The organism is Fodinibius sp. AD559, assembly GCF_052712805.1.
Window position 1 is genome coordinate 1 of record NZ_JBQPVW010000005.1, and the last position, 57,671, is coordinate 57,671.

A 57,671-nucleotide genomic window follows, 5' to 3' on the forward strand; every position below is an offset into this window, starting at 1 on the left:
GAATACCTTGAGCGTTTAAATAGGTTGTATGAAGATTGGATTCAGCGTTATCCCCATGAGAAGCTTATTATTGATACTGACGACTTGGACTTCGTAAATAACAAGGAAGATTTAGGTCGTATTATTGAGCTTGTTGAGCAGCGGTTATTTGGGTTGTTTAATTGATTGCAGATAAATCCAAATATTCATATTTTTGGGAACTATTACGGATATGTCAAAACTTGAATTTAACATAGTAGAAATACCCGACGGCGAAAGTCGGCGCACGGTAGAGTTAACCGAAGAGGATTTAGACCTATCGCCTTATACGTTTCAGGGCGGGACGGTGGATCTTCTTTTTTACCGTACGCTACATTTTATTCGGGTAAATTTTCATGTAGATTCGGATGTAGAAATTGTTTGCGATCGATCACTTGAATCGTACATCCAACCTATTGAATCAGACTATGAAGTAGTGTTCAAGGTTGATGTTCAGGAAGAAAAAGAAGATGAAAACGGTGCTGTTCGGAGATTTGATTTCTCCACCAACACACTGAGCATTGAAAATGAAGTCCGTGATACCATATTTTTGAACGTCCCGATAAAGAAACTACATCCAAAATTTCTTGACGAAGAAGGGCGACCAAAAGAGTTTGAAACGAAATCTTTCGGAGATATTAAAGAAGATACAGACACCGAGGTGGTAGATCCCCGGTGGGAAAAATTGAAAGAACTTAAGAACTAACAGAAATATTATTATAAGATAATGGCACATCCAAAACGGCAACATTCGAAATCACGAACCAACAAGCGTCGCTCACATAATAAAATAGGTGAGCCAACCCTGGCTGAATGCGATAATTGTGGTGCACTGCATCGCTATCATCATATCTGTAAAGAATGCGGCTACTATCGCGGCCGCCAAATTCTTAATGTAAATAAGTAATTTTATCCTAATCTCTTATTCATGATCATTGCTGTAGATGCCGCAGGGGGCGACTACTATCCAAAAAGTCCGGTAGAAGGATCAATACAAGCTATTAAAGACGATCCAAATATTACCGTTATACTTGTTGGCCCGGAAGATGTAATAAACGATGAGCTTGAAGGCCATGACTACGATCGAGAACGATTGTTAGTTCAACATGCACCCGAGATCATTGGGATGGATGAGTCACCTGCCCAAGCCGTAAAGACCAAGCAGAATTCTTCTATTGTTACGGGTGTTGGAATGCACAAAAAGGGGAAGTGTGATGCATTTCTTAGCGCCGGAAATACGGGAGCATTGCTTGCGGCCTCTACTTTTCTGTTAGGAAAGCTGGAGGGCGTAAGTCGTCCAACAATTGCGGCTATTTACCCGACAATTAAAGGTCCCCGATTGGTAATGGATGCCGGAGCAAACTTAGAAGTACGTCCATCGATGTTTGTTGAATTTGCAAAAATGGGCAGGGTATTTGTTAATGAGATCATGGATGTGGATGATCCTCAGGTCGGTTTGCTTAATGTAGGCGAAGAAGAAGAAAAAGGGACAGAAAATCTAAAAAACGCATATAAAGAACTTCAGTCGCTCCCTAATTTTATTGGAAATGTGGAGGGTGGTGATATATTTAATGGAAAGGCTGATGTCTTTTTATGTGACGGACTAATCGGAAATATTGTTCTTAAATTTGGGGAATCTATTCCCGACGCACTTGAATTATTTGTGAAAAAAGGAATCAAAGATTTAGGGCTTGGAGCTGAAGAAGCAAAGTTGGTTAGCAAGGTATTGAAAACATCACTTGCAGAGTTTAATCCCGATAAAGTTGGTGGTGTTCCATTCTTAGGCGTTGATGGATTAACCATGGTAGGGCATGGAAGTAGTTCTCCGTTAGCGATCAAAAATATGATATTGAGTGCCGCAAAGTGTGTGGACCACAATATCAACGAAAAAATTGTAGCATCTCTCAAATAAATAAACCCCATACATGGCGGAAGCAACACGAGCAGCTATAACAGCAGTAGGACATTATCTGCCTGAGAATCGGCTGACCAATGCCGATCTCGAAGAAATGGTAGAAACGAACGACGAATGGATACGAACCCGTACCGGTATTGAAGAACGGCGTATCCTCCAGGATGATGATAAGGCCACAGCCTTTATGGGAGCTGAGGCAGCCAAAGAGGCACTTGAACAGCGGGGTATTTCTGCCGAAGAGATTGATACTATTATTTTAGCAACCGTAACGCCCGATTATCTTTTTCCGGCCACAGCTTGTTTGGTGCAAAAAGAGATTGGAGCCAGTAATGCCTACGCTTTTGACTTGTCCGCTGCTTGCTCGGGCTTTTTGTATGCACTTACCACCGGAACTAATTTTATTGAATCAGGTCGGGCTGAAAAAGTTTTGGTAATTGGTGCCGATAAAATGAGTTCAATTATTGATTATACGGATCGATCTACCTGTATTTTGTTTGGTGACGGAGCAGGTGCGGTTTTACTCGAAGCTTCAGAAGATGAAACAGGAATTATTGATTATATACATCGGTCTGAAGGGGATACGAATTTATCGTTATACCAGCCGGCAGGGGGGAGTATGAACCCAGCCAGTGAGCAGACCGTTGCCGAACGACTACATTATGCCAAGCAAGATGGACGTACAGTCTTTAAAAAAGCGACTGTTGGAATGGCGGATGTTTCTAAAGAAATTATGGAAAAGAATGATCTTACAGCTGATGATGTAGCATGGCTGGTTCCTCATCAGGCGAACTTGCGTATTATTAATGCTACAGCCAATCGTATGGGGTTAGACAGCGACAAAGTGATGGTGAATATTGATAAATATGGAAATACAACAGCGGCTACCATACCGCTTTGTTTATATGATTGGAAAGATGAATTAGAACACGGTGATAATTTGATCCTGGCCTCTTTTGGCGGAGGCTATACATGGGGATCAATATATCTAAAATGGGGGTGGAAATAACGATGAGTACAGCGTATCTATTTCCCGGACAGGGATCACAATCTGTTGGAATGGGAAAATCTCATTATGATGAAAATGAAGAGTTTGTTTCTTATGTAAATCGGGCTAATGACATTCTTGGCTTTGATTTAAAGCAGATCATGTTTGAGGGTCCAGAGGAGAAGCTGAAACAAACGGAATTTACTCAGCCTGCTATTTTCCTACATTCCATAGCGTTGTATAATACCCTGGACGCCGATCCTGATATGGTAGCGGGACACAGTCTGGGGGAATTTACTGCACTTGTTGCCTGTGGAGCCATAGCATTTGAAGATGCTCTCCAAATTGTACGTCGTCGTGGTGAGCTCATGCAACAGGCCGGGGAAAATAATCCCGGTACAATGGCGGCTGTAATCGGTATGGATGATGAAGTTGTAGAACGTATTTGTGAACAGGCAACCGAAGAAGTCGGTAAAGAAGTAATAGCTGCAAATTATAATTGTCCCGGACAATTGGTAATTTCCGGGGATGAAGAAGCCATCGATAAGGCGGTAGAACTACTGAAAGAAGAAGGTTGCCGATTGGCGAAAAAGCTTCCTGTTAGTGGAGCTTTTCACTCTTCGTTGATGCAACCAGCTTATGATGGACTGAAAGAAAGTTTAGAAAAACTGGATATCTCTAAACCTGATTGTCCGATTTACAGCAACTATACAGCAGAGCCGACAACAGATCCCGAAGAAATTCGATTGAACGTTTTAAATCAGCTGCTAAATCCTGTACTCTGGACACAGACGCTCCAAAACATGCATGAGAACGGAGCTGGGTCGTTTGTTGAGGTAGGGCCTGGCAAGGTTCTGCAGGGGCTTGTAAAGCGAACGTTAGACGATGTTGAAATAAATGGTTATCAATAAAATTATTTTATAATGAGTTTATCACTTAAAGGAAAGACAGCATTAGTAACAGGAGGAAGTCGTGGAATCGGTCGATCTATTGCATTAACATTAGCAAATTATGGAGCTGATGTAGCGATTACTTTTGCCAGTTCGGTTGATGCGGCTAATGAAGTGAAAGAAGAAATTGAGGCCAAGGGTTGCAGGGCGAAAGCTATCCAGGCTGATGCTGTAAAGCTTGAAAAGGCAGAAGAAGTTATTGCAGAATTAACAGATGACTGGGAGAAACTGGATATTCTGGTAAATAATGCCGGTATTACTCGTGATAATCTAATCCTGCGAATGAGCGAAGAACAGTGGGATCAGGTAATAGATACGAATCTTAAAAGTATTTTTAATTACAGTAAAGCCGTTGCCAAGCCAATGATGCGAAATCGTGGCGGCTCTATTATAAATATTAGTTCTATTGTAGGGCTTTCCGGTAATGCAGGACAAAGTAATTATGCTGCTTCAAAAGCAGGAATTATTGGATTTACGAAATCCTATGCGAAAGAATTTGCTTCCAGAAATATTCGCGCAAATGTTGTGGCCCCCGGATATATTACTACCGAAATGACGGATGAGCTGGATGAAGATATTCTTGAAGCAATCAAAGAAGAAACCCCAATGGCACGTGCCGGTGATGCCGAGGAAGTTGCTAATACAGTATTATTTTTAGCTTCAGATTTCAGTTCTTACATTACCGGAGAAACGGTCCGAGTTGATGGTGGAATGGGGATGTAATCCCAAAGTTTTTGTTATTAAAAATGTGTAGTTGAATACACTTTTTAGATAAAGTGTATTTTATGAATTTATATTGTATTTTCAGCCCATGCTTAACGAAAGTGGGCAGTTTTCATTAAAGTTAACCCGAACATAAGTTAAATTACTGTTATGTCTCAAGACGTAGAATCAAAAGTAAAATCAATTATCGTTGATAAATTAGGTGTTGATGAATCAGAAGTTACGCATGAAGCGAACTTCACCAACGATTTAGGTGCTGATTCATTGGATACTGTTGAACTCATTATGGAGTTCGAAAAAGAATTTGACATCAGTATTCCTGATGAAGATGCAGAAAATATTGCTACAGTAGGAAATGCTGTTGAATATCTCCAGGAGAAAGTAAGTTAACATTCTCAAGCGCTAAACTTTTTAGCATGTCTAATCGCAGAGTTGTAATTACCGGAATCGGTGCCCTTACCCCTGTAGGTAAGACGGCACCTGATTTCTGGAATGGGTTAATATCGGGGAAGAGTGGAGCTCAGCCAATTGAGCATTTTGATACTTCTGACTTCCCGACCAAATTTGCCGCACAAATTGAAGACTACGATGAACAGGATTACTTCGAACGCAAAGAAGCGCGTCGTCTGGACAAATTTTGCCAGTATGCGCTGATTGCAGCTGAAGAAGCGATTCAGGATACGGGTCTTGATTTGGACAACATCAATAAAGATGAGGTGGCTGTAATTGTTGGAACGGGAATAGGAGGTATGAACACCTTTTATGACCAAGCTATTTCATTTCATGAACATGGACCTCGTGGCGTCTCTCCATTCTTTATCCCTAAATTAATACCCGATATGGTAGCGGGACAAATTTCTATTAAATATGGATTTAAAGGTCCCAATTTTTGTGCTGTATCAGCCTGTGCTACCGGTTCTCATAATATTGCTCTGGCTTACGACTCCATAAGAAAGGGGGAAAGTGAGATGGCTGTTTCCGGAGGATCAGAAGCCCCTGTATCACGTATTGGTGTAGCGGGTTTTAACTCGATGAAGGCTATGTCTACTCGTAATGATGACCCGAAATCTGCATCCCGTCCATTCGATAAGAATCGTGATGGTTTTGTGCTGGGCGAAGGATCGGGGATTCTATTTTTAGAGGAGTATGAGCATGCAAAAGAGCGCGGAGCTCAAATCTACGGAGAAATTGTAGGGTATGGCTTCTCTGCTGATGCTCACCATATTACCGCTCCTGATCCCGATGGAGAAGGGGTGATTTTAGCTCTTAACAGAGCACTTGACTCTGCAGGTATTTCGACTGAAGATGTAGATCACATCAATATGCATGGCACTTCAACGCCGCTTGGCGATATTGCCGAGACTAATTCCATAAAAAAGGTCTTTGGAGATCATGCCTATGAAATTAATCACAATTCCACAAAGTCGATGACAGGGCATGCACTTGGTGCCGCTGGAGCAATTGAAGCGTTGGCTACGTTGCTGTCGACTTATCACGGGATGATTCCGCCAACAATAAATTTCGAAACGCCCGATCCGGAATGTGATCTAAATTATACCTTCAATGAAGCAGAAGTGCGAGACGTAAAATATGCGTTGAATAATGCATTTGGATTTGGTGGCCATAATACTACGCTCGTATTTAAAAAGTACGAAGAATAGTTAATGTTTGACAAGCTCAGGTCATATTTTCAAACTGACGAAGAATTACCTACTGAGCAGGAAGAACGAATACAGAAGCTCGAAGGGATTATCGGCACTTCAATTGATAATCCTTTTATTTATATCCGTGCACTTCGCCATCGGTCTACATTAGCTGATGAAAACTTTTCATCCATTGATTCTTATGAACGTCTCGAATTTCTGGGCGATGCCGTTCTTGATCTAATTGTTACTGAAATTATCTTTGATCTTTTTCCCGATGAAAACGAGGGGTTTCTGACTAAATTACGCGCTAAACTTGTCAAGGGAAATACTTTGGCAATGTACGCTGAAAAGCTGGAGCTTAACAATCTCATGCTTTTGGGGAAAAGAGTACGTGGACAAGGTATTGAAGAATCCAAAAGTGTTTTATCAGATCTTTTTGAAGCACTTGTTGGTGCTTTGTACCTTGACTTGGGCTATGAACCTGCCTCAAAATTTGTGCGTAAGGTTATTGAGCAATACGTTGATTTTGACCAAATTGTAAATACGCTTGATAACTATAAAAGCTTGCTGCTGGAGTTTGCTCAAGCGCAGCAAATGGAAATTCCCACCTATACCGTTGTATCAGAAGAGGGGCCGGGACACGACAAGACTTTTGGAGTTGAAGTCTATGTTGATGAGAAACCTATGGCTCAGGGTAAAGGCAAAAGCAAAAAAGAAGCGGAGCAGCAGGCGGCTCGCAAAGCCTTGAAGGTGCTTAAACAATAACTGCATCCGAGTTTTTGCAACCTTTTTGGACAGCAAACCCCATATTCTATTACCAGAACTTAAATGAGCCCAAAAGAGATCAAACTCTGACACTTCTTTATAATTTTATTAGAGTAAAGGAATTGTTCGCAAAAAGATTAAAGAATTTTAACTGGGAATGGATGAAAATTATAATAGATTTTTGATTACCTGAATAAAAGGGGCTATTAAAAATAGTGATAGGAAATAAAATATTTAGGTTGGCTATTTTAGTTAAAATATAAAATGTGCATTAGGTTTGAACTAAATTATACTGTTTTAAAGAGGGGTACATTATGGAGATGAATTCGTCAGGTGATGATGGTATTAATAATAAGAAGGGAGTTAAGAAGCCCGTTTTTATTACGCAGAATACTATGATGAAGGAGTTACTGGCTAAGGTAATGCTGGTAGCTAAAACCAAAGCTACTCTTTTAATAACTGGGGAAAATGGAACCGGTAAGGAAGTTTTGGCTCAGTTGGTTCATTACCACAGTAATAGGAACCAAAATGAATTAGTAGCTATAAACTGTGGTGCTATTCCATCTGAGTTGGTTGAAAGTGAACTGTTTGGCCACGAGAAGGGAGCATTTACAGGAGCACATGTTAGAAAAGAGGGATGCTTTGAGTTGGCTCATAAAAGCACACTCTTTTTAGATGAAATCGGAGAGATGCCCAAGTCGGTCCAAGTAAAGTTGTTGCGCGCAGTTGAATTGGGATCATTTAGACGAGTTGGTGGCAAGCAAGAGATTGATGTTGATATTAGATTGATCTCAGCAACGAATAAAATTCTTTTTGACCAGGTACAATCTGGAAGTTTTCGGGAAGATCTTTTTTACCGATTGAATGTTATTGAATTATATGTACCCCCGCTCAGACATCGTAAAGAAGACATCCCGTTATTAGTGGAGTTTTATAAAAATCATTTTGTGGAAGCCTATGGTATCGAAGATATTGTGTTTTCCGAAGAAATTATGGAGATGTTTTTGTCATATGACTGGCCAGGAAATGTGCGTGAGCTAAAAAATATTGTAGAGCGTAGTGTGGTACTTTCTGATGGCGGGACAATTGTTCCTGATGTTATTCCATCGCGGATTCATCGAGGAGAAAATATATATCCAGTATCAAAAGGCAATCCTAATGACAAATTTATTCAAATTCCTGTTGGAATGAGTCTCGAAGAAATTGAACGCAGAGTTATTGATCAAACCCTTTATTCAGTAGATAATAATAAAACTGAGGCAGCCAAAATTTTGGGATTCACAAGAAAAACGTTGCACAATAAACTTGATAAATACGAGAAAAATAAATCATCAAATGATTGGAAAAGCTGATTCTAAAAGTTATTTCCTCTTAATAAATCAATAAGTAAAAAGGCCAGCTACATAATGTAACTGGCCTTTTTTATATGCTTTAAGTTATAATGAGGTCAATTGCTGCTATTGATAGTCTGAATGTGATCTCTAAAGCTATTATAGAGGACTTGATCCTGACGTCCGCCGGGCCAGCAGATATTTCCGCCATATTCGTAGCATTTGGTACCTGTCGGGGTAAATTGCCACAGCAGCGAACCATCCAGTTCGGTTTGTTCAGCATGGTTCCACAAGTCATTGTAAACCTGTTCCACGCGCTCATCGCCCCATCCCGGGAACCCGTATTCGCCCAGCAAGAACGGCTTGCCTTCAGCCTCTGCGATGGCGATGTGGTCGCTGATCCAGGCGTGTTGGGCGTCGAACAGATCCTGACTTACGGTGCCCCAGCCCCATTCGGAGGGATACCAGTGGGCGGTTCCATAATCGATTTCCGGGATCTGCGTATTGAGCACGTAGCTGGTGCCTTCATTGGCCCGTAATACGTAGGTGTTGGAGTAGCTATCCGTTGAATAGTCGGGATGCTGGAATGAACCACCATCCGTCCAGCTGCCGAGGCTGGAATCATCAAATCCTTCTTCTCCGGTGGAGACCATATGGTTGGAGTCGATGCTTTTAATATGCTGGGCGATATCTTGGTACCAATCACGCAGCTCGGCAGGATCACCGCCGGACAAGCGGCCTTCGTTGATGATCTCCCAGGAGAAGATCGCGGGTTCGTCTTTGTAGGCGACTCCGGTGACGGTGTTCACCCGATTCAGCAACATGCTGATATAATCTCTGAACCATTGCTGGGTATCGGGATCATTAATGAAATGTGACATCCCGCCGCCGGAGTTACCGTCCCACTCGTTGTATTGGGGCACGCCCCCCAACTGACCCCAGTAGTTAACCAACGTTACTACAAAGCGAACTCCGTGCTCCTTGCCTTTGGCAATCACTTCATCGAGGTGCTTCAGGTTTTCTTCATCGTACACGCCGGGCTCGGGCTGTAGCGTGATGTCATTACTGTACTGAGGCGGCCCGTCATAGAATCCCCACATGCGTATAAGATTGACCCCGGCATCCTGGAAGGCATCAAAGGAGGTGTTCACCACGTCCGGATTAATTTTTTCATAGTTTGGAAGGTGATAGGAGTTGGTTCCGACGACCTGCAGCGGTTGTCCGTCGACGACAAACTCTCCGTTTTCTACCGATACAATAGCATCGTTATTGGGATTTGTCGTTTGCTGTTTGGTTGTAAATTCACGAACACTTGACCAGTTTTCACTGTTATTGTCACCGTTGGCCTGAACTCTCCAGTAATAAGTTTGGCTGTATTCCAGATCGGAGATTTCGTATGAGAGATTGGCCGTGGTTTGATCTACAAGAGGAGAGGAAAAATTATTATCGGTAGCAACCTGCACCCGATATTCATTTATATCAGAAAGCTCTTCCCACTCAAGGGAAAGCGTCGTAGATTGATCGGTTGCACCATCGGAGGGAGCCACGAGCGTTACAGGAGGTACTTCCTGCGTTTGAGTCATCGTACTAAAGCTGAATACGGATGACCACTCAGTTTCTTGATCAGAAACAACGGGTTCTACTCTCCAGTAATAGGTTTGATCGAAATTTAGATTAGATGTTTGGTACGATGAATTTTCAACTTCCTGATCATTTAAAATAGAATCAAAATTCTCATCAGTTGCTACTTGTACATTATAAGCTGAGGCACTGGCAACCATCGTCCACTGTAGGCTTACGTCAACTTCTTGGTCAGTAGCGTTATCTTCTGGACTTTGAAGTTCGGCAGAAACCGGATTAGCATTTTGTGGTTCTTCTTCAGTAGAAAACTGCCAGGTTTGAGACCATGGTCCTTCTACTTCTTCAGCCATAGCACGAACTTGCCAGTAAATGGTTGTATCATATGGCAAACCACTAATATCAAAATCTGTGGTTTGAGAAAGACTGTCGATAATGATTGATGATAAAATCTCATCAGTTCCAATTTGAATACGGTAATTTTCTGCGCCTTCTATATCTTCCCATTCAAAGGAAAGAGATGTTGATTGCATTGTACTATCTTCAGGGGCTATAAGGTTAGGTTCTATTAAGTCGGGTCCACCTGTTATAGTGATGGACTCTTCGCATTGTACCAATGCTAAAAGCATAAAAATGCTCATAAAGAGATAGAGTAATCGGTTACTCATAATTAATATGACTTTTGGGGGGTTAGGGTCTTGTGTGGGTATTGGGGTATTTTTTCCCTATTAGGATGATATTATTTATTTGCAACTATAATATTTACAAGTATTTATAGTAATTGATATTAAGTATAGGTAGTACTGGTTATTACACCATGTTGTTCCTTGTTTATTCTTAAAAGACGAAGATATTAAGGGTACTTCTAACTGGCTGGAACGCATGCTTTTAAATGAAGTGGGAAATGAAAAGAGAAATTTAATAGAATAGAAGGTTATTTTTTTAAATAATATAGTCGCATTTATGTGCGAGGAATCCAGTAAATGGTTTGGCAGCTATGCTATTTTAGTTGAGCTTGAGGGAGGTTAACTGTCCATTTGCGACATCGGTTGGAGAAAAAAGTTTAATCTCATTTGTCGTTTCCTCAGTAAATCGGAGTCTGATACTGTATCTTTACAATTTTTAATTAGAAACAAAATGAAAAGATATGCTACAATATTAATCAGTAAATATTTTATCAGTTGGGAGGTGATTTGGGGTTATTTTGGTAAAAACCCGGGTAGTTTTGACTGCTTTTTTACTGATATATTAATTAGGAGAAATGCAAAAAAACAAGCCTGCCCCAATAAGGAGTAGACAGGCTTAAAAAGATAAAGAATGTAAGATCAGACTATTTCAGTTATCGGTCTTCATCGCATTGATATGATCGACGAATTCGTTATAGAGGACTTGATCCTGACGTCCGCCGGGCCAGCAGATATTTCCGCCATATTCGTAGCATTTGGTACCTGTCGGGGTAAATTGCCACAGCAGCGAACCATCCAGTTCGGTTTGTTCAGCATGGTTCCACAAGTCATTGTAAACCTGTTCCACGCGCTCATCGCCCCATCCCGGGAACCCGTATTCGCCCAGCAAGAACGGCTTGCCTTCAGCCTCTGCGATGGCGATGTGGTCGCTGATCCAGGCGTGTTGGGCGTCGAACAGATCCTGACTTACGGTGCCCCAGCCCCATTCGGAGGGATACCAGTGGGCGGTTCCATAATCGATTTCCGGGATCTGCGTATTGAGCACGTAGCTGGTGCCTTCATTGGCCCGTAATACGTAGGTGTTGGAGTAGCTATCCGTTGAATAGTCGGGATGCTGGAATGAACCACCATCCGTCCAGCTGCCGAGGCTGGAATCATCAAATCCTTCTTCTCCGGTGGAGACCATATGGTTGGAGTCGATGCTTTTAATATGCTGGGCGATATCTTGGTACCAATCACGCAGCTCGGCAGGATCACCGCCGGACAAGCGGCCTTCGTTGATGATCTCCCAGGAGAAGATCGCGGGTTCGTCTTTGTAGGCGACTCCGGTGACGGTGTTCACCCGATTCAGCAACATGCTGATATAATCTCTGAACCATTGCTGGGTATCGGGATCATTAATGAAATGTGACATCCCGCCGCCGGAGTTACCGTCCCACTCGTTGTATTGGGGCACGCCCCCCAACTGACCCCAGTTGTTGACCAGGGCGATCACAAAACGAATTCCGTGTTCTTTGCCCTGAGCTATAACCTGATCAAGCCGCTGCAGATCCTCCTCATTATATACTCCCGGCTCGGGCTGCAGGGTGATGTCGTTTTCATACTGAGGCGGCCCGTCATAGAATCCCCACATGCGTACCAAGTTGATGCCCGCTTCCTGGAAGGCATCAAAGGAGGTAGCAACCACGTCAGGATTAATCTTATGGTAGGTCGGGAGATGGTATGCATTAGTGCCTACCAGTTTTATAATTTGTTCGTCGACTACAAAATTTCCATCTCTCACGCTGACAAAAAGGTTTGGATCCGGAGAGGTATTATTGTCATTAGTATTCGCAGAAGAACTGCATTCACCCAACATTAAAATAAGGAGTGAGAAAGCCAGAAATTTAATCATAGGTCTATTAATTAAAATATTATTGCTGTTTAAGAGGAACTATAACAAAGGTTGAAGCAGATACTTGAGCAGTTGGATCTCTATTTGTTGATCTAAATCTCAAGAAGATTCCTTTTTTACTCATTGTTTAATTATTTGTTCTGAGATTCTGTACTTTTTCTTCATATCCAATACAGCAGTTTTAACGGCCTGAAGAAGAGGATCTTTTGTACCATCTTTTCGTTCATTTAAGAAGCCTCCCCCCAGCTCCCAAAGTATGACTCCTCCGAGGCCTTCATCCACTGCATACTTAATTTTTCGCTGTACAGACCGTTCATTGTCAAAAGATACGAATGCTTTTGGGTCCTTGGCATTTAGATAGGAGGTTTGTGCAATTGAATCCCAGGATGCCAGGTGGAGATCAAAGCGATCGTAAAGTTCAGAATAGGGAACTCCACCCGATCTTTCCATGATTGAAAGGTCCTGCGCCGGCCAGTTTTCCCATTTTCCTAAACGGTGTATACCATGCCAGATATATCCATAGAAATCAATCCCGATTCCTAGTTTTCTGCGCTCAATATTGGCATTTAGGGCGATATCGACTTTTTGCTTGATACTCGACATCTCACCACCCGTTCGATCGAAGGTAACGCCATCACTGAATAGGGCAGAGTTATGCCAGGCCTGCCAGCTTGACCATGCCTGGGCCATGTCGTAGGTCATAATATTGATCTGGTCGACATACTGTTGAATACTGGCATACAATTCTGAGACCTCAGGTCCTTTAAGCGCGGCTATAGTTATCATCGGTTGTTCTCCCCGTTGGGTCTGTATTTTTGAAAGTTCTCCCTGCAATTCGAGGACAAACTGTCGATAGTTATTATAATCACTCCGCCGGATCGGCTCCATGTCAAGGTCAACCCCATCAAAGCCATAAACAGTAATCCATTCCTTAATGGTTGCAATAAATTGTTCTCGGTTGCCATATTTGATGGCGGAACTAAAACCTTTATAATTTCCTGCCCCGCCAACGCTAAACAGAATTTTTGTATCATGCTGATGAGCCACCTCTGTAATTGAATAGATCCGATCGGTATTCATATTCCTTCGTTCTCTGGGATCAAGGCTGTGGCTGGGTTTCCCGTCAGTACCGATATTCAATGCAAAATAGATTAAGTGGGTTATAGCATCCCAGTCGATATCATCGGTGGTGAGGCTACCCCAGTTACTGTAGGGGGTACCCGCATTATGTTGCCATGTAGCCAGGTAAGCGGTGACCCACGGGTTGGGATTGGGGTCCGGCTGTTCCTGAGCGTGTATAGTTTCTGTGCACCCCCAGTTAGCAAAAAGTACCAAGATCAGGATAGCAGATATATAGTTGTGAAGGGGGCTCAGCATTGACTTATTATTCATATATAAAGGGATCATAGTCCATCTGTTCTGTTTTTAAAAGCTTCCTCTTTTATCGCTTTTAGTAGAGGATCTTTTTCGCCTTCAGGCTTATTTTGTAGAAAACCGATACCGAGCTCCCAGATCATCACTCCTCCGAGACGCTCATGCCTTGCATATTTTACTTTCTCTTTCACCGAACGTTCGTTTTCAAATGAGATAAACGCTTTTGGATTTTCAAGATTCAGATACGGTACCAGTGCATTATTATCCCACGCGGTTTCCGCAAGATTAATTTCTTCAATGTTTATTAGGTTGGCTATGTTGTCGAGACTATCCAGGAATGGATCGGTGTCTTTGTTAACAAGTTGTGAATATGTCAGCACCTCTAAGCGGTCCATATCCTGAGTGGGCCAGCCAGGCCATGTTTCAAGATAGTTCACCATCGTCCATAGATAGGTGGAGAAACTTATACCGACCCCAATTTTCTCCCTTTTGATACCTGCTGCAATTGCATTCTTCACCTTTTCATCAACGGAAGGAAATCGCAGGGATGGGTTGGCGTCAAAGGCTTCGTTTTTATTTTTTAATGCAGCCTTGTGCCATGCCTGCCAACCTCTCCACGGCTGTGCCATATCGTATGAGAGAATATTGATCTGGTCGAAATGATCTTGAAGGCTAGCATAAAGCGTATTCAGACTATCCGATTTTAGTGCAGACAGTGTAAGAAGTGGACGTTCATTGTTAGCGGTTTTAGTGGTATCAAAAGAACGGCTTAATTGCTGTACGAAGTTGCTGTAATTGGTATAATCACTTTCCACTATAGGGACCATATTCAGATTTATCCCGTCAAAATCATGCATAATGAGCAGATCTAGGATAGTGGTAATAAATCTGGTTCTATTAGAGTCTGTAATGGCTGAACTAAATCCATTGTAGTTGCCACCGCCCCCGATACTAAATAGAATATTGGTATCATGTGCATGTGCGGCTTCGGATATTGTTCGTAGCTGATCGTGATTAAAATTACTGTACTCTTCAGGTTCCAGGCTGCGGGTAGGGGTACCGTCGGGTCCGATGCTCAAAGCAAAAAATGTCAGGTGAGTGATAGCATCCCAGTCGATATCATCGGTTTTGATGATACCGGTGTTTGCGTATTGAGTTTCCGCATTATATTGCCAAGAGGCCAGATATCCATTTACCCAGAGGTTATTGTTGACCGGCCTACCAGACTGATTACTAAGCAGATCACAAGAAACTGTGATAATAGCAACCAGAATCAGTAGAAATGAGCCTTTAATAATAGAGTTGTATGTGGTAGACATTATTATCTTGAATTTGGTTGTAGTCATGATCAGATATAGGATATCATCGTTTCTTTATGAGTGTAACCGTTAGAGTGAATCACTTGATCATCAACACTTTTCAGCGTTATCTGAAGCTTTTCAATAGGTATGTTTTTTGCCCCTGCAATAGATTTAAGCCGGTTAAAATCCTCTGGTTTGATGTTATTGTCACAGATAAATATGCGATCAATCTTCTGCTGAAGCAGTATTTTAAGAAGCTTCCAGTGCCCTCCGAAAATGGGATACCCATACAGCATTTTTCCCTCGAGTTCTGGATCTTCATCCAAAAAGCCGATCATTTTGAAACGGTTATCTGGTGAGTTATTCATCTTGTGTAGAATCATGGTACCGTTTTCATTAGCCCCATAAATCAACACATGTTCTCCGATTCTCTTATCGCGGTGGAACCAATAACTTAATGCCTGATAGGCGATACGGAAGCCAAGTATGAATGTAAGTAGGAAGTAGAAGTCCAGCACTAGATACTGCAGTACAGTCAAAACTGAAATGTCATTGATTACGTATAGAGCAAATACAGCACCAAGTGTAGCATAAGTAACCGAGCCGGTAATACGAAGGGCATCCCCAATGCCGAGTTGCCTGATCGTCTCCCGGTATAGTCCAGAAATCCAGAAGATTAACACCTGAACTGACAATACGGCTATAACAGAGTTTTTGAGATTTATTGAGCCTGTTAATTCCGGATTAATACTTTTTATGAGTAGGTATGATAGAGTAAAAGAGAGTCCTACAAACCCCATATCGATCAGCCCGATGAAAGTGGTACGCTGAAGGATCCATCTTTCATAAAAAGGTATCATCAGACCGTTGTTGAATATCGCAATTTCGTGGTATTGTAGCTTTTTAATTCCCAGAAATAGTATTCCCAGAAGGAAAACCCCGATGAAGATCGATTTTTCGAAGGTATCTATCTGGGTAATAATGAAGGCACTCATCGCAAATAGGGCCGAGACAAAATAGAGTACAATAACAGTATCGCGGTGGGTAAACCCAAGCGTGATAAGCTGGTGATGAATATGTGAACGGTCTGGAACAAACATACTGCGAAGCTTGCTTTTAATCGAAACGGTGTCCAGAGGTTTGTTGTCTGGCAGATACGTGCCCAAAAATCTACGGAGCATCGAAATAATAGTGTCCATAATCGGGAGCCCCAATACCAGCAGCGGAAACAGCAGTGCAAACCCTGTTGATATTTTGGTGGTGCTTTGTATCGACAACAAAGCCAGAGAAAAACCGATGGTAAGACTGCCCGAATCGCCCAGGAAAATTCTGGCGGGATTGAAATTATACCTCAGAAAGCCTACCAGCGAGCCGGCCAGGATCATCGATAGCGTCGCCGACCATATTTCTCCGGAAATAGCTGAGACTGTGAATATGGATACAGCAGCGATGGTCGCCACCCCTGAAGCTAATCCATCCAGTCCGTCAATCAGGTTGAAAGCATTGGTTATGCCGACAATCCACAGTAGAGTAAGAGGAAAGTCGAGCATTTCAACGTTCAGTATTCCAGCCCCGATTGGATTCGTGATGATGGATATTTTGAAACCGGCAAAATAGAGAATACCGGCGATGATAAATTGAACACCAAACTTTGGCCCCGGTTTTAGTGTTCTCAAGTCGTCCCAGAATCCCAGCAAAAATACCCCAACCATACAACAGGAGATAATCGCAATCTGTGTTTTGTATTCAAGAATTCCAGCAAAGAGATGCGGGTACAGTAAATAAATGCCTAAAATTGAAATAACAGCACTAATAAAAACGGCCATTCCACCAATTCGTGGCGTTATCGTCTCGTGGACCTTTCGGTCGCCGGGCTGATCTACGGCCCCGATACGCTTGGCAAACTTGATAACCCATGGTGTTATTATCAGCGTCAGTATAACCGGTATCAGAAAAGATGAGATAAATTCAACAATCATAAATGTTGGTTCTTTAGAGAGTTACTTGGTAAGAGACTTTTAATTGGACTCATAGGGAGATCGCCAGTTGAGAGAAAATGGAAGATGGTGATCTTCAATGATTTGTCCCTGTGAAAGTATAGCACCGTGCACAATGGCATTTTTCAACTGCCTCAGATTACCTGGCCAATTGTAGTTATAGCAGCTGTAGAGCGCCTGGGGAGAAATTGAAACAGCGTTCCACTCCTCATATTTATCTTTCATGGTCTTCAGCAGATAATGGATAATAACCGGAATATCCTCCTTGCGTTCTCTCAATGGAGGGAGCAAAATTGTCATTGGATCGAGCAGACTCATAATTGAGCGCCACTCGTCGGTGTGCAGAATCTTTTGATAGGATTTCATATTTACAGAGATAATCATTCTCGGGCGACTGACCTCATCAAAACGGTAAAGCTGATTATTTCCGATAACGAAGGAATCGATGATATTAACCATGCTGGCCAGCGGGAGCTCAGAGAACTGGTCGAGGTATAGAATTCCCCTACAGGCCTTTTCTATGGCGTGGTACTTCAATATGATATGATCTTTCTCAAAATGGAGCTCTTCCCAGAAATTATTCTTATACTCCTCTTCTTCAACCGCAGGACAGTAAAATGAATAGAAAGGCCCCTCAGATCGGTTGCTATGCTTGTGGATGATTTCAGCTATTCTCTTTTTTCCGGAACCAATTTCACCAACGATGATAACGTGGGTATTAATCTGAGCAATCTTTATTATTTTTTGTAGAATGTCTTGCATCAACAGGCTCTTTGACCCTTTTTCCAGATCACATAAAAAGGAATTCTGAATGATTGAATCATTGATAAAAGGTGATTCTTCCATGTTTATTACTTTCGTGTTAAGTGAATAGTTATCCCCAATTGATGATAGCGTCCAATGAGTCGGGTGGACGGGGAGACTGAATAGTGAACCGAAGCAAATCTTTTTGATAATCCTATCCCGAAGGAAGGAGCGTAAATATCGCTTTCTGGTTTGAACTGGAGCCCACCTCGCAGTGATAGGTAAGGCAGGGCATAGATTTCCAGTCCCGTTTTGTACAAGATGCCATCCTCCCCGAATCGTTTTTCATTGGAAAATGAAACGGCAAAATAGGGTTGATCGGTATCTACCGGAAATTGTAAGGTTGCTCCAAGTTCCAGGCTTTCCCTGAGATTGTTGCTTCCCAAAACGGAGACTTCGTCCACAAATTGATACGTAATATTCCTGCCCAAACCGCGAAATACCAACCCGTAACTGATAGACTGAGATGGCGCATACAGTACTCCAAGCGTGGTATAATTGGTCCAGAATTGAGCAACTTCATTTTGGGCAAAGGTCACGTTGTTAAATACCCCCAAACTCAACAGGTTGTCGAATGAATAGGAGTAGGCGACATCAAATTGAAACATCGTCAAACTGGGTGGTTGTTCTCGGGTTGGTCCGAAGTAGTTTAGCTTGCTCCAGCCCTTGTGGTGAATACCCAGTTGTGCAGCTATTCGGTGGGAACGTAGTGCAACCACAGGAAAAGTGACTGTTTGCATCATCATGTTATTGCCCATGCTGTGGAACGAGTTAAGCTGAATCACATGAAAGTGACGCACAAGAGATAGATTCGCGGGATTGAGGTTAATCGAGGTTAGATCTGTCGGGTCGGCCAGTGTTGCTTCGCCGAGAGCAACTGACCGTGTATCTGTTTTATACACACGTGGAGTGTTGATAGTCTGCGCATGGACAGCTAATGGTGCAGCCAATGTAAATAGGAGCCAGATAGCCAGCAATAGAAATAGGTATATGGGATAGTTTTTAAATTTCATTAGTTCACGACTCTAAAAATTCCAAAAAGGAGAACGACATCACGGAAAAAATCAGACATCTCCCTCACAGCATTTTGTTTTTGTGGCACATAAATAATATCGCCTGGATATACCAAAGCAGCTTGTTCAGCCAGCTGGCCGTTGTCGAGGTACCGGGTTAAGTCTAGCGTGGCATAGTTACTTGTACTGCTTTTCCTGTATACCTTTACATTCCGGATGTTTGCCTCCTCGGTGGGTCCACCCGCCATGGATAGGACCCTGAATATCGAAGCCTCCTCAACGACTGGATAGTTGTCCGGACGTGATACCATCCCGAATACCGACACCATCATTTGTTGAGTACTGCGAATCGATAGGGTGAGATTGGTTTCCCCCTTGATATATTGACCCAGTCTGTCAGTAAGTTCCCGTTTCAGCTGTTCATGGGTCATTCCGCTTACATTAATCTCTCCCAACAGGGGCACGGCTATGGTTCCCATATTGGAAACTGCCGTAGTGGTATTAAAGTTGGGTTGCTCCCAAACAAGCAGTTCAACTTCGTCGCCCGGTCGTATTTTATAGAGAGGATCTTCTACCGAAGTAGTTATTTTCGATTCAGTTATCTGTTTACGGGTAGTCTCTTCTTGAAACTGTTTTGATGAGCTGCAGCCTGTAATCAGGATTGAAACGGTTAGTATACTAAGTAATTTAAAATTCATACATCTTTTCATTGGGGGCGTAAAGCTATGGTTTAATGGTATTGCTACTGTTGTTGAGATCAGCTACAACAAATATGCCAATCTATGTGAGTTGATTTGATAACGGCCTCCAGCTGATTAGAACGGCAGTTTATTTAACCAGGCTGTTGAGCAAACTATAGTCGGAATAGACCGGCCCGGGGAACTGTGTGTATAAATTGCACGAGGTGGTGAGGGGTAGTTGTGTAAATATGTTTCAAGGCGGATGGTGTCGAGCATCTGAAGTACCTGCAGGGAGGTGGTGAGAAAATAAATTGGGCGAATAGAGCGAGTAGAAGTGTTTTTAAAATTCCTTAATCCGTTTTGGCATAGCTATTGTATCAAGAGACATACCTGCTGGTATAGGTTTATCGCGTCAATCAGAAATCTAAAGTTGATACATTCGTGAATAGCACTAAAGAAATTGTCCAGGATATCAAGAGGGTAGTCAAAAGACGTAAGGTCTTGTTGATTATCACCCCGTTACTTTTCGTTGGCCTCAGTTACGCCTCTCTTCAGTTTATCGAACCAAAATATGAGTCTTCGACCTCAATATTAGTTCAAAAAGAGGAAACCCTGAATCCCCTGATGATATATCAGATGGCGATCAATATCGCCCAGGAAGACCGCATGAAATCGTTTAATGAAATTATATACAGCCGATCTACCATGGAGCTAATGATTGATAGCCTGGGTTTGGATTCCGGCATCCAGACAGAGGCCCAAAAACAGAATCTCATCAGAGGGCTGCGGCAGCATATTGTAACCACCTCGAGGGCTACGGATTCGTTTGAGATTACCTATCACGATACTGATCCGATAAGAGCAAGGGACGGCGTGCAGTTGCTTGCCGATCATTTTATCAGTACGCGGTTGCGGCTGGAAAACCGGAGAAACAATGAAACAGTCGAGTTCTTTCAGGAAAAGCTGGATGAGTTGGAACAGGTGGTGGACATGCAGCGCGAGCAGATCGTCAGTACTACAACTTCCCAGATGAAAGAAACCCCCATTGCATCGGCGGCCCTACAGGTACAGCTTCAGGAAATAGACACGCAGCTTGAAGTAATTGATTGGGAGATCATGCAAAAGGAAATCAACAGAGATCACGTAGCCGCTTTCCTGGATCAGAGCACTGAGTTTAATACCGGGCATCTATTCAGGCTGCCGCTTGATGAGATTCCCTTTGGAGCGGAGCTCTCCACCTTACTTGGAGAATATGACGAGCTGCGGCAACAGTTTACCGATAGTTATCCCCGCCTTAGGGCTCTCAAAGCACAGATCACAGAGGTGGCAAACAGAATTATGCCAGTAATGGAGTCTAACTTAAACATCGCTACACTTAAGCGTGAAGATCTGGTAAAGCAGCGCCAGAATGTGCTCACCAACATGGAAAAAGCATTTATAGCAACGCAGCAAAACAACAGCAATCAATCCGACTTCAGTATCTACCAAGAGCTCTACAATGAGATGAAAGTAAAACTCGAACAGGCTCGTATGACGAGAGATATTGGGACAAAAGCTACCGAACAGTTTCTTGTACTTGATGCACCCTATATACCTGAAGAACCCAGCTCACCTAACAAAAAGCTGGTACTGATTGCGGGTTTAATTCTTGGGATTATCATAAGTGGATTATTAACAGCTCTTGCTGAAATACTTGATTTGTCTATTCGCAGTGAAGAGGATATTGAAATACAAAAACCGATCATCGCATATCTCGGTGAAGGAACAATCTAAGTGAAAATAAAACTATGTCAGACAAATATTTCGAGGCGGAAGTGGAAGATATTATCAGCTCCAACTATCTGCGACAGGTAAGTAAATATGATTCACTGCCGATGGTTATCGGGGATCATAAGCTGGAACATATCGATACCTCTATTGTATCCAAGAAGTTTTACAACAACTTTAACTTTAGCAAGTTGGCGCTTAGAAATAGGGATGAGCGCATAGCTATTGGGGTTACCAGCCCAAATAATAAAGAAGGCAAGACACTGGCGGCTACCAATATGGCGGTGTCTCTGACGCGCGCATACCATCAGCTTACCGTGTTGGTAGATTTAAATATTAACAATCCACAGTTACACAACATATTTGGTGCCCAGGAACAACCGGGACTAGCCGAAGCGATGAAAGACGGAGTATTGCATGTAACTCCCACTGGTATTGAGGATCTGTTTTTGCTGCCGGCAGGGGATCTGTCTGGATATCATCCCGGCATTGAAGACACTATTGCACTGCGGAGCATAATAAGTACGCTAAAGCAGGAGTTCGATTTTATCATTTTTGATATGGGTTCTGTGTTCCCGGTTGAGGATTTCCCTATACATTTTATTAACGAAATTGATGGGCTGCTTGCCGTGATTGATGCCAAAAAGACCAAGCGAGATCAACTAAAAAAGATCTATAAGCATATCGATGAGCGTAGGGTCATCGGGTACATCTTCAATCGATTTAACCACAAAAGCTAACTCTTGTATGACAATACTTGCGGGTATAATCTTCTTCCATCTGCTGGTAATTTTGAGGAACAAAATGAGTGACGAGGAATCGGTCAATACGGTATCCACGCTTTTCCTCTCAATACTGTTGGTAGCCTTCGTCGTGTACATGATGTTCAATATGGAAGAGCCAGTGGGTTAAAAAATGAATACAGCTAATTTCAACATGTTTCCGAACCTTTACCAGCGTTTGGTACTTAGTCCACTGGGGCTTAATTATGATAATGCACTGGTGCTGTGGCTATTGCTTATCAGTGGCATTACCGTTAGTCTGGGACTGTGGTACTTCGAGGGACAGTACGCGGTGGTTTTGTCCATCTTTTATCTGCTGATCGTATTGGCGATAAGCATCCTCAAACCCGACTACAGTTTGTATTTGCTCCTGTTTCTGGTACTTATTTTCGACCAGTTCGGGATTCCCGGCTTCAATCCGCTTACTTACCAGATCGATTTTTTCAGAAACCTGAAAGAGATCTCTTACATTCCATTTTTCAATTCAGGGGTTGTAAATCCTATTGAGATCCATCTGTTATTTCTGTTTGCTGCACTGATCATTTTTCTGGCGGCCAAAAAAGATTTTACGCTTCGAGGAATCCCTATCAGTCTGCCGTTTCTTGCTTTTGTCGCGTTATTCTTTTTCTCAGTTGCATACGGTCTGAAAAATGGTGGGGATTTTTTGGTTGCATTGTGGGAAATAAGGGCTCTATGCTATCTGTTCGTTGTCTATTTTCTGACGTCACAATTTATCCGCACGAGGGAACAACTCAACATCCTGATATGGGTATTCATTTTAGGTATCTCCTTCAAAGCATTTCAGGCGATAGGACGATTTATTGGAATGGGATTTACCACGGGCGGACTGGCTACCCTCACCAACCATGAGGATCCTGTTTTTATGGTAACCCTCTTTATTCTACTGCTGGGTTTCATGGCATTTAAAGTGAAAAACAAGCAGTATTTATGGCTTCTGTTGTTGCTTATACCTCTCTTGCTGGGATTTTATATAGGATTACGCCGGGCGGCATATGCCAGTTTTATTGTCTCCTTCACCACATTTATGGTGCTCCTACCAACCCCGGTAATGCTAAGATTTTTGAAATACGTCATTCCCTGCTTGGTCGGTATTTTTATTTATGGTACCGCCATGTGGAACAGCAACAGCACGTTGGCACGGCCGGTACAGATGATCAAATCAGGTATAGAGAAACCGGACAAGGAAACCAACTACGAAGATTACTATTCCAACCTGTACCGTGAATATGAAAACTATAACCTGGCGCAGACGGTAGTTCACAATCCGGTGATGGGAATCGGCTTTGGGCAAAAATATGAACAACCCAAGCCGTTGGTGAATATCCGATTTCCGTTACGCGACTACATTCCCCACAACGAGATTTACTGGGTTTTGGTAAAGATGGGAGCCGTTGGATTCCTGGGATTCTGGTTTTTCTTCAACTCCTTTGTGGCCAAAGGCACCAAGCTGTTGAAGAGGGTAAAGGACCCGTACTTAAAAGCGGTGATCGTTTTTATTGTGATTGCCGTCATTAATCAGATGGTAGTCTCTTATTTCGACCTGCAGCTAACCTACTATAGGAATATGATCTATCTGGGCTGCCAAATGGGGTTGCTCACCACCATTGAGAGACTGCACAAAACATCAGCAGCGGAAACAAAACAAGATAATGACCAGAATAATAGCGAAGAGACAGAATGAGTAGTGAAATTGGCAAAAAATTAGCACGTAATTTTACGGTTATGTTCGGGGCTCAGAGCATAACCTGGATCTCGAGTTTTGTGCTATTAATGTTCCTGCCCCGCTACCTGGGAAGCGCAGACTATGGTCGCTTGTACCTGGCACTGTCGATAAAGATGATGCTTGGGCTGCTGATAGACTTTGGGGGCAACTATCTGATACCTAAAGAGGTGGCCCGTTCCAAAGAGGTGGGGGCACGGATATTTAGCAGCTACATCCTGTTGCGAATTGTACTTTGGGTTTTTTCGCTGGGTGTTATTCTTCTGATTACCCAGCTGCTGGGTTATTCGGAGCAGGTCAATATTCTTATCTGGGTACTTGCGATTAGCATGCTGTGGGAAGGGGGAACAAAAGCGCTAAAATCCTACTTTCAGGGCGTTGAACGAATGGAATACCCTGCAATTGGGACCATAGTCGAGCGGACATTTGTCGCTATCTTTGCCATTATTGCGCTTCTGATGGGAGTTGATTCTATTGGGATTGCAGTAATCATGACATTTGGTGCATTAGTCCATCTGTTGGTGCTGTTTAGTTATTCGAAGAAATTTATCACTCTTAAATATAAGATGGACACAAAGGTGTTCAGCCTGATGCGGTCCGGGATGCCGTATTTCCTGTTTTCTCTTTTTTCGGTCATCTACTACCGTGTGGATGCTGTGATGCTTTCATCGATGACGACAGAGGCGGTGACAGGGTGGTATGGTGGCGCCTATCGTTTTTTCGATATGGTAATGATGCTGCCCCTGTTGTATAAGACTGCCGTCTTCCCTGTTTTTTCAAAACTTTGGGATGATAAAGAGGGGCGTCTTGAAACTACCATCAGTAAAAGTATTAAATTTATCATTATTCTGGGTATACCGGTAAGTATTCTTATCTATATCTATGCCCAAGATATCGTTCAATTTTTTATGGGACTGGAAGAGTTTGGCCCATCGGTGATTATTCTTCAGATTTTTTCCATCAGCATTACTTTTATATATGTAGACCTGATTATCGGCAGTGCTATTCTGGGTGCGGCCAACCGCCAGAAAGAATGGGCAGTAGTTGGGTTCCTGGCAATATTTCTTAATGTCGGCGCCAACTATTTGATGATACCCTATGCCCAAGCGGCATTTGCAAATGGTGGTATAGGGGCAGCTATCGCAACCTTTATTACAGAACTTTTCATGCTGGGATCAGCACTGTATTTGCTGCCCAAAGGGTACCTAAGCAAGTTCAAGTTAGCCTATGTAGTTAAACCGGCGCTTTCCGGTGGGCTGATGGTAGCTTTTTTATGGTTCGTCAACGGTACGGGACTCTACTGGATGCTTACTGCCCTTTCGGGAGGAGCCGTTTATCTGGCTGCTCTTTTTGCCTTTAAACTGTTTGATGAGCAGGAACTTAAGTTGATCAAAAGCTTTAGTTCACTCAGCGGCATAAAAATGATATTAACCAACAAAAAAGCCTAACGCTAAATGAAAATTCTATTTTTGACCCCATACTCTCCATTGCCTGCCAATTTTGGCGGGGCCATCAGGATCTATAATATACTGAAGCACTTGGCAAACCATCATAATGTGACAGTGGCAGGTTACGGTAGTAAAAGTGAACAGCTTGAGCTGGAGAATGAGTTCCAGTCTCTGCGCGGGAAAGTTCATTTTTGCCCATCTCCGTACACCAAGTGGAACCATATCATAACCTTCTTACGCTCACTTATTTCCAGCCACAGCCATTGGTACCACAAAACGATGAATAAAGAGATGAATGCTATGCTCCGTGAGCTGGTCCGCACCCAGCATTTCGATATCATTCAGTCAGAGTTCCCTGTTATGGCAAACTTTAATCTCGAGACTGATGCCATAAAGATTCTTGATGCCCACAACGTTGAGTATGATAACTTTCGGCGGATGGCAGAGGCGGACTCAAATATATTTAAGAAGCTCTACTTCAAGTTAGAAAGTCAAAAATTTTACCGGGAAGAAATCAGTGCCGCGAAGAAACAGGATGCGATTTTTACGGTAAGTGAAAGGGATGCTAATCTTTTCGAAAAAGATGTGCCTGATGTAAATAAGTGTCTGATTCCCAATGGAATAGATATGAATAAGATGCAACGGGTAAATACGCTTGTTGAGCCGTTTTCACTGGTGTTTGTTGGTATGATGAAGTATTTCCCTAATGATGAAGCCATGCGTTACTTCCTCGATGAGGTATTTCCCTTAATTCAAAAACAGATCCCACAGGTCAAAATTTATATTGTCGGGGGCAGTCCGGCTCGCTGGCTACAGAAACGGGTAGGTTCTCAAGTTGAAGTGACTGGATATGTAGAGGATGTGCGGCCATACATCAGCAAGGCATCCGCGTATGTAGTACCGCTTAGTATGGGAGGGGGAACCCGCTTGAAGATACTGGAAGCGATGGCGATGGAAATACCGCTCGTTACTACCACTATCGGGTGCGAGGGAATACCTTTAAAGCATCAGGAAACGGCACTTGTTGCAGATACTCCGGAAACGTTTGCTCAAGCTACTATTCAATTACTGCTGGATGACAAACTGAGATCGAAGTTAACGACCAATGCTTATAGATTGGTAAAATCGAAGTTCAGCTGGGAGCAGATACATGAACAACTGGAAGATACCTACACCACATTACTGGGAGGAGAAGAATCCAAAAGACAGAAACAATACTTTCATTAAAAAAAAAGGGTATAAGATGAACATTCCAAGAACTATGCAGGATACAATTCTTGAAACGGATAAAACAGAGAAATCTATTAACAAAAAAAATGAATCGAACGATCTGTTCGTCGAGCTATTCGACAAGATTGAACACTTCGAACAGCTGGAAAAACATTGGCAATATCTGTCCAAACGTGCAGATATGACTATTTATATGTCTTATGAATGGTCGTATTTATGGTGGAAATATTTTGGTCAAAACGAGCAGCGTAGCCTGTCCCTTGTTACCATATGGGATGGCACAAAACTGGTAGGAATCGCCCCGTTTTATATCGGGACTTCTTCAGTCGGTTCCTTAACTATAGAGCGGAGACTACAACTTATTGGCAGTGGGGGCAGTCCCAATGAGCAACTCGGCTACAAAGATGATTACGGGATAAGTGATTTTCTAGATGTTATTGTTGATCCGGATTATTCCTCGGAGGTTGCCGAACTCCTCGCAACGATTATCAAAGCAAATCATCTGAATGTGACATATCTCTCATTTAACCAGTCAAGAGATGACAGTTTTGTACTTAATCACCTCTACCCGGCCTTAGAAAAGGTCGGTTTAGCTCCAAGCCTGCAGCATGTGGACACCTGTGCCTACATAGATCTGGAAGGGCAATCCAACCTTAAGTCATATATCAAACAGTTAGACTCATCGAGTGCAAGACGCCGTTTGAGGCAGACACTACGCGCGGTAGATAAGGAGAACGGTTACGTAATAGAGGAGGCCAAAACATGGGTAGAGATTGAAAAAGCAACGGATACGATTATTGAATTGCATCAGAATCGGTGGAACAAACTGGGATTCCCGGGAGTTTTTCATGACGAACGGTTTACCGGATTTTTTAAGGAGCTTGTGAAAGAGGCTTTTGATAATGGATGGATATGGTTTAAGGAGGCGCGGGATAGCAAGGGCACATGTGCCGGGCGAATGCTATTACGCTACAATGACAGATATTTTGATTACATAAGCGGGTTTGATGATGAACGGGATTCCTCAAAATATCGCCCGGGTATCGGCCTGCTGTTAAATGCCGTAAACGACGCCATTGAAGAAGGGGTTAAGAGCGTGGAACTGCTGCGTGGTCAAGAGTCGTATAAGTACGACTTTACCTCCAAGAGCTTAAAAAACTGGAGAATTTCTCTCCGGCTAAAAGATGCGGTATCTCCTCTGAATAGAGTTCTACGGCCACTTTTTGGGGTGACAGCGGAATTATATATGCGCGCAAGCCGAGAGTCAAAACTTATTAAAACACAATTCAATCAGGTTGGGATACTTGGGGCAATTCCGGCATATCTCTCGTTTCGCTGGAATAGCATTAAACTCAAAATGGGACAGAGGTAACAGATGTCAACAAAACAGAAAGACAGAACTATATCAGGCAAAGTACTGGTTACCGGGGCAGCCGGATTTATTGGGTATCACCTGAGCAAGCGACTCCTCAGTGAAGGGTTTAAAGTAGTAGGTGTTGACAACTTGAACTCCTATTACAGCGTCGACCTAAAAAAAGATCGTCTGGAAAATCTATTATCAGATCCGAAATTTGAATTTAAAAAGGCAGACCTTGCCGATTATACCTCACTGGATAAGATCTTTTCAGACAATGAGTTGGCAAGGGTTTACAATCTTGCTGCACAGGCAGGGGTACGCTATTCGCTAACTCACCCTGAAGAATATATCCAGAGTAATATCCAGGGTTTTGCCAATTTGCTGGAGTGCTGCAGAAAATATCCGGTTTCCCATCTGATATTTGCTTCTTCATCCTCGGTGTATGGTCTAAATCTGAAGCAACCTTACAGCGTATCAGACGTCGTAGATCACCCAGTTTCGCTTTATGCAGCGACAAAAAAATCAAACGAACTGATGGCTCATGTCTATTCTCACCTCTTTGGAGTACCGACTACCGGCCTTCGGTTTTTTACGGTGTATGGACCTTGGGGTCGGCCTGATATGGCCTATTATAAGTTTGTACAGAAGATTCTGGCGAGAGAACAAATTGAGGTATACAACCATGGGGACATGGCCCGCGATTTTACCTACATCGACGATATCGTCGAAGCCCTGTACCGGTTGATGTCTAAAGCACCAAATCCTAATAGCTGTTGGGATGCGGAGACTCCCGATCCTGCTACCAGCAGTGCCCCGTATCGAATATACAATATTGGTAATAATGCCCCGGTTTCACTGATGGATTTTGTGGAAACGATCCAGAAAGAGCTGGGGTGTTCGGCCGACATAAAATTGATGCCTATGCAGCCTGGCGATGTACAACGCACATGGGCCGATTCAACCGAGCTCTACAAGGCGATTGATTATCTTCCAGGTACATCCCTAGATACCGGTATTATGCATTTTGTAGACTGGTACAAGAGTTATCACAAGATTCTGGAAAATGTTAACCAATAAGTTAGTAGGATGGGAAAAGTATCAGAAAGGTGAGAATATTTTTTACAACGGGTTGGAAATTCCCGATGAGAAGTGTCTTTTCATCAGGAAAAATTTCTTAAAAAAGGCTTTAAAATACAGCAAGGCTATAAATTTAAAAATGGCATGTTTGTTGTATTTAACTTGATAAGCACAGTAAATAATAGGCTAAATGGGGCTTAACATTGGAGACAAACACGAATAAATCACTAAGAGAACATGCAGCGATTAAAGTGCTGATGTATCACAGCTTGGTTAGCGAAACATCTGACTCAAGCTATGATCCGTTTTCAGTAAGTGTGAATAACTTTAAACGACAACTTGCATTACTTGATTTCCTGAACTTTACCACCATCACCTTTACGGATTACGACTTGTACCGGCAAGGTAAACTGACTCTGCCAAAGAAGCCGATTATATTGACATTCGACGATGGACACCGTAACACATATGACTTGGCTCTCCCGATGCTCAGAGAGCTTAATATGCGAGCGGTCTTGTTTGCGGTAGGTAATCGAAAGTTGGCAAATGCCAACTGGGACAAGTGCTCAAATCTGGCGTATCCACTAATGACTGACGAGCAGATTCTGGTAGCTGAATCTGATGTGTTCGAAATAGGGGCACATACCATGAGCCATCCAAAACTGACGGAAATAGATCGGCTGGATGAATTATGGGATGAGATTTATAGCTCCAAGAAATCCATAGAAAGGTTGATTAAAAAAGAGGTCATTAGTTTTGCGTACCCATACGGTTGCGTTAATGACCGGGTAAAATCGGTTGTGAAGGAGGCAGGATTCAAATATGCGTGTGGAGTTTATACCGGCCCGCCAGTGTATGGCAGGGATATTTATGACATCAGGCGATTAAGTGTAAAATACAACACAAGCATTCTGAAGTTTCTGTTAATGCTACATACTCCCTATGAATATGTGGAGTGGCTTTATACCAAATTTCGGGATAGATCAAAACAGGATTTAACGGCCGATTCAGTAGTAAGAGAACGGGTACCTGTTGATACTTTTAAGCCGGTTGGCAAAAGAAATTTTGAAATCGAAGAAATATGAAAACACTCTATATCATTGCCAAGGGGATGGCTAAACTCCCCGATGAGGAAATTACAAAGCTCGAAAAACAGAACCGGCACCCCAGGGTAAGCTTGCTTGAGAATGCTCTTTCGGCTGACTTGCTGGACGAGCGATATTTTCAAGAAAAAGCTCCGGCATTCCGTCGATGGCTGTATAAAAAAATTCCGGTGACAATAGCCCAGGTTGTTGAAGCTTTGATACTACAACGGAAGTACGATGTTATTTTTACCCAATCAGAGAAAGTGGGCTTACCGCTGGCCTTGCTGATGAAATATTTTCGGATGCGTACACCTCACGTAATGATTATCTCTCGGATCACTTCCATGGATCCCAGAAAGTCCCAGCAAAAGAAATGGTTCCTCAAACATGCCCAGGAGGCCATTAGCCGTATCCTGATCTGGTCATCCCAGCAACGGCAGATCGCAATTGATGAGCTGGGGATTCCCGCTTCCAAGGTAACCCTACTTAGGAGAGGTACCGATCAGTTATTTTGGCATCCGATGGAATCGGAAGATGGAGCCAACGGAATATGTGCGGTGGGTATGGAGATGCGTGATTATCCGACTTTGGTAGAAGCTCTCCGAGAACTGCATATTCCTTGCCATATTGCTGTGGGAGCTGCGCGTGGAGAGATCTTCGACACAGTAAAGAAGTTGTATGACATAGATGAGCTTCCAGAACACATTTCGGTTGGTCGGAAACCGTATGAAGAGCTGCGCAAACTATATGCCAGTTGCAATTTCACTGTAGTACCGCTGTTGCCCTCAGACTCAGATAATGGCCTCACTGCTATCCTTGAGTCTATGGCGATGGGCAAGCCGGTGATCTGTTCCCGTACAGAGGGGCAGGTAGATGTAATAGAGGATGGGGTTACCGGCATTTTTGTAGAGCAGGGAAATCCCGAAGCTTTGCGAAACGCAATTGCTGAGTTATGGAATAATCCGAAAAGGGCAGAGGAGATGGGCAAAGCAGCGCGAAAGTATGTCGAGGAAAATCATTCAATGGAACAATTTGTGGATGAAATAAAGGAAGAGGTACTGGATGTAATGGGAAGATCAAGGCAGGCAAAATCGATACGATCAACCCCCAAACTGGGAGCAGAAGTATAGGGATGGACGGAACAAATTTAGATTTTTTCAGCGACAGTTACCCCGTTATGAATATGATCAGTTTAAATAGTTATCCATATAAACTTGTAGGAGTGCGTCAGCATGATTATTGATATTGTACAGTATATTTTGATTGGTTGTTTAGGTTTTATTCTGGGATATCAGATGTTGTTGAGTATTATCGCACTACGAGGTAAAGAACAGACCAGTTTCACAGCAACCCGCAGACGTAAGTTCGCAATTGTATTGCCGGCTCATAATGAGGAGAAGGTGATTTCGAAGTCGCTTTACAGTCTTTTCGGTCTTGTATATCCCAAGAGTCTCTACGATGTATTTGTAGTTGCCGATAACTGTACCGATAACACGGCGAATATTGCCCATGGATTAGGTGCCACCGTGTTGGAGCGTTCCAGCGAAACCGAACGGGGGAAGGGGCATGCTCTGCGATGGGCGTTTGACCAGATCATTGCGAAGGAAGAGGGATATGAGGGAATTATCGTTTTTGACGCCGACAGCCTCATATCTGGGCACTACCTGGAGGTAATGAACTATTACCTGGAAAACGGGAGCAAAGTGGTACAAAGTAGTGACTTGGTGCTACCAAAACCAGGCGTTCGAACCAGTGAAACCATACGGATTGGTTTCCTTCTATACAACTATGTTAAACCAATGGGAAGGAAGGTCTTGGGGTTCAACATGGGGCTGCGTGGCAATGGTATGTGCTTTAGTGTGGAGGTATTGAAAGATAATCCCTGGCAGGCATGGTCGCTGACTGAAGATGTAGAATACGGACTCATTTTAATACTGGAGGGGATAGCTATCGATTTTGCTCCGGAAGCTTACGTATGGGCTCTTATGCCGGAATCATCCAAGAATGCGGAGTCTCAACGCGAACGATGGGAATTTGGGCGATATCCACTTATCAGACGGTATGTTCCCAAGCTGATTAAGGCTATTTTTGTAAATCGGTCCCTCAAACCATTGGATACATTGGTCGATCTCATTACGCCTCCGCTCGTAAATACCTTGCTGGTTACGCTGTTAATGTTATTGGTAAATATGGCGGGCTGGGCGATTGGATGGTTACCGGTACACTTTGTGTACATATGGGCTGGAATAGTCACCATGGGAATCCTTCATCTTTTTGTTGGTCTATATGCAGCTGGCGCTGATAAGCAGCTCTATAAGTCGATCCTGTATATACCGTGGTATGCTTTTTGGAAAATAAAGATATACCTGCAAGCAGTGGTAAGCTCAAAGAAAAATAAACAGTGGATACGAACAACGCGAGAAACACACGTATAACCCAGTAACGAGGCCTCATGAAAATTCTTCACATATTCCCATATTTACCGACTCCCCCTACATTTGGAGGAGCATTACGTGTATATCATATTCTGAAACATCTCTCGCGACACTATGATGTAAGTGTAGCGGGATTTAGCGAATTCGGTGATATGGATAAATTCCGGAACTCCTTTCCCGAACTCGACGGAAAAATGCATTTTGTTAACCGGAAGAGGGTAAAATACAGGACAGCGCTACAACTATATTCACAGTTTACCTCACACAGCTACTGGTATAACTGGGCGCAATCTCCAAAATTAAAAAAACAGATACAGTCGTTACTGGATAAAAATGATTTTGATGTAGTGCAGGCAGAATTCGCTTCGATGGGGCACTTCGACCTGCAAACCGACGCGGTACGTGTTTTGGATGCCCACAATGTGGAATATGACAATTTCAGACGGATGAGTACTCTGGAGTGGTCTGGTCTTAGAAAACGGTTTTACCAACGGGAGTATGAAAAGAGTTTTGGGGAAGAGATTACCGCTTTTAAAAGACAGGATGCTTTGTTCGTTACCTCTAAACGAGATGGAGAACTGATCAGGAAAGATGTTCCCGATATCCCGCAGTTCGTTATACCAAACGGGGTTGATACATCCTATTTTATACCTGGTGACGCAGATGAGGAGCCGTTTTCAATCGTATTTACTGGTGCTATGAGTTACGTTCCAAATCATGATGGAATGATCTATTTTCTCGACGAGATCTTCCCCATCATAAAAAAGAGAATTCCCACGGCCAAGGTGTATATCGTTGGTAGCAAACCGCCCGAAATGTTGTTAAAACGACAATCCGACTCGATCATTGTCACCGGTTTCGTGGATGATGTGCGTCCCTATGTGGATCGGGCCAGTGTGTTTGTAGTGCCGTTGCGTATGGGAAGTGGAACCAGACTCAAGGTAGTCGAGGCGCTGTCGATGAGAAAACCGGTAGTATCTACCAGTATCGGCTGTGAGGGAATAGAGGTAGAAGACGGCGAACACATCATTATCAGGGATGATCCTGGCCAGTTTGCCGAAGAGGTTATAAGACTTTTACAGAATAAAAAAATTAGCAAAAAACTGGTTGACAGGGGATATGACTTGGTCAAACAGAAGTACGACTGGCAGGTGATCGGAGAGTCGATCGACGAAGCCTACCAGCTATTAACCAATAAAATGCAAATGGCATGACCTATGGGCTTTTTAAAGAGATCATACAATAGAAAACGACATCCAGCATTAGTGATTGGAGAGATCGGATTAGTACGGAGTCTGGCAACAATAGGGATTCCGATTTATGTAGGATCAGAAATTGAAAATAATCCCGTTCTGCACTCTAAATATGTGCAGCGCAAGATTATGTTTTCCTCTTATGATTCCATTGAGTTTATAGATCAGCTGTGTAATTTTGGAAAAACACTTGATCATAAACCGGTAATTTTTAGTGATGATGACCGTGCTATTTTAAATATATCCAACAACAGGGAGAGGCTGGCGAAATACTATCATCTCTTGTATCCCAATAAGGAGATGGTGGCAAAAATATTGGATAAGCAACGCTTTACGGAGCTTTCGGAGTTGTACCAGTTGCCTTCTCCGGAATCATACCAGGTTTCAACGACCAGTGATTTTGAACAGATCGTCTTGGAGGTTCCTTACCCTTGTATTATCAAACCTACTCAGCGCCACTTTTGGTGGGGAGACGAGTTTGTCGAAAAAGTTGGAAAGTATCAGAAAGCTTTTAAGTGTTCAAACGAATCAGATCTGAGGGATTTGTATCAGAAAATATCTGAGATTAATCCCAGTGTAGTAATACAGGAGTATGTACAGGGAGAGGTTAAACAGCACGTCAGTGCCAACCTGTTTGTAGACAAAAAAGGTGCGGTGAAAGGTTACTACATAGCCCAGAAATTTCGGATTTATCCTATCAAGGCGGGTACCGGAACATATGTAATGACGGTTGGTAATAACGAAGTGGTAGATATTTCAAAAAAGATTATTGAAAAGTTGAATCTCCGGGGATTAGTCAATATACAGTTCAAACAGGATAGCCGCACCGGGCAGTATAAGTTGATGGAGATACACGCCCGAAATAGCCTGTGGAGTCTGCTGGGTGGAAAAGCAGGAGCCAATCTGGCTGAACTCTACTATAATTACCTTGTAGACGGACAAGCCTCAGATAAGACCGTGGTAGCCCGCCCAGGGGTAAAATATATTAATTTGTCAAAAGATGTCCGTGCTTTTTGGGAGAGCAGGGCCGCAGGAACTATTACATTTGGTGAGTGGCTGGCGTCGTTCAAGGGAGACAGAGTATTTGCCGTCCTGTCTTTTGTAGATCCGGCACCGATGTTATACCAGTGGTTGCAGATAATTAGCGCTCGATTAAGCTCTCTTTTAACAAGTAATAATCCAGCAGCGAAGCCTCAAACCGATTCACAGCCTAAATCAAAGAGATATGTCGTTAGATAGCCATCAATATGAACGGACACCTGCGCTGGTACTGGGTGAAATTGGGTTGGTGCAGAATCTGGGAAGGGCGGGGATACCGGTTATTGTAGGGAGTGAAATCCGTGATAACCCGTCGTTGCACTCTCGTTATACCAGGGGGCAAGTATTTTTTTCTGATTATCGTTCACCTAAGTTTATTGAAGAACTGTGTGATTTTGGTAGATCACTGTCACAAAAGGCAGTTTTATTCAGCGACGACGATCATGCGATTTTGAATATTGCTAAGCACCAAGACCAGCTTGAGCCCTATTATCTGTTTTCATTTCCGGATCCGGAACGGGTTGAAAAGCTGTTGGATAAACAGCTTTTTTGCGAGTTAATTGAACAATATGATCTGCCGGCTCCCCGCTCAATAACGTTATCCTCAGTGAAGGAGCTTAATGAAAAACCGGTTGAGAAACTACAGTTTCCCTGCGTCATCAAACCCTCATTTAAACAAGCTTGGTGGGGAAAAGATTTTGACTCCAAGGTCGGAGACTATCAAAAGGCTATTAAATGCAAATCGTATGAGGAGTTAGTAAATTTGTATCGCGATCTGGCAGAAATTAATCCCCATGTTGTGGTTCAGGAGTTTATTGAAGGGGGTGAAGATCAGATATACAGTGTAAATATGTGTGTGAGCAACGAAGGACGACTCGATGGGTACTTCATAGCCCAGAAGCTGAGAACATATCCGATAGTAGCAGGGGAGGGATGCTATATTACCACCGTAGAAGATCCAGAGATGATCGAGATGACGATGGATATAGTCCGGCTACTGGAGCTAAGAGGATTGTTAAATATACAGTTCAAAAGAGATCAACGAACTGGAAAGCCTGTCTTGCTGGAGATCCACACCCGCAATAGCGTTTGGAGCTATCTGGGAACCGCGGCTGGGGCCAATATTGCTGCACTCTATTATCAGCTGTTGACGGGGAACAAAATTTTGGAACAAAGGGATTACGTGCCAGGGGTGCGATTTATTTTCATAGAAAAGGATTTAAAAGCGTTTATTCAGAATTTGCGCGTTAAGCAAGTACCAATAGGAACATGGATGCGGACCTATTTCCAGAAATTTATTTTGGGAGGGTTTAGCTGGAACGATCCCATGCCGGCAGTTATGAAGCTCTGGTTCATCATGCGTAGAAGATTAGCCAAGTGACGAGCCGCTGTTACTTTAGTGATACCACCACCTAATAAAGAGATTAAAATCACTTAATCTAAATATTGAGGATATAACCCTGGAGCGCCTTTTTTATTCTTTAAAACAACAGTTGCTTTTTGATACCATGCTTGTCTGTAATGTGCGTACTACATATCGTGATGTGCAAAAAGATTTGAATATAATTGACTTTGACTACAAGGGAGGGCGATTTAAGTTGATTTTAAACGGCAATATATTTCTTGAAAGTCCGGTAGGTCAGTTTGAGATTAGGTCATACCAGGATCTGGTGCGCGGACTGATCCAATCTGGAAAAAAGAAGCCAAAGGCTTTGGCGTACTAAAAAATTAATTACAATATAGATTAACGGTTTTCCTGCCTTAGTTTTACCAAATCCGGATTGCTGATACGTAACAGCATAATATTCAGGGCGAAGAGAGGGAGTTTAAGCATACGCCGCCATCTGCTGGGTTGCAGCCACAAACGATAAAGCCACTCCAACCCCGATTTACACAGCCATTTTGGTGCGCGTTTAACATTACCAACCACAAAATCAAAGCTCCCTCCAATACCGATTATCAGTTTGCAGGCTGAAAGCTTGGGAAGGTTCTGATTAATCCACTTTTCCTGAGCCGGTGCCCCGAGTGCAACGAAAACTACATCTGCTTTTTTGAGGTTTTGCTGGGTTTCATGCGGGAGGTCTTCCAGTTTAATATCTGGTGAATCTGGGGAGTAGGTACCGGCAACAATTAACTCCTGAATGCGGTCCTGCAGGATAGAAGCGGCACGATCGGCTATGGTTGGCATAGCACCGTAAAAGAATACAGACGCATTATGGCTGGCACATTGAGTACATATTTTCTCAAGAGAGTCAGACCCCGTTATACGATCGATATGCATCCCATATAGGTAGTTGACAGCCCAGCTGATGCCCACACCATCTGCGGTATTAATACTGGAACTGCCTAATATCCTTTTGAAATCGTTGTCAATGATCGACTGTATGACGATCTCCGGATTCACAGTTACAACAAAGAATGCCGGAGATTCAGGATTATCGTCCTGAAGCCTGGCATCTACGAGTGAAAAGAATTCATCTTTTGAATAGGGAGAAATATCAATTCCCAGAACCTGATATGATTGTTTTTTTTCTAAAATCATCTGACCACATCCTATTGTTAATTAATAATTTAGTTTGTGAGGATGACCCCTCTAATCAGATTGCAATTAGTGTGCCAGTGTTTGTAGGTGGGGATTTAGCGTGATAGAGAGGGGGTTTAAAACTTATTGAGGTTAGCCGATCGTTACGTTTATTCCCGGTATACTATTGGGCTGGGTAAAAATTGTACAAGAAAATAAGTGTATAGGAGAGAACTGGTTAATGCGTCACATCGGCTATATAGCGAGCTGGATTGCCACCGACAATAGTGTATGGAGCCACATCTTTAGTTACGATCGAGCCGGCTGCCACGATCGCGCCTTTCCCTATAGTAACTCCCTTTAAGATGATCGCCCGACAGCCGATCCATACGTTATCCTTTATGATGACTGGTTTGTTGATTACAGTGTCGGAGTTCAGCGGATGCAGATCTGAGTCCATGATTATCACGTCCCATGAAATCCTGCAATCTTTTCCAATAGTTATATTATCTTCTGCAACCAGAAGAGTATTTCTATTAATATAAGTCCCATTACCGACTCTGATAGAACCATTAGAGCCAATTTCCATACGCACACCGGAATAGAATTGACAATTTTCAGCAGAGAGTGTTCCTCCTTTGTTGATCACTTTGGGATAGGGCCGCCCGCCCGTTACAACGAGTATCCCGTGATCGGTAAATTTTCGACTCAGCCACATCCCTGCAATATGCTCCCCGATAGAGAATTTTGACAGTCTTTTATTTATCCGCCATAATTTTTCTTTCAGGTTCATAATGATTGTTTCCTAATCTGCTATTTATTCAAAATTAACTAACTGCTGATTAAGAAACATTATTTTATGGTATTGATAGAGTAATTTAATCTAACGGTATTTTAAAATGGAGCGTCGTCACCGCCGGGGCTATGTCCTGTTGGTGGTCCACCATTGTTGGATTGGTCTCCATTATTCGAGGAGTTATCTTGGGGCTCTCCATATGGACCCGCATCTGCAGTAGTAAGGTTTTCGAATCGAGCATAGTCTTCTACAAAATACAGTGGTATGCTACCGGTGGGGCCGTTACGCTGCTTGCCGACAATAATTTCTGCCAGCCCGGTAGTAGATTGTCCCTCCGGAGTAGTTTTTATGCCATAATATTCCGGACGATAAATGAAGCTTACAACATCAGCATCCTGCTCAATAGATCCCGATTCACGGAGGTCACTAAGCTGAGGACGCTTATCACCGCCGCGTTGCTCAACGGCACGACTTAGCTGTGAAAGGGCCACAACCGGTACGTCCAACTCTTTAGCCAATGCTTTAAGTCCTCTTGATATGGATGCAATTTCCTGCTCCCGGGTTCCATGATCTCCACTGGCCGTCATCAACTGTAGGTAATCCACAACGATAAGACCAATATCATGCTCACTTTTGAGCCGTCGGGCCTTGGTGCGAAGTTCCATAATACTTAGGCCGGGAGTATCATCTACAAAAATATTGGCCGTAAAAAGTCGCCCCGCAGCATCAATAAGACGCTTAAAATCTTCATCCTCTAATTGCCCAGATCGAGCGCTTTGAGCATTAATTCGGCCTTCCATCGTCAACAGACGCTGAACGAGTGACTGATTTGACATCTCCAGACTGAAAATAGCGACCTTGGTCCGCAACTTTTCATTTTGATGCAAAGCCGCATTTCTTGCCGTCGTCAAAACATAGGCTGTTTTACCCATTGAGGGACGTGCAGCAATAATAATAAGATCTCCGTTTTGCCAACCGGCCGTCAGTTTATCTACATCGGTACCGGTAGGAACTCCAGTAATGCCAGAGGATTTACCGCGGATATCTTCCAGATAAGAGAGGGTATCCTTTAAAACATCACCAATAGGTTGAGCTTGTGCTCGTTGTTTGGAATTAGCCAGATCAAAGATACGCTGCTCGGCATAGTCTAATACGTCTATAGTGTCAGAAGAACTGTCGTAAGCCTGTTTAATAATATCGGTGCAACCCAATATTAAATTCCGTTTAGTTGCTTTTTCAGCAATAATTTGAGCGTGGTAATCCACATTGGCAGCTGAGCTGACCGAGCGGGTAAGTTCTGACAAGTAACCCGGTCCGCCACAGGTATCAAGCAGCCCTTTATCACGCAGTTCATTTTCTACCGTGAGCAGATCAAGGGGATTATCGCGTTCATAAAGATCGTGGAGTACCTCAAAAATATGTTGATGGGCGGGCTTGTAAAAATCATTCGGAGACAGCATCTGCAATGCGATAGTAGCCGCTTCATGTTCAATTAACATCGATCCCAACACAGCTTCTTCAACCTCTACTGCTTGAGGGGGAACACGTCCCTCCTGATCCAATACGTTGGAGTCCGAGTTATTATAATTTGATCCTTTATTTGATGCCATCCGAGAATTGATCTGAAATTATAGCAAAATTCGTGTGAGCTGAATGATATGAACAATCCCAATTATTTTTTGTTCACGCATTAACAAGTATAAGAAAAGCGACACTTTTACCGAAGTAAAAGAGTAGATATTTTTTTAAAATTTTACGGTTGCCCGCCGAGCTCATTATATCGCTTTCGGAGTAGTTGAACATCTTCCCATGTAGGACGTTTCCATTTTGGATGTCGAAGCAATGCGGCCGGGTGATAGGTAGCAAGTAACTCATATTTGCCTCGGAAATTGTGAAACTGTCCCCGCATCTTTGTTAAAGAAAGGTTTTTATCAAGAAGTGTTTGGGCTGCTACTTTTCCTACAGCTAAGATAAGTTTTGGTTCTATTAAATCAATTTGTCGAAGTAAAAAGGGGAGACTTCGTTCGCGTTCTTCCGGCTTAGGATTGCGATTGTTTGGCGGACGATGCTTTAGGATGTTTGCGATATATACATCTTCCCGCTTAAAGTTGATAGCATCCAAAATTTTGTCCAGCAACTTTCCTGCTTTTCCGACAAACGGCTCTCCCTGTTTATCTTCTTCAGCCCCGGGTGCTTCGCCTATAATTATTAAATCCGCATCGGGATTCCCCACACCAAACACCAACTGTGTTCCCTCTAAATCAGTTCGGAGCACATCAGCTTTTTGACATAATGCTTTTAACTCATCAAGCGAATTACACTTGTCAATGTGGTAATACACATCGTTGGATTCATCTTTGTTAAACAACCCTTCCTGAGGTGTAAATCCCTGATCTTGCTGGTTATTCCCACTCGATGATGTTTCCTGCAGGGATGGTTCTGTTACAGCATTATTGCTGGTAGATCTGGTAGATGTTGATTGGGAAGTGGGGGATTCATCTTGGACAGATTTGTCACTTTCAGTATTTACTGAAAAATCCCCGTATAATTCACGTTCTTTCTTAATAAAAGAGATCGCTTCATCAATAATATCCTTGGGGTCTCGGTTAGAATCAGCCATAGAATTTAATTATCCGACAAGTTCAGCTATTACCTTTTGTTCCTGTTTTGCTTTCGGCGTTAATTCCCCAATGAGGTAGCCCTCTTTTGATCGTGCTCCCAGCCTGACCGGCAAAATTCTATTTTCGTATTGAGGATTATAGGGAATACCAACGCGTACGTAATTGTCCGTCCAGCCCAGCATCGCTCCATTTTTATTTGCTCCCTCAAACAATACCGGACGTATTTCATCAGTAAAAGAGGTATCAAAATTAAATCGCTTTTTCTTGGAGAGTCGACGCATTTTATGGGTGCGCTCCTTGCGCACGCTGTCTTGTACCTGAGGTTCGATATTTAACGCATGGGTATTGGGTCGCTCGGAGTAAGTGAACACATGCAGATAGGAGACGGGTAAGCTGTCGACAAAATCGTAGGACTCTTGAAAGAGCTCATCGGTTTCTCCGGGATGTCCTGTAATCACATCTACGCCGATAGCAGCATCGGGCATTAGTTTTTTAATAAGCTCAACCCGTTCTCGGTACAGATCGGATTGATAGCGACGCCGCATGAGTCCCAGCATTTTATCACTGCCGCTTTGCAGGGGCATATGAAAGTGCGGCTGTATTTTATCAGATTCTGCTGTAAAGTAAATAATCTCTTCATGCATGAGGTTTGGTTCCACCGATGAAAAACGGATGCGTTCAAGTCCGTCAACAGTATCCAGTTCCTGCAGAAGCATAAAGAAATTTTCATCTGTACTTCGGCCGAAATCACCGGCGTTGACGCCTGTTACTACTACTTCTTTAAAACCTTCCTCGACTAAGAGCTTCGCGTTTTCAACAACGGCATTGATTTTCGGACTTCGACTTTCTCCACGGGCCATCGGGATGGTGCAAAACGAGCAGTTGTAGCTACAGCCGTCCTGGACTTTTAGGAAAGCCCGGGTGCGATCATCCGCTGAAAAGGCGTTATGGAAATCGACGGCTTCATTTACATCTGAATTATAGACAATGGGTTCGGATCGTTTTTCGAAATCGTCAAAAAGTTCGAGCAGCTTAAATTTGTTCTTGGCTCCAAGTACCGCATCCACACCATCAATTTCGGCAATTTCCTCAGGTTCCAGCTGTGCATAGCATCCTATTACCGCAACAAAGGCCTCGGGATTTCTGCGGAGCGCCCGGCGCACTGTTTGGCGGCAGGTGCTGTTGGCACTTTGGGTCACCGAGCAAGTGTTTACAACATAGATGTCTGCTTGGTTATCGAAATCGGTGATATCATATCCCTCTTGTTCGAAATCGCGCTGAATAGCCATGGTTTCGGAGTAATTCAGCTTACAGCCAAGAGTTTTAAAGGCAACTGTTTTCATGTATTTGCAGATCGTGGAGTTTTGGTTTGCTGATCGAACAAAAGAAAATACGAAACGACTGCAAAAATATCGATGATGGATTTCGTTTAGGAGCTATTTCCTCGGAGTGGCAGTAAAAAGATTGACGTTATATACTAGGTTAGTGGATTCATTTTTATTGGCTAACGAAATAATATCGGCTTCAAGATCATCCCACAGCGGGCCTTTATGTTCGATATAACTCTGTGATTTAGCGACGCCAATCAAGCCATCGAGATCCATTTCCTGTGAAAGTTGATAGACATGACGTTGTACATTTTTGTAATAGGGGAGATACTGAATTTTCCAGAGTAGATGCACCCGCAGTTTTTTGATTTTGCCGGATATGCCATCGTAGGGCTCAACGCGGTCCTCATTTTTTACCGTTGCCTTATCAATGAGCTTGACATAGGCTTTGGTAAACGGATCAGTAGTATCCCAGTAATTCCATATGAGAGCCAACTGTCCGCTGGGTTTAAGGATGCGACGAAATTCCTGTAGGCTCTTTTTGAATTCAAACCAGTGAAAAGCCTGAAAGGAGGTGACGATATCAGCGGTGTTATCAGCTATTCCAGACTGCTCTGCACTGGCTTGTATAAAATTGATATTGGGATGTGGTTCAGCGGTCTCAATCATCGCTTTATTGGGTTCAACAGCCGTAACAAAAGCTCCCTTTTCGGCTAATAAATACGAACCAATACCCGTTCCAGCACCGATATCAACAATGTTGATGACATCCTGATGCTGGAACGGGGCAATAATTTTGGTGATCGCTTCATCGTTATATCCAGCACGATATTTTGCGTATGCCGTGGATTTTTTTGAAAATAATTTTGTTGACGTTTGATTGTGCATGATAAGACTCCCTGACTTTATTGATACCCCATATTCTTATTCGTAACAATATATTAGTTCTTCTACGGATGGAAGGCAATAGCAAAGGATCTAATATTTGTTAGAATCTTTTAGGATTTGGAAGCCAAAGAAAAAGGCCAAAAACTGTTACGTTTCCAGCCTTTTGAATCAGAAATATATTAGCTATTTATCCCAAGTAATGGTGCCATGCGTAAATGATAATAGCTAATACAATGAAGTTCAGGATGCTAATCGGAAGCATGCGTTTCCATCCTAATTTCATTACTTGGTTATACTTAAATCGGGGAATGGTCCAGCGTACCCAGATATAGACAAATGCCCAGAAGAGTGTCTTTATGGTAAAGACAGAGACATCCAATATTGATTTTGCCAAGGGACTCATTTCCGGCAGCCAATATCCTGCAAAGGGCAGATGATATCCGCCGAAGAAAAAGGTGGTAATAAGCATGCTGCCTATCATTACGTGCATATATTCAGCAAGAAAGAACATGCCAAATTTCATCCCGCTGTATTCTGTGTGAAATCCTCCAACAAGTTCCTGTTCAGCTTCCACCAAATCAAACGGTGTTCGGTTTGCTTCAGCAAAAGCGGCTACAATAAATATTATTGCCCCGATAGGATTGCGGATAATATTCCACCATGTTTCTTGGGAATTTACTACATCTATCATGCTTAGTGATCCCGCAAAAAGTACACAGGAGGCAACGGCCATCCCCATTGGCAACTCATAACTAATCATCTGTGCAGCGGCACGTAATCCTCCCAATAAAGAGTATTTGCTGTTAGAAGCCCAACCACCGAGCGTGACTCCGTATACCCCCAGCGAGTTGATAGCAAGCAAGTATAAAACAGCTGCATTAATATCAGTGGCATATAATCCATCTCCGAAAGGTATTACGGCAACCGTCATTAGTGCGGTAATAACCGGTATCATTGGAGCTATAGCGTGAATGGTTTTGAAACCCCGAGCCGGAGTTACGTCTTCTTTGAGAAGGAGTTTTACAACATCTGCAATAGGTTGTAAGAGGCCGAATGGACCTACACGGTTTGGTCCAAGACGATTTTGGATGGCGGCCGAGATACGCCGTTCTGCATAAACGGCAATTGCTGCAGAGTTAAGCAGCATAAAAAGGGCAACTCCTAAAACGAGATATGACGTTGTTGTTACTGGTTCCATTTAAAAGTCTTATTTAGGCTTTTATTTCTTCTTGTTTAATCGGTAACTGAACGCCTTTTTCTTCATCCATGCGCTCATAGGTAATATCTTGAAGCTCATCTACTGAATCACTGAGCTCAGCAAAGATTTCGCGGGAATGATCGTATTCGAAATCAAGTCCCAAGCGATCACCGAGTTTATTGAGAAAATCCCAAACCGGTAGACAATCTACCTTGTTTTCTTCACTGACCCAGTTGTCAAAGTTTGTACCAAAGCGGTCCAATCGGCCTTCTGACATTTCAAGATTAAGTCGCCTATTGGTATACTTTGTTTCTTTGGCAGGGTAGGAGCGTTGGATACGTCTATCCACATTTACATAACTGGCTGCATGTTCAGCAACACATGTTATGGGGATTACCAAGTCTGAAGCTTTTGTGGTTTCACTGTGATTAGTTGCAAGCGAAATCGTATAGGGATCACCGAGATCAGAGGTTGAGAGAACCTCACGTCCTACTAAGTCATCCGATAAGATGATAACCACTTTAGCAGCTGTAACAGTTGACTGTATAGAGGCATTCTCCGCTTCATCCAGATTGATAACCCGGCACCCGTTAGTATTTGGGGCCTGATCGTCGGTAATGAGAAAATCGTCGCCTGAGCCGGGGATAATATGCGGAGTAAATTTTGCATTTTCTACGCCCAGCAGGTTAAAAAACTTATTAAAAACATAATTTTCTTCAACTGATGCGTGAGGACTTCCGATAATGACAATATCACTCGGATCGTTGGCTTCTAATACCTCAGCAAAGGTCTCGATAGCATTATTCCACGAGGTGTTCGATTGATTGTCGCCATCAAGCTTGATAGAGGGACGATCAACACGATTCTCGTTAAAGAGTTTATATGCCTCCCGACTCTCGTCAGGCATCCAGTAATCGTTGACTTCTTCATTTTGTCGAGGGGTAATCCGGAGCACCTCATTGTCCCGTGTCCATAGGTCAATATTGCACCCTTTTCCGTTTGTAATATCAATGCTGGGCGTTTGATTCATTTCCCAAACCCGAGCCTTGAAACGAAAATCTGTTGATGTTAGCGCTCCTACAGGGCAAATATCAACGGTATTAAGAGAATATGGATCGTCAAATTCTTCGCCGGGCGCTGTTGCGGGATAATTATCGTCGCCTCGTTGTACAATAGTAAGTTGATGCGTTTCACTAATTTCTTCAGTAAAGCGCACACACCGCGTACAGTTTATACAGCGTTCGGCATCAAGCGTAACGCGGGGCCCTAAATCTACATGCTTGGGCTTATGCACTTTTTTAACTTCGAAACGACTTCCTTCAGGTCCGTATTTATAGGTTTGAATTTGTAGCGGGCATTCACCGGCCTGATCACAAATAGGGCAATCCAGCGGGTGATTAACAAGAATAAATTCCAGATTGTCTTTTTGTGCGCGTGCTACTTCTTCGGATGATTCTTGAGTCAGAACCACCATTCCATCTTGAAGGCGAGTGGAACAGGAGGTCTGGAACTTGGGGAACCAACGTATTTTTCGTTCTCCATTTTCATCCAGTTCATATTCACCTGTTTCCTGGTCTTTAATCGGGGTGCCGACTTTCACCATACACTGTCGGCAATTGGCAGGTATCGACATGGATGGATGATAACAGAAAAACGGAACTTCCAATCCCTGGTCCAGGATAAACTGGAGCAGCATTTCGTCCTTTTCCTCATCATATTCGTAACGTTTACCGTCTATAAATACTTCTGGCATAATTTTGAGTAAATTTCAATTCACAAAACAAATTACGGTCAGCAATTTGATACTTGTGATTTGTTATTTAAATCACGCGATTGCGTGAACAGATTTCTTGCATCGTTCTTCAAATTCGTCTCTAAAACGGTTGATGGTATGACGTACCGGCCATACTGCGGCATCGGCAAGGGCGCATATCGTACGTCCCTCCATTTGGTTGCCAACATCAAGCAGGAGATCAAGATCCTTCATTTCTCCTTCTCCGTCTTTAATTTTCTTCAAGACTTTTTCAAGCCATCCGGTACCATCTCGGCATGGAGTACATTGGCCGCATGATTCGTGGTGATAGAAATGGGCAATTCTCCACAGTACTTCTACCATATCAGTGTCCTCATCCATAACAACCATTCCGGCCGTACCCATCATTGATCCGACATCTTTCAGTGAGTCAGAGTTCATGGTTACGCCATCAAGCTGATCAGCTCTTAGTGGAGGGGTGGACGATCCTCCGGGAATAATAGCTTTAAGATCTTTTTCCCCGCGGATTCCACCGGCTACATCGTTTATCAAATCCAGAACCGGGACGCCGGTAGGATATTCATAAACACCCGGACGATTTACATGACCTGATATTCCGTAAAGAACGGGGCCCGGATGTTCTTCAGCTCCAATATCACCATACCAATCGGCGCCATTGTTAATTACCAGAGGAACATTAGCCAATGTTTCAATATTGTTAATCGTTGTTGGACGTCCCCATAATCCGTTTTGAGCAGGGAAGGGGGGCTTGGTCCGGGGATATCCCCGTTTACCTTCAAGAGATTCAAGCATAGCTGTTTCTTCGCCACAAATATAGGCCCCGGCACCGTAAGTTAATTCCATGTCAATAGAAACATCAGTGCCCAGAATATTTTCGCCGAGATATCCTTTTTCATAAGCATCATCAACGGCTTTCTGGAGCATATCTACCCAGGAAAGATATTCTCCGCGGATATAGACATAAATAGTATCAATGGTCATTGCATAAGATGCAATAAGAGCACCTTCAATGAAAAGGTGCGGGTTGAATTCAAAAATCTTGCGGTCTTTGAACGTACCCGGTTCAGATTCATCACCATTACAAGCCAGATAGCGTGGGCCGCCATCGGGATCGGGCATAAAGCTCCATTTGAGCCCGGCATTAAATCCGGCTCCGCCCCGACCACGAATATTTGCTTGTTTTACTTCTTCGGTAACACTATTACGCGACCATGTGTTACGGTCGTTTAATATTTTTTTGAGCGCGTCGTAGCCACCGTTTTCCTCATATACATCAATCTTTTCCAGATTAGGGATATCAGGAATAAGCAGTGGTTCAAATGATTTCCAGTCTTGGGCCATTATTTTGAGGCAGCTTGATTTCGTTTTTCCAATTCCGGCATTGCCATTGATTCAAACTCTGGCATGTTACCGTTTTTAAGATTCTCTAACAGGGTATCGACCTTTTCTTTGGTCAGGTTATTGACGTAAACGCCATTTGTAACCTGCAACATTGGGGCATATCCACATGCACCGAGGCATTCAACTTCCTGGATGGTAAACATCCCATCGTCGGTTGTTTCGCCTGCTTCGATACCTAATTCTTCTTCAAGGTGATGTAAAATTTCATATCCTCCGCAAAGCTGACAGCTTAGACATGTGCAAACATCCAGAACAAACTTCCCTTTTTCTTCTTTATAGTACTGCGTATAAAAACTCGCTACGCCGTGAACGTGAGATTTTGGGACATCCAATGTTTCAGCAACCAAGTTCTGGACTTCCGGTTCAACATGCCCGTACTTTTGCTGTGCCACCCATAAAACGCGTAGGGTAGCAGCTTTGGCCGTTGGAAACTTAGCCTTTAGCCGTTCTATTTCGTCAAGTTCTTCCTGTGTAAATGACAATTCAGCCATTAAATTATGCTATCTTATATTTCGAGAAATGAGATTAAAACTTCCCATCTCCCACTACTTTAGTTCTATTTATCTGCTTCTCCCAATACGGGGTCCACTCCACCAATAATTACAACAGTATCAGCAACCATTTCTCCGTCAAGCATATCTTCAAGTGCCTGTAGGTTTTTGAATGATGGGGAATTGATCTTTAGTCGCCAGGGATGCCCGGCTCCATTGCTTTGGATGTAATATCCAAGTTCCCCTTTAGGCCCTTCCACGGCGTGATAAGCCTCGGCACCTTCGGGCGGACAAATTCCGGTATCTGTCATCATAAAGTCATGAATCATGCCCTCCATTGAGTAATATACTTCATCTTTGGAAGGATAAGCCTGCTTGGCGTTATCAGTTCTTACCGGACCCTTCGGAAGTTTGTCGAGGCATTGACGGATGATACGAATACTTTCATGCATCTCTTCCATCCGCACATAATAACGTGCAAGGTTGTCGCCCTCAAGACGAGTGGGGATTTCAAAATCCACTTCATCATAGCGAGCATAAGGGGAAAAGTCACGGAGATCATAAGCATATCCTGATGCACGAAGGGTAGGTCCGGTTGCCCCGATTTCTAACGCATCTTCGGGTTTTAAAACGCCAACTTCTCGGTTTCTGTCAAAGAAAATCTTATTTCGATCGAGTAGTCCATGAAAATCTTTAAGTTCTTGCGGAAACTCATTCACAAAATCCTTAATCATTGCAAGAGCGTCATCGGTAAGATCATTGGCAACACCTCCAATTCGAGCATGTGAAATAGTGAAACGATGACCGCCGATGTGATCAAAAATGTCGTACAGTTTTTCACGCTCACGGAAGGTCCAGATAAAGAATGATACGGCTCCGGCATCCATAACCATAGTTCCAAGCCAGAGGAGGTGAGAAGAAATTCGTGCCAACTCACAGCCGATCATTCGTATATAATGCGCTCGCTCAGGAACTTCAACATTTGCAATTTTTTCGACCGCAGTACACAGCGCAACATTATTACTGTAAGGGGAGAGGTAATCCATGCGATCGGTATAGGGCATGAACTCCTGATAGGTTTTGTTTTCTGCAATCTTTTCTACCCCACGATGCAGGTAGCCGATATCGACTTTCGCCTTTTCAATAAGTTCTCCTCTCAGTTGTAGAATAAGACGCAGCACTCCGTGGGTGGCGGGGTGCTGAGGACCCATATTCAGTACCATCTTGGTATTGAGCGGATCATCTTTCTCAAGCATCTCGATAGTTGTATGCTTATCCTCGAGAGCCTGGTAGAGCTTATTTTGATGCTCTTCAAAAAACTTTGAATCTAACTGATCGACAAGTCTTGTTTTACTCATAATAAAAACTACTCAGTGTCAGGCGTTGAATTTGGCAGTTCAATAGAACCCGGAATACCCAACAGTGGAAATTCTTTGCGCAAAGGGTAATAGTTGTAATCTTCAGGCATAAAAATGCGACGAAAGTCTGGATGATTATTAAACTTCACTCCAAACATGTCATAAACCTCACGCTCCATCCAACTGGCAGATTTCCAGACATCAGTGATGGAATCCATAACCGGTTCTTCTTCGGGAAGACGCACTTTTAAGAAAAGTTTTTCTCGACTACGCAGTGAAATGAGATTATAAACAACCTCGAAGCGTTCTTCTAAAGTAAATCGATCAATGCCAAAGATATCGTTTAGATAAATATAGTGCAGCTCTTCTTTAAGATACCGGCATATTTCCACAATATTGTGAGGTTCTACGAGAATAAACGTATCACCCGTAGATTGGTAGACTTTGACAAAGCTATCCGCAAACTTCTCGGATAACTTATCGACAGTATTTTGGAGTGTTTTAGATAATTCTAAATCCATATCAGGTATCGAGCGTTACGGAGTGTTCGGTACGAATTTTATCTTGAATCTTCATGAGCGCATGCAAGAGAGCATCGGGGCGCGGTGGGCAGCCAGAGATATATGCATCAACCGGCAGAAAATTATCGCAGCCCTGTACTACGCCATAACACCGGTGCATGCCACCAGTTGAGGCACAAGCTCCCATAGCGATACACCATTTGGGATCGGGCATCTGATCCCAAATCCGACGAATGGCATGGGCCATTTTATAATTTACCCACCCGGCAACAATCATAACATCGCTCTGACGTGGTGAAAACCGCATTACTTCAGAACCAAATCGAGCAGCATCATATTTAGGCCCGGCAAAAGCCATCATCTCAATTGCGCAACAGGCTAATCCCATTGGCATCGGCCAGGCAGCATTTGAACGTGCCCAATTTGTAAGTGCATCAACTTTTGTGGTGAGAAAACCATCACCAAGTGAACTTTCAATACCCATAAGTGTATAGGCTAAATTTGATTAATTAAACATTCCTTGCTTCGCATCCCAGTCGAGTGTGCCAACTTTGATAGTGTAGAGCAGCCCAACAAAAAGGATAAGAATAAATACAACCATGGCAACAATCGTTCCTACACCGTATTCGAGAAAGTTTACTGCCCATGGATAGATAAATACAACTTCGAGATCAAATACGATAAATTCCATTGCTACTAAGTAGAAAGCAATAGAGTAGCGGTCGGCTGCATCGCCAACAGGGTCCATACCACTTTCATAGGGATCGAGCTTATTTTTATTTGGACGAAATGGCCCGAGCAGACGAGATAAACTCATCAAAACAATGGCCAAAATTACAGCAATACCGGCCAGAATTACAATAGGTAAATAGTTCTCAAACATTGTTTAGTGAAATTAATTTTGGTCAGTCGGAAATTAGTGGCAATGGGTCGTAATGTCAATGAAATTTAGGCAAAGAATATAGGACATCTGAATCTGAAAACATACAAATTTAGGACACCTTTCTTATTTAAAATCAATATATATAGCTGCTGGTTTTAGTCTCATTGAAGTTATTTTAGCACGTAGAATGAATAAGCGCACCTACTGGCTTTTCTTCGCGGATATCGTTGTATTTTTCAACGGCTTTTTCGGTTTCTAATATATAAAATGTTACTCCTTTTTCTTGAAGAAAATCAGTTGTTTCTTCACATACTCCCAGGCGTTTGTAAAATCCTTTGGAAAGAACAACCGACTGTGCACCTTTTGTTATTAATTCCTCAACATCAGCGGGTTGAATACCGGGATTATGGTGGGTTCCGGTTTCATTCCAGTCCCATTCGCGTGAACCACCGGGGAAAAGTTTTGCATCTTTATACATATTCCCGTCACTCGTTTTTATATTTCCCCATTCAATGGAATTAATTTTCGGAGATTCTTTTTTAACACCCATAACGAAGCAATATTAGTTGATCTTCATTTAATCAAACATTTAGATCAAAAAATACGTTTATTAAATCTGGTTCTAAAGTTTACGGGTACTGTAAAAATCAGTAAATTTATTTGCAATATTTTCACTACCAATAATTATTAAAAGAAAACGATTTACCATTGGATAAAATCAAGATGGACATATTAGGGCTGTCAACGAGCCCAAGTAGCGGTGGAGCTTATGCGTTAATATTAAATGAAGTAGAAGGTAATCGACGGTTGCCAATTATTATTGGTACGTTCGAGGCGCAGGCCATAGCCCTCGAATTAGAACATATCAAGCCGCCGCGACCAATGACGCATGATTTATTAAAAAATATGATCCAGAATTTCGGATCGAATGTGGAGCAGGTATTTATAAATGATTTAAGTGAAGGCACTTTTTTCGCAAAAATTATTTATAAAGATAATGGCCAGGAGATGGAGCAGGATGCACGTCCCAGCGATGCTATTGCTTTGGCCGTTCGTTTTGATGCTTCGATATATGTGGCAAGTGAAATATTAGAAGAAGCCGGTATTGTTTCAGAGGGAGAATCAAGTGGAGACTTAACTACCAGTTCGCAATCTCAGGATCAGCCCAAAGAAATGAGCAAGTTAGAACGTCTTGAGAATGAGCTCCAAACCGCTATTGATACCGAAAACTATGAAAAGGCCGCCAGGCTTCGGGACGAAATCCAAAAACTTAAAGGTTAGAGGCATTGCAGGTTACCAATTACTCTTTTGAAGATCTTCCATTTTCAAAGCTTTTTAAAACCTATGTTCATAATTTTGATGAGGTAAGTGAGTTTTTTGAGACCAATCCGTTTGACCGTAATGCCATTTCACAAAAAATAGATGAATTTAATTTTCAGGGAAACCGGAAGCAGACAGCATCCATTCTATCTGCTTTAAATGAGCAGTTTAACGCTCATGAGGTGGCAATTCGCAATATTGAACGCCTGGAAAAAGAAAATGCTCTGGCTGTTGTTACCGGTCAACAGTTGGGGGTGTACGGCGGGCCGTTATATACGGTGTTAAAAACCATCAGCACTATTCATATTGCTCGAAAACTCGAAAAGGAGTTTGACCGACCGGTTATTCCTGTGTTTTGGCTCGCGGATGAGGATCATGATTATGATGAGGTTCGTAAGCTCACCATTATTGAGGAGGATAAACCCAAGACCTTTTCTCTTCCGCCAAAAAATAATCATCTGCCTACCGTTGCAGATTTACAACTACCCGATGAAATATCGGACATGCGGGATCAGTTAAAGGAGTCATTATATGACACCGATTTTTCAGATGATCTTTGGACGTTGCTTAATAGATCATTTCAAAAGGACCATACATTTTTCAAAGCATTTGGATTATTTATTAGCCGACTGTTTTCGAAACATGGATTGGTTTTGGCCGGTAGTAATCAATCCGATGTCAAAGGAGTTACGGGCGAATATCTTAAAGCTTCCATAGAGAAAGCTGATAAGATTCGAGATCATCTTGAAGAAAAAAGTGTTGATCTTGCTGAGGAGTATCATCAGCAAGTAACCCTGTACGATTCCAACCTTTTCTATCTTGATGACGAAACCGGCCGGACAAAGATAAGTCGCAATAATAATGGCTGGAAAACCGATGGAAATATTGAGTGGAGTACTGCTCAGCTTGTAGATGAAATTGAGGCTCACCCGGATCGATTTTCTCCCAATGTATTCTTAAGGCCTGTTATTCAGGATGCGTTGCTACCAACGGTCGGATACGTAGCAGGACCTGGAGAAACAGCCTATTACGGACAAATGAGAAGCATGTACCGATGTTTTGATATGGACATGCCGATTATTTTTCCGCGGTTGAGTGCAACACTGGTTGAGCCGGCTATTAATCGTATTATTGGAGAACTTCCCTTTGAATTTTATGAATATGGCAATCGTATTGAAGATCTGGAATCCGATTATGTAGACAAGACAGATCAGCACGATATAGAAGGTATTTTTGAAGACTGGCAAGCACAAGTTGAGGAGATATCAGAGAACAAAAAGAAAGATGTTGCGGGGATTGATTCCACACTGGAGGCAGCAGCCGAAAAAGCAACTTCGGTGTATATAAATGAGCTTAATAAATTAAAGGGAAAAGTCTACCGCTCAGTTAAAAAGCAAGATCAAACACAGTTGGATCGAATCCGAAGAATTAAAGCCAATCTATTTCCGGGAGATGGACTGCAAGAACGAACGATTGCCGGAATATTTTTTATGAACAAATACGGCGTTGATATCTGGGACAAACTTTTGAATACTCTTGACCAGGATGAGGATTTTAAACATCACAAATTAGTGTATCTATAGTTTTGGATAATAATCAAAAGAAAGAAGAATTCCGGCAGCATTTATTAGAACAGAGGGAGTCTATTCCCGAACCTGAATTTTATGGTGCTTCTGCAGATATCATTGAAGAATTAAAAGAACAGAAAGAGTACCAGAATGCCGGAACCATCCATTGTTATGTATCGATGAATGAGCGCCGAGAAGTCGAAACCCGGGTGCTTATAAAAGAAATGATTGCAAGAGGCAGAGATGTTGTAGTGCCGGTGACAGATTTTGAAAATGGTACGCTTACGCATATTCGGGTAGAATCATATTCTGATCTTGAAGAAAACAGATGGGGCGTTTTGGAGCCAACGGAAGGGGAGGAGGTTAGCCTGGAAGAGATTGACCTTGTGATCGTCCCCATGGTAGGGGGAGATGAGCAGTGCAATCGCATTGGATATGGAGAGGGATTCTATGATCGCTTTTTAAAAGATGTTGATTGTCCCAAAATAGGACTTATGTTTGATGTCAATATTATAGAACAGCTTCCGACTGAGAATTTTGATATTCCGTTGGATAAAATTATTACAGAAAAACGTATATTGACTACGGATTAATTAGCTTGCTTATAGGTGTAACACATCCCCGTATTTATACGTAATGCTTGCTGTTAACAACCTAATAATGGTCATTAATTATGGTAGATCACATGAAACAGCGGACTAAGCAACAGTATTCTGATTCTTCATTGAACTTTGAGTCTCATGAGCTTCAGACTACAATGCATGAATTTCTTGAAGATGAGAAGAAGTCAAGCACGAATATCTGGAATTTTTCAACAATTGCAGGTATTGCGATGTTCTTCGTAGGGATGATCTTTATTATTCAAACAATAGGATTGTCTATTGGTCCCGATGTTTCGGGACTTATTGAAATATTGCCGCTAATAGGAGGAGTTATCGTGACAATGGTGGGATTCGGTTATTTTGTGGGAGATAAAAAGAAGTCCAAAAAGAAACAGCAGTCTTCTAAAAGCTATGATTTTGACTATGACTTTGGGCAGTCACAAAATCAAGATACGGAAGAAGATTTTACGTTAAATAATGACTTGGGATCAGAAAGTAAGCAAAAGGAGAAAAAGAAAAGTTCCTCATCAGGCAGCAAGTCTCAATTTGATAGTTATGCCTTCAAGCAAACTAAAAAGCTGTACAAATCCCGAACAAATAAAAAGATAGCGGGCGTTTGTGGTGGATTGGGTAAATACTTTGGAATTAGCGCCGGAGTGATACGAGCGTTGTTTATTATTACGTTGTTTGCAGGTGGAGGAACCTCGCTGCTCATTTATATTGCTCTTGCCATTGCGTTGGAAAAAGAGCCCCCTGAAATGATGGATGATTTTAAATTTTAGCATCTCTTCAGAAATAAATTCCCCATATTTCAAAACAAGTTCGTTGAAACTTAGATGATTGTTATATTCAGAAAACGATTTCTTGAATATAAAATAAGATAACGTGTTTATAACCTTTGAAGGGATTGATGGAAGTGGTAAATCTACCCAGATAGAAAAATTAAGGAATCGTCTTGAAAAAAAAGGCGCCCATGTTGATGTTTATCGAGATCCTGGTGGCCCAGTTGTTTCGGAACAGATCAGGGAAATATTACTCAATCCAGATTTTGAAATTGATTCTGTAACAGAGCTTCTTTTGTTTTCTGCGGCCCGTTCACAATTGATGGCAAAAAATGTGATGCCGGGACTCAAAGACGGCAAAGTTATAATTTTAGATCGTTTTTTTGATTCAACAACGGCCTATCAGGGATTTGGGAGAAAATCAGTTCCTCTTCAAGAGATACATAACCTTAATGCTATTGCCAGCCATAAACGTAAGCCTGATTTAACTATTTATATGAAACTGTCATTGACTGATGCCAAAAAAAGAATGGCTAAGACAAAGGATAGAATGGAACTGGCGGGAGACGATTTTTTTGAAAAGGTGATTCAAGGATATAATAAACTGGCAGAACGTGAAGATCGTTTTTTTACTGTTGATGCAACAGAACCCGTATCCAAAGTGCATGATCAAATTTGGCAATGCATTAATAGCAGGTATTATTCTTAGTTTGCGCCTTCACAAAATTTTAATTTTAAGGGAGAAAGAATGCATTTACTACTTGGCAGTTATCATCTTTCAATGATTTTGGGGGTATAGAGACTCTCAATGCAGGAAAAATTATTTTAGGTAAAAATTAAGATTCAAACTTAAACGCGAAAATTATTGCTGAAAACGGATAAAATGCTTATCTTTATCGCATTGTGGATTAACCCTACTACAAAATTGAAAATCTCCTTAGAAAAATCTTTCAATTTTTAATTTTAACCAACTCCGAAGTATAAATTATGGCGCACGAAAGAATTGAAGTTGACCTGCCTCTAGCCAAAGTCTATGAATACTTAAGTGACCCCACTTACTTTCCTCACTTCTTTGAACGAATTGAAAACGTCAACAAGATAAATTCTCAAACATTCGAACTTGCCACAACACTCGGTGGCGAAAATTTCGAATGGACAACTAATATCATTGATGATTTACGAAACACTCGTTTCGCTTGGATTACGATTAATGGTAATCTAAATCAAACCGGAACGATCCGTTTTACTCCACTTGATAATGGGGAGCGTACACGTGTTGATTTTAGCCTTGATTATCGAACGTTTTATGGAGAACCGGATGAAGAATTAGCTAAGTTTATTAAGGGTCTTCCCGCTCAGATGAAAAAAGATCTCCAGCGTTTTAAGGAAGAGGCTGAAGATGGTACCTTTAAGCAAAAAGCTGATGATACTCTTGCAAAAATTGAAGAGGAGGAAGCAGAAGCAGAGGCTAAAGCAGAAGCTGAAGAAGAAGCGGCAGCGTAATTAATTTCGTATTTAATAACTTTTTAAATGCGCACTGAAAGGTGCGCATTTTTTTTGTCTATGAAATCTATGACCCTTTCTCAATTTATCCAGAGTTCAAAAAGTAATCGCTCTCATTATTTACTGCTTGGTCATCCGGTGGAACATAGCTGGTCGCCTATCATGCACAATATTGCTCTACAGCATTACGATATAGAGGCTGAGTATCATGCAGTGGATGTCCGGAGTAGAGAACTTACTGATTTAGCATCTTTTTTAAATCGTGCTTCTTTGTTAGGGGCTAACGTTACTATTCCATATAAACAATCAATAGCTAATTATGTGGATTTTATTGACGCATCGGCTCGAGAAATTGGCGCTGTTAATACGATTGTTAAAAATGAATATCAGCTCGAGGGGTACAATACAGATTATGCTGGGTTCACAGAACCGCTGCAACCATATGAATTTGAGCTGCAAGGAGCATCAGCTGTAGTGTTTGGAACCGGAGGAGCAGCTCGGGCTATTGTGTATGGATTAACTGAAATGGGAGTGGAGGAAATATTTTTAGTATCACGATCACCGAACGGCATCATTTCATACCGTGATAATCGCCGAGTACAAATCGTATCTTACGAAAACTGGACCTCATTTGCAGAGGGGGCTTTGTTGATTGTAAATGCCACGCCTCTGGGAATGGATCCTAAAATTGATTCATCTCCGGTTCGTGATCAGGAAAAACAATATCTTGAATCAAAAATATGTTATGATATTGTATATAATCCTGTTGAAACTAAATTCTTAAAACAGGCTTCTGAAGCCGGAGCCCAAACGATTGATGGATTGGAGATGTTAATTCAACAGGGTAGTAAATCCTTTAAACTGTGGACCGGTCACCCGTTTCCCATTAAAATTGTACGAGATACCCTTTATGAAAAGCTTAAAAACTGATTTCTCTGTTATAGTTCCCCAAATTTTGAGGAAAAATAAAGGTATACGGGCTTGGTTTACACTTAAAAACCAAGAGTTTCAGCGTCCGGGACAAGCTATTGCAGGATTAAATGTAGGTTTTAATACTCCGGAGAAAAAAGAGCAGGTTGCCCGGAACAGGTTGGCTTTACTCAATAGCTTAAGTATTGATCCTGATAGGGTAGCCTATGCTGATCAGGTGCATAGTAATAGAGTGCAATTTGTAACTGATGGAGGAACCTATCCTTCAACGGATGGGTTAGTAACAAAAGTGCCGGGTTTAACACTTGCCATT

Annotated in this window: 54 protein-coding genes and 1 pseudogene (1 of these 55 running past the window's edge); 32 read left to right on the forward strand and 23 right to left on the reverse strand. The window is 42.5% G+C overall.

Annotated elements, in window-relative coordinates; genetic code table 11:
• The first annotated feature begins 211 nt into the window (after positions 1 to 211).
• The 10 genes from ACQ4LT_RS10135 (at position 212) to ACQ4LT_RS10180 (ending at position 8,354) form a co-directional block, all read left to right on the forward strand.
• Positions 212 to 724 (forward strand): YceD family protein, encoded by a 513-nt coding sequence (locus ACQ4LT_RS10135; RefSeq protein WP_445665924.1) that lies wholly within the window; start codon positions 212 to 214, stop codon positions 722 to 724.
• Positions 725 to 745: 21 nt separating this feature from the next.
• Positions 746 to 925, forward strand: a complete 180-nt coding sequence (gene rpmF / locus ACQ4LT_RS10140; RefSeq protein WP_445665925.1) for a 50S ribosomal protein L32 — start codon at positions 746 to 748, stop codon at positions 923 to 925.
• 21 nt (positions 926 to 946) lie between these two features.
• Positions 947 to 1,930, forward strand: a complete 984-nt coding sequence (gene plsX, locus ACQ4LT_RS10145) for a phosphate acyltransferase PlsX (RefSeq protein ID WP_445665926.1) — start codon at positions 947 to 949, stop codon at positions 1,928 to 1,930.
• A gap of 13 nt (positions 1,931 to 1,943) precedes the next feature.
• The gene (locus tag ACQ4LT_RS10150; RefSeq protein ID WP_445665927.1) at positions 1,944 to 2,939 is read left to right on the forward strand and encodes a beta-ketoacyl-ACP synthase III; all 996 of its coding nucleotides are present in this window, start codon (positions 1,944 to 1,946) and stop codon (positions 2,937 to 2,939) included.
• Positions 2,940 to 2,941: 2 nt separating this feature from the next.
• Positions 2,942 to 3,829, forward strand: coding sequence for an ACP S-malonyltransferase (fabD, locus tag ACQ4LT_RS10155; RefSeq protein ID WP_445665928.1), 888 nt, complete (start codon positions 2,942 to 2,944; stop codon positions 3,827 to 3,829).
• 12 nt (positions 3,830 to 3,841) lie between these two features.
• Positions 3,842 to 4,591 (forward strand): 3-oxoacyl-[acyl-carrier-protein] reductase, encoded by a 750-nt coding sequence (fabG, locus tag ACQ4LT_RS10160; RefSeq protein ID WP_445665929.1) that lies wholly within the window; start codon positions 3,842 to 3,844, stop codon positions 4,589 to 4,591.
• A 150-nt stretch (positions 4,592 to 4,741) separates the two neighbouring features.
• Positions 4,742 to 4,981, forward strand: coding sequence for an acyl carrier protein (locus ACQ4LT_RS10165; RefSeq protein WP_095607522.1), 240 nt, complete (start codon positions 4,742 to 4,744; stop codon positions 4,979 to 4,981).
• Positions 4,982 to 5,007: 26 nt separating this feature from the next.
• Complete coding sequence (fabF, locus tag ACQ4LT_RS10170) at positions 5,008 to 6,252, forward strand: beta-ketoacyl-ACP synthase II (RefSeq protein WP_445665930.1); 1,245 nt, start codon at positions 5,008 to 5,010, stop codon at positions 6,250 to 6,252.
• Between the two features lie 3 nt (positions 6,253 to 6,255).
• Complete coding sequence (gene rnc, locus ACQ4LT_RS10175; protein ID WP_445665931.1) at positions 6,256 to 7,002, forward strand: ribonuclease III; 747 nt, start codon at positions 6,256 to 6,258, stop codon at positions 7,000 to 7,002.
• Between the two features lie 314 nt (positions 7,003 to 7,316).
• Positions 7,317 to 8,354, forward strand: a complete 1,038-nt coding sequence (locus ACQ4LT_RS10180) for a sigma-54 interaction domain-containing protein (protein WP_445665932.1) — start codon at positions 7,317 to 7,319, stop codon at positions 8,352 to 8,354.
• Between the two features lie 95 nt (positions 8,355 to 8,449).
• Here ACQ4LT_RS10180 and ACQ4LT_RS10185 read toward each other — a convergent pair whose 3' ends face one another.
• The 8 genes from ACQ4LT_RS10185 to ACQ4LT_RS10220 form a co-directional block, all read right to left on the reverse strand.
• The gene (locus ACQ4LT_RS10185) at positions 8,450 to 10,579 is read right to left on the reverse strand and encodes a fibronectin type III domain-containing protein (protein WP_445665933.1); all 2,130 of its coding nucleotides are present in this window, start codon (positions 10,577 to 10,579) and stop codon (positions 8,450 to 8,452) included.
• A 667-nt stretch (positions 10,580 to 11,246) separates the two neighbouring features.
• On the reverse strand, positions 11,247 to 12,491 hold the full coding sequence (locus ACQ4LT_RS10190) for a glycoside hydrolase 5 family protein (protein WP_445665934.1): 1,245 nt from the start codon (positions 12,489 to 12,491) through the stop codon (positions 11,247 to 11,249).
• 120 nt (positions 12,492 to 12,611) lie between these two features.
• Entirely contained in the window at positions 12,612 to 13,883 is a 1,272-nt protein-coding gene (locus tag ACQ4LT_RS10195) for a glycoside hydrolase family 18 protein (RefSeq protein ID WP_445665935.1), read from the reverse strand.
• Positions 13,884 to 13,894: 11 nt separating this feature from the next.
• Positions 13,895 to 15,184: a glycoside hydrolase family 18 protein gene (locus ACQ4LT_RS10200; RefSeq protein ID WP_445665936.1), complete on the reverse strand. Its 1,290-nt coding sequence runs from the start codon at positions 15,182 to 15,184 to the stop codon at positions 13,895 to 13,897.
• 29 nt (positions 15,185 to 15,213) lie between these two features.
• Positions 15,214 to 17,145: a hypothetical protein gene (locus ACQ4LT_RS10205; protein ID WP_445665937.1), complete on the reverse strand. Its 1,932-nt coding sequence runs from the start codon at positions 17,143 to 17,145 to the stop codon at positions 15,214 to 15,216.
• Between the two features lie 39 nt (positions 17,146 to 17,184).
• Positions 17,185 to 18,009 carry a sigma 54-interacting transcriptional regulator gene (locus ACQ4LT_RS10210; protein WP_445665938.1) on the reverse strand — a complete coding sequence of 275 codons (825 nt, stop codon included), beginning with the start codon at positions 18,007 to 18,009 and terminating at the stop codon, positions 17,185 to 17,187.
• Positions 18,010 to 18,014: 5 nt separating this feature from the next.
• On the reverse strand, positions 18,015 to 18,980 hold the full coding sequence (locus ACQ4LT_RS10215; RefSeq protein WP_445665939.1) for a hypothetical protein: 966 nt from the start codon (positions 18,978 to 18,980) through the stop codon (positions 18,015 to 18,017).
• A complete protein-coding gene (locus ACQ4LT_RS10220; RefSeq protein WP_445665940.1) occupies positions 18,980 to 19,678 on the reverse strand; it encodes a polysaccharide biosynthesis/export family protein in 699 nt (232 codons plus the stop codon). Before ACQ4LT_RS10220 ends, ACQ4LT_RS10215 begins: the two co-directional genes overlap by 1 nt.
• Before the next feature lie 423 nt (positions 19,679 to 20,101).
• Here ACQ4LT_RS10220 and ACQ4LT_RS10225 point away from each other — a divergent pair, with 423 nt between their 5' ends.
• From ACQ4LT_RS10225 to ACQ4LT_RS10290, 14 genes are all read left to right on the forward strand, one after another.
• Positions 20,102 to 21,433 (forward strand): GumC family protein, encoded by a 1,332-nt coding sequence (locus tag ACQ4LT_RS10225; RefSeq protein WP_445665941.1) that lies wholly within the window; start codon positions 20,102 to 20,104, stop codon positions 21,431 to 21,433.
• Between the two features lie 14 nt (positions 21,434 to 21,447).
• Complete coding sequence (locus ACQ4LT_RS10230) at positions 21,448 to 22,167, forward strand: tyrosine-protein kinase family protein (RefSeq protein ID WP_445665942.1); 720 nt, start codon at positions 21,448 to 21,450, stop codon at positions 22,165 to 22,167.
• Positions 22,168 to 22,342: 175 nt separating this feature from the next.
• The gene (locus ACQ4LT_RS10235; RefSeq protein WP_445665943.1) at positions 22,343 to 23,911 is read left to right on the forward strand and encodes an O-antigen ligase family protein; all 1,569 of its coding nucleotides are present in this window, start codon (positions 22,343 to 22,345) and stop codon (positions 23,909 to 23,911) included.
• Complete coding sequence (locus tag ACQ4LT_RS10240; protein ID WP_445665944.1) at positions 23,908 to 25,398, forward strand: flippase; 1,491 nt, start codon at positions 23,908 to 23,910, stop codon at positions 25,396 to 25,398. Before ACQ4LT_RS10235 ends, ACQ4LT_RS10240 begins: the two co-directional genes overlap by 4 nt.
• 6 nt (positions 25,399 to 25,404) lie before the next feature.
• Complete coding sequence (locus tag ACQ4LT_RS10245; RefSeq protein WP_445665945.1) at positions 25,405 to 26,625, forward strand: glycosyltransferase; 1,221 nt, start codon at positions 25,405 to 25,407, stop codon at positions 26,623 to 26,625.
• 16 nt (positions 26,626 to 26,641) lie between these two features.
• Positions 26,642 to 28,000 carry a GNAT family N-acetyltransferase gene (locus tag ACQ4LT_RS10250; protein ID WP_445665946.1) on the forward strand — a complete coding sequence of 453 codons (1,359 nt, stop codon included), beginning with the start codon at positions 26,642 to 26,644 and terminating at the stop codon, positions 27,998 to 28,000.
• Between the two features lie 3 nt (positions 28,001 to 28,003).
• Positions 28,004 to 29,062 (forward strand): NAD-dependent epimerase, encoded by a 1,059-nt coding sequence (locus tag ACQ4LT_RS10255; RefSeq protein WP_445665947.1) that lies wholly within the window; start codon positions 28,004 to 28,006, stop codon positions 29,060 to 29,062.
• A gap of 203 nt (positions 29,063 to 29,265) precedes the next feature.
• Positions 29,266 to 30,147, forward strand: a complete 882-nt coding sequence (locus ACQ4LT_RS10260; protein ID WP_445665948.1) for a polysaccharide deacetylase family protein — start codon at positions 29,266 to 29,268, stop codon at positions 30,145 to 30,147.
• Positions 30,144 to 31,277 carry a glycosyltransferase family 4 protein gene (locus ACQ4LT_RS10265; RefSeq protein ID WP_445665949.1) on the forward strand — a complete coding sequence of 378 codons (1,134 nt, stop codon included), beginning with the start codon at positions 30,144 to 30,146 and terminating at the stop codon, positions 31,275 to 31,277. The genes ACQ4LT_RS10260 and ACQ4LT_RS10265 overlap by 4 nt, the downstream gene beginning before the upstream one ends.
• Before the next feature lie 102 nt (positions 31,278 to 31,379).
• A complete protein-coding gene (locus ACQ4LT_RS10270; RefSeq protein WP_445665950.1) occupies positions 31,380 to 32,582 on the forward strand; it encodes a glycosyltransferase family 2 protein in 1,203 nt (400 codons plus the stop codon).
• Between the two features lie 17 nt (positions 32,583 to 32,599).
• On the forward strand, positions 32,600 to 33,796 hold the full coding sequence (locus ACQ4LT_RS10275; RefSeq protein ID WP_445665951.1) for a glycosyltransferase family 4 protein: 1,197 nt from the start codon (positions 32,600 to 32,602) through the stop codon (positions 33,794 to 33,796).
• Between the two features lie 51 nt (positions 33,797 to 33,847).
• Positions 33,848 to 35,074: a carboxylate--amine ligase gene (locus tag ACQ4LT_RS10280; RefSeq protein ID WP_445665952.1), complete on the forward strand. Its 1,227-nt coding sequence runs from the start codon at positions 33,848 to 33,850 to the stop codon at positions 35,072 to 35,074.
• On the forward strand, positions 35,061 to 36,254 hold the full coding sequence (locus ACQ4LT_RS10285; RefSeq protein ID WP_445665953.1) for a carboxylate--amine ligase: 1,194 nt from the start codon (positions 35,061 to 35,063) through the stop codon (positions 36,252 to 36,254). Before ACQ4LT_RS10280 ends, ACQ4LT_RS10285 begins: the two co-directional genes overlap by 14 nt.
• A gap of 142 nt (positions 36,255 to 36,396) precedes the next feature.
• Positions 36,397 to 36,597, forward strand: coding sequence for a hypothetical protein (locus ACQ4LT_RS10290; RefSeq protein WP_445665954.1), 201 nt, complete (start codon positions 36,397 to 36,399; stop codon positions 36,595 to 36,597).
• 20 nt (positions 36,598 to 36,617) lie between these two features.
• Here ACQ4LT_RS10290 and ACQ4LT_RS10295 read toward each other — a convergent pair whose 3' ends face one another.
• The 15 genes and pseudogenes from ACQ4LT_RS10295 to ACQ4LT_RS10365 all read right to left on the reverse strand — a co-directional run bounded on the left by ACQ4LT_RS10295 (position 36,618) and on the right by ACQ4LT_RS10365 (position 51,203).
• Positions 36,618 to 37,415, reverse strand: coding sequence for a WecB/TagA/CpsF family glycosyltransferase (locus ACQ4LT_RS10295; protein ID WP_445665955.1), 798 nt, complete (start codon positions 37,413 to 37,415; stop codon positions 36,618 to 36,620).
• Between the two features lie 235 nt (positions 37,416 to 37,650).
• Positions 37,651 to 37,806 (reverse strand): annotated as a pseudogene (locus ACQ4LT_RS10300) (DapH/DapD/GlmU-related protein); the annotation flags it as partial.
• 482 nt (positions 37,807 to 38,288) lie between these two features.
• Positions 38,289 to 39,800 (reverse strand): replicative DNA helicase, encoded by a 1,512-nt coding sequence (gene dnaB / locus ACQ4LT_RS10305; RefSeq protein ID WP_445665956.1) that lies wholly within the window; start codon positions 39,798 to 39,800, stop codon positions 38,289 to 38,291.
• 143 nt (positions 39,801 to 39,943) lie between these two features.
• Positions 39,944 to 40,810, reverse strand: coding sequence for a uracil-DNA glycosylase (locus ACQ4LT_RS10310; RefSeq protein ID WP_445665957.1), 867 nt, complete (start codon positions 40,808 to 40,810; stop codon positions 39,944 to 39,946).
• A gap of 9 nt (positions 40,811 to 40,819) precedes the next feature.
• On the reverse strand, positions 40,820 to 42,154 hold the full coding sequence (mtaB, locus tag ACQ4LT_RS10315; protein ID WP_445665958.1) for a tRNA (N(6)-L-threonylcarbamoyladenosine(37)-C(2))-methylthiotransferase MtaB: 1,335 nt from the start codon (positions 42,152 to 42,154) through the stop codon (positions 40,820 to 40,822).
• Between the two features lie 93 nt (positions 42,155 to 42,247).
• Positions 42,248 to 43,027 (reverse strand): class I SAM-dependent methyltransferase, encoded by a 780-nt coding sequence (locus tag ACQ4LT_RS10320; RefSeq protein WP_445665959.1) that lies wholly within the window; start codon positions 43,025 to 43,027, stop codon positions 42,248 to 42,250.
• A gap of 187 nt (positions 43,028 to 43,214) precedes the next feature.
• Positions 43,215 to 44,225, reverse strand: a complete 1,011-nt coding sequence (gene nuoH, locus ACQ4LT_RS10325; RefSeq protein ID WP_445665960.1) for an NADH-quinone oxidoreductase subunit NuoH — start codon at positions 44,223 to 44,225, stop codon at positions 43,215 to 43,217.
• A 13-nt stretch (positions 44,226 to 44,238) separates the two neighbouring features.
• Positions 44,239 to 45,978 carry a molybdopterin-dependent oxidoreductase gene (locus ACQ4LT_RS10330; RefSeq protein WP_445665961.1) on the reverse strand — a complete coding sequence of 580 codons (1,740 nt, stop codon included), beginning with the start codon at positions 45,976 to 45,978 and terminating at the stop codon, positions 44,239 to 44,241.
• A 72-nt stretch (positions 45,979 to 46,050) separates the two neighbouring features.
• Positions 46,051 to 47,340, reverse strand: coding sequence for an NADH-quinone oxidoreductase subunit NuoF (gene nuoF, locus ACQ4LT_RS10335; protein WP_445665962.1), 1,290 nt, complete (start codon positions 47,338 to 47,340; stop codon positions 46,051 to 46,053).
• The gene (locus ACQ4LT_RS10340; protein ID WP_445665963.1) at positions 47,340 to 47,891 is read right to left on the reverse strand and encodes an NADH-quinone oxidoreductase subunit NuoE family protein; all 552 of its coding nucleotides are present in this window, start codon (positions 47,889 to 47,891) and stop codon (positions 47,340 to 47,342) included. Before ACQ4LT_RS10340 ends, nuoF begins: the two co-directional genes overlap by 1 nt.
• A 65-nt stretch (positions 47,892 to 47,956) precedes the next feature.
• Positions 47,957 to 49,249, reverse strand: coding sequence for an NADH dehydrogenase (quinone) subunit D (nuoD, locus tag ACQ4LT_RS10345; RefSeq protein ID WP_445665964.1), 1,293 nt, complete (start codon positions 49,247 to 49,249; stop codon positions 47,957 to 47,959).
• A gap of 8 nt (positions 49,250 to 49,257) precedes the next feature.
• Positions 49,258 to 49,770, reverse strand: a complete 513-nt coding sequence (locus ACQ4LT_RS10350) for an NADH-quinone oxidoreductase subunit C (RefSeq protein ID WP_445665966.1) — start codon at positions 49,768 to 49,770, stop codon at positions 49,258 to 49,260.
• 1 nt (position 49,771) lies between these two features.
• Positions 49,772 to 50,254, reverse strand: coding sequence for an NADH-quinone oxidoreductase subunit B (locus tag ACQ4LT_RS10355; RefSeq protein WP_322575111.1), 483 nt, complete (start codon positions 50,252 to 50,254; stop codon positions 49,772 to 49,774).
• Positions 50,255 to 50,275: 21 nt separating this feature from the next.
• On the reverse strand, positions 50,276 to 50,653 hold the full coding sequence (locus ACQ4LT_RS10360; protein WP_445665967.1) for an NADH-quinone oxidoreductase subunit A: 378 nt from the start codon (positions 50,651 to 50,653) through the stop codon (positions 50,276 to 50,278).
• A 175-nt stretch (positions 50,654 to 50,828) separates the two neighbouring features.
• Positions 50,829 to 51,203 (reverse strand): Mth938-like domain-containing protein, encoded by a 375-nt coding sequence (locus tag ACQ4LT_RS10365; protein WP_445665968.1) that lies wholly within the window; start codon positions 51,201 to 51,203, stop codon positions 50,829 to 50,831.
• Positions 51,204 to 51,361: 158 nt separating this feature from the next.
• On the opposite strand from ACQ4LT_RS10365, the gene ACQ4LT_RS10370 reads away from it, so the two are divergent.
• The 8 genes from ACQ4LT_RS10370 to pgeF all read left to right on the forward strand — a co-directional run.
• The gene (locus ACQ4LT_RS10370) at positions 51,362 to 51,934 is read left to right on the forward strand and encodes a bifunctional nuclease domain-containing protein (protein ID WP_445665969.1); all 573 of its coding nucleotides are present in this window, start codon (positions 51,362 to 51,364) and stop codon (positions 51,932 to 51,934) included.
• A 5-nt stretch (positions 51,935 to 51,939) separates the two neighbouring features.
• Positions 51,940 to 53,556 carry a bacillithiol biosynthesis cysteine-adding enzyme BshC gene (gene bshC / locus ACQ4LT_RS10375; RefSeq protein WP_445665970.1) on the forward strand — a complete coding sequence of 539 codons (1,617 nt, stop codon included), beginning with the start codon at positions 51,940 to 51,942 and terminating at the stop codon, positions 53,554 to 53,556.
• Between the two features lie 2 nt (positions 53,557 to 53,558).
• Positions 53,559 to 54,134 (forward strand): 5-formyltetrahydrofolate cyclo-ligase, encoded by a 576-nt coding sequence (locus ACQ4LT_RS10380; RefSeq protein WP_445665971.1) that lies wholly within the window; start codon positions 53,559 to 53,561, stop codon positions 54,132 to 54,134.
• 80 nt (positions 54,135 to 54,214) lie between these two features.
• Positions 54,215 to 54,925 carry a PspC domain-containing protein gene (locus tag ACQ4LT_RS10385; RefSeq protein ID WP_445665972.1) on the forward strand — a complete coding sequence of 237 codons (711 nt, stop codon included), beginning with the start codon at positions 54,215 to 54,217 and terminating at the stop codon, positions 54,923 to 54,925.
• Between the two features lie 103 nt (positions 54,926 to 55,028).
• Positions 55,029 to 55,634 carry a dTMP kinase gene (gene tmk, locus ACQ4LT_RS10390; protein WP_445665973.1) on the forward strand — a complete coding sequence of 202 codons (606 nt, stop codon included), beginning with the start codon at positions 55,029 to 55,031 and terminating at the stop codon, positions 55,632 to 55,634.
• 278 nt (positions 55,635 to 55,912) lie between these two features.
• Positions 55,913 to 56,428, forward strand: coding sequence for an SRPBCC family protein (locus tag ACQ4LT_RS10395; RefSeq protein WP_445665974.1), 516 nt, complete (start codon positions 55,913 to 55,915; stop codon positions 56,426 to 56,428).
• A 60-nt stretch (positions 56,429 to 56,488) separates the two neighbouring features.
• Positions 56,489 to 57,358, forward strand: a complete 870-nt coding sequence (locus tag ACQ4LT_RS10400; protein ID WP_445665975.1) for a shikimate dehydrogenase — start codon at positions 56,489 to 56,491, stop codon at positions 57,356 to 57,358.
• Positions 57,339 to 57,671: the 5' portion of a peptidoglycan editing factor PgeF gene (gene pgeF / locus ACQ4LT_RS10405; protein WP_445665976.1), read on the forward strand. The gene runs 432 nt beyond the window's last position; only the first 333 of its 765 coding nucleotides appear in the window; the start codon lies at positions 57,339 to 57,341; its stop codon lies beyond the right edge, outside the window. Before ACQ4LT_RS10400 ends, pgeF begins: the two co-directional genes overlap by 20 nt.

Coding starts and splice junctions, on each gene's coding strand:
- ACQ4LT_RS10180 (WP_445665932.1), top strand. CDS start 7,317: ATGGAGATGAATTCGTCAGGTGATGATGGTATTAATAATAAGAAGGGA.
- ACQ4LT_RS10360 (WP_445665967.1), bottom strand. CDS start 50,653: ATGTTTGAGAACTATTTACCTATTGTAATTCTGGCCGGTATTGCTGTA.
- ACQ4LT_RS10270 (WP_445665950.1), top strand. CDS start 31,380: ATGATTATTGATATTGTACAGTATATTTTGATTGGTTGTTTAGGTTTT.
- ACQ4LT_RS10235 (WP_445665943.1), top strand. CDS start 22,343: ATGAATACAGCTAATTTCAACATGTTTCCGAACCTTTACCAGCGTTTG.
- ACQ4LT_RS10200 (WP_445665936.1), bottom strand. CDS start 15,184: ATGTCTACCACATACAACTCTATTATTAAAGGCTCATTTCTACTGATT.
- ACQ4LT_RS10285 (WP_445665953.1), top strand. CDS start 35,061: ATGTCGTTAGATAGCCATCAATATGAACGGACACCTGCGCTGGTACTG.
- mtaB (WP_445665958.1), bottom strand. CDS start 42,154: ATGAAAACAGTTGCCTTTAAAACTCTTGGCTGTAAGCTGAATTACTCC.
- ACQ4LT_RS10295 (WP_445665955.1), bottom strand. CDS start 37,415: ATGATTTTAGAAAAAAAACAATCATATCAGGTTCTGGGAATTGATATT.
- rnc (WP_445665931.1), top strand. CDS start 6,256: ATGTTTGACAAGCTCAGGTCATATTTTCAAACTGACGAAGAATTACCT.
- plsX (WP_445665926.1), top strand. CDS start 947: ATGATCATTGCTGTAGATGCCGCAGGGGGCGACTACTATCCAAAAAGT.
- ACQ4LT_RS10365 (WP_445665968.1), bottom strand. CDS start 51,203: ATGGGTGTTAAAAAAGAATCTCCGAAAATTAATTCCATTGAATGGGGA.
- ACQ4LT_RS10220 (WP_445665940.1), bottom strand. CDS start 19,678: ATGAATTTTAAATTACTTAGTATACTAACCGTTTCAATCCTGATTACA.
- ACQ4LT_RS10320 (WP_445665959.1), bottom strand. CDS start 43,027: ATGCACAATCAAACGTCAACAAAATTATTTTCAAAAAAATCCACGGCA.
- ACQ4LT_RS10350 (WP_445665966.1), bottom strand. CDS start 49,770: ATGGATTTAGAATTATCTAAAACACTCCAAAATACTGTCGATAAGTTA.
- ACQ4LT_RS10245 (WP_445665945.1), top strand. CDS start 25,405: ATGAAAATTCTATTTTTGACCCCATACTCTCCATTGCCTGCCAATTTT.
- ACQ4LT_RS10210 (WP_445665938.1), bottom strand. CDS start 18,009: ATGGAAGAATCACCTTTTATCAATGATTCAATCATTCAGAATTCCTTT.
- ACQ4LT_RS10150 (WP_445665927.1), top strand. CDS start 1,944: ATGGCGGAAGCAACACGAGCAGCTATAACAGCAGTAGGACATTATCTG.
- ACQ4LT_RS10340 (WP_445665963.1), bottom strand. CDS start 47,891: ATGGCTGAATTGTCATTTACACAGGAAGAACTTGACGAAATAGAACGG.
- ACQ4LT_RS10230 (WP_445665942.1), top strand. CDS start 21,448: ATGTCAGACAAATATTTCGAGGCGGAAGTGGAAGATATTATCAGCTCC.
- nuoF (WP_445665962.1), bottom strand. CDS start 47,340: ATGGCCCAAGACTGGAAATCATTTGAACCACTGCTTATTCCTGATATC.
- ACQ4LT_RS10255 (WP_445665947.1), top strand. CDS start 28,004: ATGTCAACAAAACAGAAAGACAGAACTATATCAGGCAAAGTACTGGTT.
- ACQ4LT_RS10385 (WP_445665972.1), top strand. CDS start 54,215: ATGGTAGATCACATGAAACAGCGGACTAAGCAACAGTATTCTGATTCT.
- ACQ4LT_RS10240 (WP_445665944.1), top strand. CDS start 23,908: ATGAGTAGTGAAATTGGCAAAAAATTAGCACGTAATTTTACGGTTATG.
- rpmF (WP_445665925.1), top strand. CDS start 746: ATGGCACATCCAAAACGGCAACATTCGAAATCACGAACCAACAAGCGT.
- ACQ4LT_RS10190 (WP_445665934.1), bottom strand. CDS start 12,491: ATGATTAAATTTCTGGCTTTCTCACTCCTTATTTTAATGTTGGGTGAA.
- ACQ4LT_RS10355 (WP_322575111.1), bottom strand. CDS start 50,254: ATGGGTATTGAAAGTTCACTTGGTGATGGTTTTCTCACCACAAAAGTT.
- ACQ4LT_RS10215 (WP_445665939.1), bottom strand. CDS start 18,980: ATGAAATTTAAAAACTATCCCATATACCTATTTCTATTGCTGGCTATC.
- ACQ4LT_RS10395 (WP_445665974.1), top strand. CDS start 55,913: ATGGCGCACGAAAGAATTGAAGTTGACCTGCCTCTAGCCAAAGTCTAT.
- nuoH (WP_445665960.1), bottom strand. CDS start 44,225: ATGGAACCAGTAACAACAACGTCATATCTCGTTTTAGGAGTTGCCCTT.
- ACQ4LT_RS10135 (WP_445665924.1), top strand. CDS start 212: ATGTCAAAACTTGAATTTAACATAGTAGAAATACCCGACGGCGAAAGT.
- ACQ4LT_RS10275 (WP_445665951.1), top strand. CDS start 32,600: ATGAAAATTCTTCACATATTCCCATATTTACCGACTCCCCCTACATTT.
- nuoD (WP_445665964.1), bottom strand. CDS start 49,249: ATGAGTAAAACAAGACTTGTCGATCAGTTAGATTCAAAGTTTTTTGAA.
- fabD (WP_445665928.1), top strand. CDS start 2,942: ATGAGTACAGCGTATCTATTTCCCGGACAGGGATCACAATCTGTTGGA.
- ACQ4LT_RS10195 (WP_445665935.1), bottom strand. CDS start 13,883: ATGAATAATAAGTCAATGCTGAGCCCCCTTCACAACTATATATCTGCT.
- ACQ4LT_RS10205 (WP_445665937.1), bottom strand. CDS start 17,145: ATGATTGTTGAATTTATCTCATCTTTTCTGATACCGGTTATACTGACG.
- ACQ4LT_RS10250 (WP_445665946.1), top strand. CDS start 26,642: ATGAACATTCCAAGAACTATGCAGGATACAATTCTTGAAACGGATAAA.
- fabG (WP_445665929.1), top strand. CDS start 3,842: ATGAGTTTATCACTTAAAGGAAAGACAGCATTAGTAACAGGAGGAAGT.
- dnaB (WP_445665956.1), bottom strand. CDS start 39,800: ATGGCATCAAATAAAGGATCAAATTATAATAACTCGGACTCCAACGTA.
- ACQ4LT_RS10265 (WP_445665949.1), top strand. CDS start 30,144: ATGAAAACACTCTATATCATTGCCAAGGGGATGGCTAAACTCCCCGAT.
- ACQ4LT_RS10310 (WP_445665957.1), bottom strand. CDS start 40,810: ATGGCTGATTCTAACCGAGACCCCAAGGATATTATTGATGAAGCGATC.
- ACQ4LT_RS10185 (WP_445665933.1), bottom strand. CDS start 10,579: ATGAGTAACCGATTACTCTATCTCTTTATGAGCATTTTTATGCTTTTA.
- ACQ4LT_RS10165 (WP_095607522.1), top strand. CDS start 4,742: ATGTCTCAAGACGTAGAATCAAAAGTAAAATCAATTATCGTTGATAAA.
- ACQ4LT_RS10400 (WP_445665975.1), top strand. CDS start 56,489: ATGAAATCTATGACCCTTTCTCAATTTATCCAGAGTTCAAAAAGTAAT.
- fabF (WP_445665930.1), top strand. CDS start 5,008: ATGTCTAATCGCAGAGTTGTAATTACCGGAATCGGTGCCCTTACCCCT.
- ACQ4LT_RS10330 (WP_445665961.1), bottom strand. CDS start 45,978: ATGCCAGAAGTATTTATAGACGGTAAACGTTACGAATATGATGAGGAA.